The sequence below is a fragment of the Leucobacter salsicius M1-8 genome, assembly GCF_000350525.1.
Taxonomy (GTDB): Bacteria; Actinomycetota; Actinomycetes; order Actinomycetales; family Microbacteriaceae; genus Leucobacter; species Leucobacter salsicius.
Genome location: NZ_AOCN01000008.1, coordinates 57672 through 115342, shown reverse-complemented (window position 1 = coordinate 115342; position 57671 = coordinate 57672). Strand labels below are relative to the sequence as shown.

Below are 57671 nucleotides of genomic sequence, written 5' to 3'. Positions count from 1 at the left end.
GTACCTGCTGTCGGCCGACAACCTTGGCGCCCGCGATTCCGAAGAACTCCAAGACCTGTTTGGCATCATTGCCGACCTGGCCACTGAGCTCGCTGCCCACGAGGGCTGGTGCGTGAAGCACGTCGGCTCGAGCGAGGGGCTCTCGCCCGATCTTGCGGCGGCGCTCGCCGCCGCCGAGGCGAACTGCTCGGAGGTCTCCGACTCTGCCGTGCCCGCCACGAAGCTGCACATCAACCTGGCCGTCGGGTACGGTGGCCGCAGCGAGATCACCGCCGCGGTGCGCGACATCATCGCCGAGCACCAGGCCGCTGGCGGCACGATCGAGAATCTGCCCGAACGGCTCACGCCCGAGACCATCGGCGAACACCTGTGGACCCGCGGCCAGGCCGACCCCGACCTCATCATTCGCACCTCGGGCGAGCAACGCCTCAGCGACTTCATGATCTGGCAGTCGGCGCACTCCGAGTTCTACTTCGTCGAGGCGCTGTACCCAGACCTCCGCGAGGTCGACTTCTTGCGCGCTCTGCGCGACTACTCCACTCGACACCGACGCCTCGGAGGCTAAACGATGCAGCACCGCGACCACTCCCTGCCCGATCTGACCGGCCAGCGCGTACTGATCACGGGCGCCTCCGGCGGCGTGGGCGGCGGCATCGCGGAGGCGTTCGCCGACGCCGGTGCCCGGGTCGCCGTGCACTACCGCGGCTCGGCCGAGACAGCATTCGAGCTCGTCGAGCGATTGCGCGAGCGCGGCAGCGAGGCGGTCGCGGTGCGTGCCGATCTGGGCGAGTCCGGATCCGCCGAGGCGCTGATCCAAGACGTCGTGCGCGCGCTCGGCGGCATCGACGGCCTCGTGAACAACGCGGGTGTGCAGCCCGTGCAGATGCTCGAGGACACGAGTCGCGCAGACTGGGACGCCGTGCTCGGCACCAACCTCGGCGCAGTGTTCGAGTTGTCGCGAGCGGCGGCGTCGGCGATGGCCTCAGTGGACTCGGCCTGCAACCGTTGGATCACCCACATCGCGAGCGTCGAGGCGCATCGCCCGTCGCCCGCGCACGCCCACTATGCCGCGGCGAAGGCGGGCCTTATGATGCACGCGCGTGCGGCCGCACTCGAGCTGGGGCCCGCCGGGATCCGGGTCAACACGGTCTCACCGGGACTCGTTGAACGCCCTGGGCTCGAAGAGGCATGGCCCGAGGGGGTCGCGAGCTGGCGCAGCCACGCGCCGCTCGGTCGCCTCGCGACGGCCCGCGACATCGGCAATGCGTGCGCGCTGCTCGCGTCGCCCGCGGCGAGCTTCATCACCGGCCAGGATCTGGCGGTCGACGGCGGCATGCTCGCGACGCCGGGCTGGTAACGAACCGAAGAACGACTGTAGATAGGGGAGTCTGATGGGGATCCAAGAGACTGTTTTGCTCGCCGACGCGATGCTGACGCCCGCGGGCGTTGTCGCACCGGCAGAGCTCGCCTTCGATGCTGCGGGGCGCATTGTGTATGCCGGGACTCCGCGCGTCGCGGGCACCGGGCACGAAGAGATTTCGGTGCAGATCGGGGGCACGCTGCCGGGCGAGGGCGCTCACGCAGCCGATGTCGTCGTGCGCGATCTCACCGGCCATGTGCTGATGCCCGGTCTCGTGAACGGGCACACGCACTCGGCGATGACGCTGCTGCGCGGGGTGTCCGATGACGAAGGATTCATGCCCTGGCTTGCCGCGGTGCAGGCGCTCGAGCAGCACCTCACCCACGATGACGTTACGGTGGGACTGCAGCTCGCCATGGTCGAGATGATCGAGACGGGCACCGTCGCGTTCGCCGACATGTACCACTGGGACGAGCGCCTGATTGAGCTAGTGCGGGGCACCGGCATGCGCGCGATGGTGGCACTTGCGTCGTTCGCGCCCGAGGCTGTTGGATTCCCCGGGGTCTCGCCCTGGAACGGGGCCGATGCGGTCGAGCAGACGGAAGAGCTTGCCGCGCGGTATGCGGGCGACGCGCAGATTCGCGTGGCCTACGGCCCGCATGCGCCCTACACTTGCCCGCCCGAGTTCTTACGCGAGATCGCTGAGCGGGCGAAGCGGACGGGCATCCCGATTCATACGCACATCTCGGAGTCGGCGGCCGAGGTGGCGCAGATAACCGCGCAGTACGGGGCGACCCCAGCGGCGCACCTCGCCTCACTGGGGCTATTTGATGCCAATGTGCTCGCTGCACATTGTGTGCATCTTACACAAGCTGAAATTGAAGATATGGCCCGCTACGGGGCCGCCGTGAGCCACAATCCGGTCTCAAACCTGAAGCTGGGTTGCGGTATCGCCGCGCTTCCCGAGTGGCAAGAGGCGGGGCTGCGCGTCAGCCTCGGCACCGACTCAGTGGCCTCGAACAACTCGCTCGACCTGTTCGAGGAGATCAAGCTCGCCTCGATTCTGCACCGCGGCGGGAAGCAAGACGCCGCGGTGGTGAAGGCAGCCGACGTGCTCGCCATTGCGACGAGCGGCGGGGCGGACGCCCTCGGATTCACCGAGTCGGGGTCCCTCGAAGTCGGGCTCCTCGCCGACGTAATCGCGCTCGACGTTACGGGATCCGGCGCGACGCCGCTCGACCTCGCGGGGGCAGACACCGCCGCGCTCACCTCGCACCTCGGCTTCGCGGCCACGGGCAGCGACGTGCGGCACGTATTCATCGGCGGCCGCCATATCTACGCCGACGGCACGCACCTCACGATTGACGCCGACGCGGTGCGTGCGCGAGCGCGCATCGCACGCGCACGCCTGCACGCGGCCGCTGATGATGCCGCCGCCAACGCCGCGGGAGACGCCGCGGCGTCCCCGGCAGATCAGGGCTAACGGCGCACACACGACTTACACTTCTCCATTCTCACCGCACCAACGAAAGGCCCCACCATGGCACCCGTACGACTTCCCGCTGACGCCGAACTGCCGCTGCTGCGCGCACGCGTTTCAGACCTCGCAGACCGCGCCCTCGTGGTCGGCGACCCCGGCCGCGCCGCCCGCGTCGCTGAGATGCTCGACGACGTCAAGCAGCTCTCGGCCAACCGCGAGTACCACGTCTATTCGGGCAGCTACCACGGCGTTCCCGTGACCGTCGCCTCGCACGGCGTCGGCGCCGCCGGTGCCGCAGTCTGCTTCGAGGAGCTCGCTCGTGGCGGCGTGACCCGAATCATCCGATCCGGCACCGCGGGCGGCATTCAGCCCGAGGTCGTCGACGGCGCGATTGTCGTCGCGACGGGCGCCGTGCGCGCCGAGGGCGTGAGCCACCAGCTCGTGCCCGCCGAGTTCCCCGCGATCGCGACCCCCGAGCTGACGATCGCGCTGCGCGGCGCCGCCCAGGACACCGGCCTGAACGTGCACACGGGCATCGTGCTCACGGGCGACATGTTCTACCCGAGCGAGGTCATTGTGGGCGTCGACCATGCCATGTGGCAGCGCGCCGGCATCGTCGCGGTCGAGATGGAGGCCGCAGCGCTCTTCGTCATCGCCTCGCTGCACGGCATCGAGTCGGGCGCGGTCTTCGCGATCGACGGCAACCCGCTCGCCGCGAAGAACGACTCGATGGACGGCTACGACCCCTACCGCGAGATCGTCACGCAGGCCGTCGACGGCGCGCTCACCGCAGCCCTCGACGTACTGGTCTCCTAAATGGCTAACGCGCAGCACCCCACGGCCTCGCCCGCGACTGCCGCGGTGCGCCCCGCCTACGCCGCTGTGCTCTTCGACTGCGACGGCGTGCTCGTCGAGTCGGAGGGCATCACGAACGGGGTGCTGTGCGAGATGCTGCACGAGCTCGGCTGGCCCATCTCGGAGGCCGATTGTGTCGCGCTGTTCATTGGGCGCGCGCTTAAGGACCAGTGGCCCGTGATCCTCGAACACACGGGCGTGCGCATTGACGACGCGTGGATCGGGCAGTTCCGGGCACGCCGCGACACTGCCCTGCGGGAGCGGGTTGCGGCGAACCCGGGGGCGCTGGGCGCGCTTGAGGAGATCCGGCGCGCGTACGGTCCCCAGATCGCGGTCGCGAGCGGGGCCGATCGGGCCAAGGTCGAGATGCAGCTGGAGCTCACCGGCCTCGCCGAATTCTTCGGCGACCGGGTGTTTAGCGGCATGGAGATGCCGCGGTCGAAACCCGCGCCCGATGTGTATCTCGCGGCGGCTCGCGCGCTGGGGGTTGCTCCGGATCGCGCCGTCGTGGTCGAGGACTCCGTTGCCGGCGTGACCGCCGGGGTCGCGGCGGGCGCGACCGTGCTGGGCTACTCGAACGGATCGCTCACGAGCGCGCCGCCCGAGGCACTGCGCGCCGCGGGCGCGGCTGCCGTGATGTCTGACATGGCCGAGCTGCCGGGGCTCGTGTGCGCGGCGACCGACGGGCCGGGCGCGTAGCTACGCGATGTGGGTGCGGTCGAACGCGTCGAGGCTGATGCCGCGCGCGAGCACCCGCTTGGACCACTCCTTGGCCGAGTGCAGGCTGTGGTCGCGGTAGTTGCCGCAGCTGATCGCTTCGGTGCCGGGCACGTCCTCCCAGGTGATGCGCTCGGCGAGATCTTCGAGCGAACTCTTGATCGCCGCAGCAACCTCGGCCGGCGTCGGCTCACCCCACAGGATCATGTGAAATCCCGTGCGGCACCCGAACGGGGAGATGTCGATGAGCCCGTTGATGCGGGTGCGCAGGAGCCCGGCGATGGTGTGCTCGATGGTGTGCAGGCCGGCGGTGGGAATCTCTTCCTCGTTGGGCTGCACTAGGCGAATATCGTAGTTCGAAATCGCGTCACCCTTGGGGCCGTGTTCGATGCCGATGAGGCGCACGTACGGCGCCAGCACCTTCGTGTGGTCCAACGAAAAGCTCTCGACCTCGGCCAGTTCTACGTCACTCATGGCGACAGTTTAAGCACGCGGCTGGCGCGAGCGGGGGAGTATGACGCCGCGTAACGGTCGACCCTGAGCGGGCCCCAGAATGGGGGCGTAGGGTGCCACTATGAACGACATGCTCTTCGCCCCAGTTCAGTCCACCCGCATCGCGAGCCGCCTCCTCGCGGCCGCTGCCCTCGGATCATTGCTGTTTGGCGTCGTCGGATGCAGCGCGAGCCAGACCCCGGACGCCGCGCCTCCGTCACTTGGAACCACGCAGGAAGAGCTGTCTGATTCCAAGGCGGGGGCCGATGCTTCAGGCGGGGCGGACGCCCAGGCCGCCCGGGATGTGGTCGATCAGGCGCCTAATGCTTCGGCCGCAGACGCCCTTGCCGCAGCCCAAAAACTATTCACCGGAGAGCTCACGAAGATCGCACTCGACCATCGCATCGACGGCACGCTCGAGTACGACATCGACCTGGTTTCGAGCACCGAGAAGTACGAGGTTGAACTCAGCGCAGACACCCTCGAGGTGTTGTCAGAAGAACGCGAACCGCTCGACCCGGGCGACGACGATCTCCAGGAGGCCTTCGACCTCGGCGCCGTTATTGACGTGAGCAAGGCCGCCGCCACCGCGCGCCAATCACAGCCCGGCATCATCAACGAGTGGAACCTCGAGGGTGACAGCGATGGCAGCGTTGTGTACGAGTTCGATGTCGTGCCCGACGGCTCCACCGACGACATCGAGGTGCGGGTCAATGCGCTCACAAACGAGCTGCTGCCCCGCAGCTAGCTGACTCTTGGGCCAGCGGCGGACCGGGAAAGACGACCGGGCCCGTGCGCAACGAAATGACGCCACCCAAATCACAAGATTTGAGTGGCGTCATGTGCGTTCGAGGCGCTGCGGCGCGCTCATCGCGAGGCGTTACGCCGCGCGAGCGAGGTCGCGACGTGTGAAAGCGATGCGGGCTCCGGATCCGGCCGGATCCTTGGCGACCTGCACCTCCCAGCCTGCGCGGTCGAGGGTCTTCAGGTCGGCACGGGCGTCAGCGAAGCTGGTCGTGTCGACGACGTACAGGGTGCGGCCTGCGCTGCGGTAGACCGAACGCTGGTCGGCCCACTCGGGTACGCGCATCGCGTCGGCGGTGCCGAGCGAGTGGTACGGGGTGCGCAGCGGAGCCGCGGCGCGAGCCGAAGTGTGGGCAGCGGTGCGGCCCGGGCGAGTGAAGTTCTTGAGGTTCGTAATGTTGGTCATAATGGTGTCCTTTCGTGCGCACCGTCATGGTGCGCGGTGTGCGAGACCAGCTCGCGGGCTCTCTACAGAGCCGAATGTGTGCCCGGCGTAAATGCATGCAATATCGAGGGATCGAGTGCAACGCCTGGAGCGGTGGTGATTGCGTGAAACCGTTGTCGCGGCTACGCGTGCGGAGCGCTTACGGCGAGGATGATCCGGAAGTTGTGGCGGCCGCCCCTCGGGCGACTCGCACGTTTCATTCGCGCGCTCAGCTTTTTAGTATAGAACACATTTTCGAGAATCGCCAGTTGAAGTGTGAATTACAAGAAATGTCGACGATGCAGTCGCAATTTGCGGGGTGTGGCTAGCATGTGAGCATGACTGATCGACAGGCCTTGCTCGTCACCCCAGAGGCGCTCGCAGAACAACTTGCTGTGGAGCGTGACGCATGGCGCTCGGGTGGAGCCCAGCTTCCCAGGACTCTCGTGCTTGACGTGCGCTGGAGCCTCGCCGAGCCCGACGGTCGCGCGGCGTTCAGCGCCGGCCATGTGCCGGGCGCCGTCTACGTCGATCTCGAATCGCAACTGTCGGGGCACGGCCCCGCGACTGCGGGGCGGCATCCACTGCCGGGCGATGAGTTACTGACGAACGCAGCGAGGCGGTGGGGTCTTCGGCCGGGGGACCGGGTCGTGGCGTACGACGGTGACGGAAACCTGGCAGCCGCGCGTGCATGGTGGTTGCTGCGCGACGCGGGCGTCGACGTACGGCTGCTCGACGGGGCCTGGCCCGGCTGGATCGAGGCCGGGCTGCCGATCGAGACCGGCACTGACGAGGCGGGCACTGACGAGGCGGGCGCGCTCGAGGCCAGCGCAGTCGAGGCCAGCACAGTCGAGAGCAGCGTCGTCGGTACCAGCGGCGACGGGCATCCCGAAATCACCCTCGTGGGCGGGCGCATGCCCCGGCTCACAATTGAGGAAGCGGCGGTCTGGGCCCGCGATGCGGTGCTACTCGATGCGCGCGCCGCCGAGCGCTACTCAGGCGACAGCGAGCCGATCGATCCGCGTGCCGGACACGTGCCGGGCGCGCGCAGCCTGCCGACGACCGGCAACATCGACGCGGCCGGACGATTCCTCGAACTACAAGAATTGCGCGCCCGTTTCGAGGCTGCTGGAGTAGGCGTCCCCGCCGCCGACGAGCGGGTGGCGGCGTATTGCGGATCCGGCATCACGGCCAGCCACACCCTGTTCGCGCTCGAGCTCGCAGGCCACCGTGGGGCCCTGTTCCCGGGCTCCTGGTCGCAGTGGGCCAACCACCCCGAGCTGCCGGTCGCTACGGGCCCGCTGCCCTAATGATCCGAGCGGGCCCCGTTCGAACGACGCGGCCCGCGCAGCACTGCGCCCGGCTTCCCACGAGGGGAACCCGGGCGCAGGTGTGCGTGACGCGGCTAGTCAGAAACCCGTCGGTGAACGCTTACGCAAGGCGCCCCGCGGCGCGTGCGCGCACGATTACGGTGTCGTCCATGTAGGCGACGGGCAGCTCCTCGAGTGCGATGACCTCGACCGACGCGGGCTCGGCGCCCGCCTCGATTGCGCGGGTGGTCGCGTCGGCTCGCACTGCATCAACGGCCTGCTGGCGGGTCGTTTCGCGCAGCGAAAACACCTGCTCAGCCTGGCCCGCGACGTCGCCGAGGGCCGCGCCCACGGCGTTCGCGGCGCTCGAATGCTCGGGGCGAATCACGTCTGAGACGCCATCGAGCGCGGCGGGTGAGATCGCCGCGCCGCCGCCGACCAGCACGACAGGCACGGGGGCCGCGCTCGGCTTCATCTGGTCGATGGCTTCTTCGAGGAATCTCCGGATCGCGGCATCCGCCGCCGAAAGCTGACTCGGTTCGATCTCGGGGGCGGGCTTGCCCTCGATGTCGAGCCGGCCGACCGCCATCGCGACGTCGGTCGCTGTGAGCGTTGATCCGCCAAACGCGAGCGCTTCGGAAGTGATGCGGTAGCCGACGCTGTCGGGGCCGAGCACGACGGACGTGGCCGAGCCAGCATCACCCTCGCCGCCGCGCACGATCGTGCCGCCGCCGAGCCCCACCGACAGCACGTCGGGCATACGGAAGTTCGTGCGAATACCGCCGATTTCTGCCGCGTGCGACGACTGCCGGGGGAACCCATCGACGAGCACGCCGATGTCGGTCGTGGTGCCGCCGATGTCGACGACGAGCGCGTCACTCACGCCGCTCAGGTGCGCCGCGCCGCGAATCGAGTTCGTCGGCCCGCACCCGATCGTGAAGACCGGGTAGCGCAGCGCGAAGTCGAGCCGCATGAGCGTACCGTCGTTCTGCCCGAAGTAGATGTCTGCATCGATGCCGTGCTCGATGAGCGAGCGGGCGAAACCGTCGGCCATGTCGCCCAGCGTACGAATCAGCGCAGCGTTCAAGATCGTCGCGTTCTCGCGCTCGAGCAGCCCGATCGATCCGATCTCGACGGACCGCGAGACGGGCACGTCGAGCGTCTCGCGCACGATCGCCTCGGCGCGCAGCTCGTGCGCGTCTGCGACCGGTGCGAATACGCCCACGATGGCGATGGCGTCCACAACGCCCCGCATCTCGGCGGCCGCGGCGCGAATCGCGGGCTCGTCGAGCGCGCTGATCTCGCGCCCGTCGAACTCGTTGCCGCCGTTGATGACGTAGGCGGGCCCGGCAACTGCGTCGCGCAGATCAGCGGGCCAGCCCTCGAACGGCGGCACGGCAGTGGTCGCGGGGCCGCCGAGGCGCAGCACGCCGACCCGGCCGAGGCCGCGCCGCTCGACAATCGCGTTGGTGCAGTGCGTCGTGCCGAGCATGGCGGCACTCACTTCGGCCTCGGGAATCCCGGAGGCCTCCAGCACGAGATCGATGGCTCGGGCGACACCGTCGCCCGAGCGGGCCTGCGTGGGGGTCTTGATCGAGGCGAGTACCCGGCGGTGCTCGTCGAGCACGACCGCGTCGGTGTTGGTGCCGCCGACGTCGATGCCAATTCGGTAGTTCATACGCGGGCCTCCTGCAGGGTCAAAACAGATTCCGGATCAGTGCCCGCGGGCGCCAGCGCCCCCGCGGCGAGTTGTTCCACCGGGGTGAACGGTACGTCGTAGCCGAAGTAGGCGGGTCCAGCGGTCTCGAGCCCGCGCTCCGTGCGCCACTGCGGGTTGCACGGGAACGCGACGATCGTCACGCGTGCGCCGTAGCGCACGGTCTCGGTCGTAATGGGCTGCCCCGTCGACTGATCGAGCACCGCAATGAGATCGGGGGTGACGGCCGCGACCTGGCCGTTACGCGTGCCAAGCAACATCTCGTTCTGGAACGACAGCTCGAAGGTTGCGCCCCGGTCGGAGCCGGTGCCGTCGAGCACGGCGCGACCGCGCGTGAACCCGCCCTGGATGGCGCGCTCGATCTCGCTCACCTTGCCGTCGAACAGGCGGAAGCCGCCGAGCTTGGCAAGCATCACGTCGATGCGCTCGTCGTCGCGCACGGTGCTGCTGCGCAGCAGCCGCCCAATGTCGCGCGCCATCGTGAGTGTGCCGGGGATCGCGCACTCACGAGCCACCGATCCGGGATATGCATAGTCGATCATGGTGGCCGAGCCGCCCATTTCGAACGTGAGCACGCGCGCGAGGCGCTCAGACCAGGCGCCGTCGACGGGGTACGACAGTACGGCGTTGCCCTGCGCGTCGACGAGTACGACCGCGCCGGGGCCGTAGCCCGCGAGGTGGAACGTCACCATCTGGGCCTCGGGGAACGCGCGTCCCATAGCGTCGCCGTCCACGATCGGAAGCCCGCGTTCGGCGGCAGCCGCGATCGGGATCAGTGAGTTGCCGCCGCCGATCTCGATGGGCATGATCGCCGCAATTTTGCGGCCGGTGCCCTGCTCGAGCAGGTCGAGGGCGCGGCCGATCTCCTCGGCACCCGCGATCTTCTCGATCGAAACGGAGGGCGCCCCGATCATGCCCACGGGCACGACGAGGCCTTCGTCATCGAGATCCTCGACCTGCAGCACCGTAACGGCACCGTGATTCCGGATCGCACGTTTCGCGTGCAGCGAGCCCACGTGGGGGTCGCCGCCACCGCCCGTGCCGAGTACGGCGGCGCCGATGGCGATGTCGTCGATGTCGGCCTCGGTGATGCTGGTGAGTTGCTGGTTGGTCATCGCTGGGGTCCTTCCACGACGGGCTGTGCGGTGTCATGCCCTGAGCTGGGTGCCGGCACCTGGACGGCGCCGGCTTTGCCGGTGATGCGGCCGCGCACGAGCGAGATCAGTGCGTGCGCAATGAAAGCCGCGAGGATCGCGTCGAGCGCCGGAATCGTCGTAAGCGAGATCACGCCGAGCCCGAGACCGTCGCCGGCCTGCGTCGTCATGACGCCGACGAGGCAGCCGATGCCCCATGAGACGAACGCCCACGCGTCGACCGTGGGCACGCTCGCGGCGGTCGCTTCGTGGTCGACCCCCGGTGTCGCGTGCTGGCGCAGGCGACTCGATCGGCGGGTGAAGAACTCGGCCAGGTAGACGCCGCCGTAGGGGGCGATGAAGGTGCCCATGACCGAGATGAACGGAATGAACGCGTCGTAGATGCCCGCGATCGCGGCGCCGATGGCGATGGCTCCGCCGATGAGCGTGAGGTTGCGGCGGCTGACGCGCGTGAATACGACCGACAGGTTGAGCGCTGCCGAGTAGAGGTTGTTCGTGTTGGTGGTCCACTGCGCGAGCGTCAGCACGATGAGCGCGAAGGCGCCGAGGCCGAGCACGAAGAACATGCGCATCAGATCCTCGATGCCCATGACGCGCGACAGCACGAGGGCGACGAGCACGATGAGCGAGTTGCCGATGAAGAACCCGACGAAGCCCGCGGCCATGGCCTGCTTGGGGGTCTTTGCCCAGCGCGCGATATCGGGCGAAACGATGACGCCAAACACGAAGATGCCCATGACGAGCGATACGGCGCCGCCGAAGGTGAACTGTGCGGGGACGTCTGCGAGCAGGTCACCCGTGCCGAACTTGGTGAACGCGAGCACGACCGCGAGGCCGAGCAGGCCCACGAGCAGGGGCACGGCCCACGAGCTGAGGCGCTGAATCGAGCGGTAGCCCCACAGCGCCGTGAGGATCATGAGGATTCCGCCGATGACGGTGAACAGGTGCACCGGCAGTTCAATGCCGAAGAGCTCATCTACGGCGATCCGGGCGTTGTCAGCAAAGAAGCCCGTCTGCACACCGAACCAGCCGAGCGACGAGATCGCCATGGCGATCGCGATGACGCGGCCGCCGATGCTGCCGAACACCGCGCGTGAGAGCATCGCGCTCGTGAGGCCGGTGGCGGCGCCGACGTAGGTGCAGGCCATGGCGAGCAGGCCGAGCAGCACCGAGCCGAGGATCGTGGCGCTGAGTGCTTCGTTGAAGGGGAGCCCGTTGCCGAGCTGCACGCCCATGATGGTGCCCGAGAGGTCGATGCCGATGGCGATCCAGATGCCGGCGATCGGCAGCCAGCTCTTGCGCTCGGAAGCGGGAACGGTGCCCAACTCATAGTCGGATTTGGTGGCTACCGCGCGTGCCTTGGCGGCGCCCGCGTCGTGTGCGTGTGTCATGAAGTTTGGTTCTCCGTCGAAGCAGGGGGCGTGATGAACAGCGCCAGCGTGCTCCAAGTGTGTGAAAGGTGCTCTGCGTAGAGCTCTGGTGAGTAATGACTCATCTGTAGGAAGAGCCCGTCCATCAGGCACAGGAAATGTGAGGTGAAGGCCTCCGGGGGCAAGCTTGTGAATTGTCCGCGGTGCACGCCGTCGAGATATGTCTCGCGAACGGCGGCCGATAGCTCGGCGTCCCAAACCTGGAACGCGTCGATCAAGCCTGATGGCTGTGCCATGGTGCGGCCCAGCGCTGTGCGTAGATGAAGAGCGAGGAGATCGGGGCGGTCGCGATAGAAATCGCTCACCCCGGTCAGGATGCGGTGCAGCCGCTCGAGCGGATCGAGCGACGCCGACTCTGCAATGAGTGCGGTAAAGAAGCTGCGGTGTTCGGCAAGTGAGAGCACGTACACCTCGGTGTACAGCTCCTCCTTGTTGGCGAAGTGGGCGTAGATCGAGGGGGCCTTAATGCCGACATCGGCTGCGATGTCGCGCAGTGAAGTCTCGACATAGTCGGCCCGAGCAAACCGCGTCAGTGCGGCCTGCAGAATGCGTGAGCGGGTCATTGATCACCTAACTAATGGTCGTTAGGCAGAGCTTAGGCTGCGAGTCTCGCGCTCGTCAAGCCTGCACAGGCCCTGAGCGCCGGGACGGGTGCATTACGCTTGATCCGGATCATGCTCGCCCTCGCGGCAGAGCAATCGTCACCGCACCCAAGTACCCCTTCTCAAGGAGCCCCATGACCCAGACGCTGCTCGTCTTTGCCCACCGCGACGAGGCCTCGGCCTTCACCGACGTGCCGCACCTGGTGACCGGCGTGGGCAAGATCAACGCAGCCACGTCGCTCGCGCACGCGCTCGCCGCCGGCGACGAGGGTGCTGGCGCGTTTGATCGAGTACTGGTGCTGGGTACCGCGGGTGTCGTGGGGGATGCTCCGGATCGCCCCAGCCTCGAAGACGTCTACCAGGTGACGGGCGTCGTGCAGCACGACTTCTCGCTGCCCTCGCCCACGCTCGTGCCCGCGGGTGAGGTGCTGCTGCCCGAGTTCACCGCGACGATCGCGACGGGCGACGTATTCGTGAAGGACGATGCGCAGCGCACGCACATTGCTGGGCTCGGCGCGACGCTCGTCGACATGGAGGCGTACGCGTACGCCTCGGTCTGCGCCAAGTTCGAGGTGCCGCTGCAGCTGTTCAAGATTCCGTCGGACTTTGCCGACAGCTCCACCACCGACGAGGAGTGGGACGAGATCGTGTTTCGCAAGAGTGAGCAGCTGCGCGCGTTCTATGAGGAGCGCCTGAAGTAGCGCGTGGATACTGCGACTCGCTTCGCTCCCGCAGTATGACGGAAGGGCAGGTCATCCTGCGCGAGGTACGAGTCGCAGGATCCAGTCGCGCCCGCGCTACCCCTGCGATACGTGCGTGCGGGCGTGCGCGACCGCCGCATCGAGGTCATCGAATAGGTGATTCGGATGTCGGAGTGAATCGATCGCACCGAGCGTCTCGAGCACCCGCAGGTGCGGCGCCCGCACTCCCTTGATGAGCACCGTCACCCCGCGCCGCTCGAGCGCCGTCACGAGCTCGGCGAGCGTGTGCGCGCCCGTCGCGTCGATGTGTTGCACCTGCGACAGCCGCAGCACGACAACCTCGATGCCTCGCTTCGCGTTGATCTCAGCCAGGATGCGTTCGGCGGCGGCGAAGAACAGCGCGCCATCGATCCGGAACAGCGCGATGCGTTCGTCTCCTGGGATCGCGGTGCCGGGCAGCTCCTCGCGATGCACGCGCGTGTCGAGGCTCAGGCGGCGCAGCGTAAAGAACGCCGCGGCCGCAATGCCGATGCCGACCGCGATGATCAGGTCGAAGCTCACCGTGACGAGCGCGGTCACGACGAACACGACCGCGTCCGTGCGCGTCGAACGCAGCACCTGGCGCACGACGGTCGGTGAGATCATGCGGGCCGCGGTCACCATCAGCACGCCAGACAATGCTGCGAGCGGAATCAGCGCGACGACCGTCGAGGCGGCGTAGACCACGAGTAGTAGGGCGAGCGCGTGCACTGCAGAGGCGGCGCGGGTCTTGGCTCCGGATCGTAGGTTCACGGCCGTGCGCGCGATGGCGCCCGTGGCGGGCATGCCGCCGAAGAAGCCCGATGCGAGCGACGCGAGACCCTGGCCCACGAGCTCGCGGTCGGCATTGACGGGGCCGGTGTCGGCCATCGTCGCGGCGATGCGGGCCGACAGCAGCGACTCGATTGCGGCGAGGGCGGCGACCGCGAAGGCCGGGCCTGCGAGGCTCGTGAGCAGTTGCAGGTTCATGGGCGGCATGCTGGGTGCCGGGAGCTGTGTGGGCAGCTCGCCGATGTTCGCAAGCGGCAGCGCGAAGAAGGTCGCCGCGAGCGTCGTGACGAGGATCGCGATGAACGAGGCGGGCAACTTGCCGCTCACCCGCGCGAGCGCGACCATGATGATAGCGACGGTGACGACCACCATCACGGGCAGGAATGCGGCGGGCCAACTTGCGAGCGTGATGGCTTGCCAGGCTGCCACGAGGGCGTTGGTCGAGAGGCTGGCGCCGGCTGCGCTGACGCCCACCGCAGCCGGCACTTGCTGCATAAAAATGATGATGCCGATGCCCACGGTGAAGCCCTCAATTACGGGCCATGGAATGTAGCTGACGGTGCGGCCGAGTCTCAGCGCGCCCGCCGCGAGCACGATGATGCCGGCCATCACGCTGAGCGTTGCGACGGTGGCGACGCCGTGGGTCGCCACGATGGGGGCGAGGATTACGACCATGGCTCCGGTCGGGCCCGACACCTGCACGTTTGAGCCGCCAAAAATCGCGGCGACGAGCCCGGCGACGATCGCGGTGATGAGTCCGGCTTCGGCGCCAACGCCCGAGCTGACGCCGAATGCGAGGGCGAGCGGCAGTGCCACGATGCCGACGGTGATACCCGCGACGATGTCGGCGCGCCAGCTCTTCTTGAGCCCCGCGTAGTCGGACCGGTTGGGCAGTAGCGCGAGCACGCTGACGAAGGCGCGGTGGGCGCGCGTGGGCGGGGTCACCAGCCACCGCCCGGCTGTGTCGCGGGCTGCGCCGAGTGGGTTGGGCCAGGCGGCGTCAGCGCGATCACTGGCAGATCGCCGAGGCTCGACAGCTGCTCGCTCGAAGACCCCAGGAGCTCCGTCAGCAGCTGACGCGCCACAAACAGCAAGTCGGCGACCTGCGCAAACGCGAGCCGGTAAAACACCACGCTGCCGCGACGATCAGAGGTCACGAGCCCGTACCTGCGCAGTACGGCGAGGTGCTGGGACAGGTGCGACGCCTCGAGTCCCGTGACCTCGATCATTTCTGACACGGTGGTCTCAGGGGCGCTCGACAGAATCTCGAGTATGTGGATGCGGTACGGGTGCGCAAGCCCCTTAAAGAGATTCGCCTTGATCTCGTAAAGGGGCCGCTGCTCTTGTTGAATCAACGGAGATCACGCAGCTTTCTGACTTGATGAACTCATCATATCAAGCCCTGGATCGATGGGCCCGGCACTAGTCGTAGGAACTAGGCGCTAGATCAGCTTCAAGTAGTCGAATGCCTCGCGCATCACACGAGTAAATCCGCGAACTAGCGACTGCTTGAGCAGGCTCTTCCCGAGCACCTCGACCACCGTTGCCAACTAGGGTGCATCATCATTCATCAGCTCATTTGGGGTTGCGTCCACAGAATTGGGTCGGATCGGGGCGCACTGATCGCGGTCGCGCTCGTGCCGCAGTTTCGGGCGCGTAGTTGTGTTCCGGCGCGGTATGTGAGCGTGGTGGTCCTGGTGTCTGTCGCCGGCATGCTCGCGAGCGACAAACTGATCGACCTCAGGGGTATTACGCTCGGGACATCTGGCAGAGACCTGCTCGATGCGCTCGGGACCGGTACGCGCTCTCGGCCACCGTGTTCTTGAGCGCCGTGCTGCTGATTGCGCTGGCGCGCTCCGGGTTGAACCTGAAGGCGGTGTCTGCCTTCTGGATGGCCTACATCCTGACCAGGCCACGGGGTGCCACGCTGGGTGACCTGCTGTCGCAGCCCGTTGCGGCGTCACCGCTTCAAGCAGCGATCCGGCGTCAAGCATCAATTTCTCGCGAGATTAGGTGTTAGGCGCCGGATTGGTGCGTTTGGCGGGGTCGCGCCGCGCGCAGAAGCAGGGCTGATGCAGTGCCCCGGTCGATTCCCCCGCAGCGAACGCAACTTGACCTCAAGTGCGCTTGAGGTTCTAACGTAGGTGGCATGGCAGAGATTTTGGTCGACGAGTTCAAGCTCGCGTTTCGCAACCACCCCGCAGGCGTTGCAATTATCACCGCGAACACCCCTGAAGGCCCCGTCGGCATCACCGCCTCAAGCGTCGCCTCGGTCGGAATCGACCCTCCGGCGATCGCGTTCTCGGTCACTCAATCGGGCGGCAGCGCTGGCAAGATCCTGCAGGCCGACTCGTTTGTGGTGCACCTCGCCTCGGCCCAGAACCTTGACGTGCTCAAGGCCTTCGCGGTGTCGGGATCCGAGCGATTTACCGACGCCCAAGGCTGGGGCACGCTTGCTACGGGGGAGCCCCACCTGCCAAGCGCACGCGTCGCGCTGCGCTGCACACCCGCGAGCATCACTCCCATCGGCCCGTCTTCGCTGGTGCTCGCCGAGGTGGTCGAGATTATTGGTGGCGACGAGGGTGCCCCGCTCGTCTACCACGACCGCGTGTTTCACGTGCTCGATCCGGCCCGGGTCTAGCGGCGTAGGGGCAACCCCACCGCGACACAAGCTTTCAGGCCGCCAATTAGAACGAGAAGGAGCATCACCATGCCTAAGTACACCCTGCCTGATCTGCCCTACGACTACTCAGCCCTCGCGCCCCACATCTCGGCGCGCATCATGGAGCTGCACCATTCCAAGCACCACCAGGCCTATGTGACGGGTGCCAACACCGCGCTCGAGCAGATCGCTGAGGCCCGCGAAACGGGCAATCTCGCGAACATCAACAAGCTCGAGAAGGATCTCGCTTTCAACCTCGGCGGCCACATCAACCACAGCGTCTTCTGGGAGAACATGTCGCCCGATGGCGGTGGAGAGCCCGAGGGCGCCCTCGCCAAGACACTGAACGAAGTCTTCGGCTCAATGGACGTCTTCCGTGCCCAGTTCGCGGCGGCCGCGATGGGCGTTCAGGGCTCGGGTTGGTCGGTGCTCGCGTGGGATTCGTTGGGTGCTCGCCCCGTCATCTTCCAGATGTTCGATCAGCAGGGCAACGTGCCGCTCGGCGTTACCCCGCTGCTGCAGCTCGACGTCTGGGAGCACGCCTACTACCTCGACTACCAGAACGTGCGCGCTGACTACGTCAAGGCTTTCTGGGAGGTCGTCAACTGGGCTGACGTGCAGCAGCGCTTCGACCGCGCGACCACGTCGACTGCCGGTCTCATCATCCCGGCATAGGCTCCGGATCTACGCCCCGGCACCAAACATGCCCCGGGCTCAAAGGGGGCGCGCACGCGAGTGCGCGCCCCCTTTGTAGGTTTTTCCTCCGTCATCCCGGGGCTCGCTTGGCGCCCGCAGCGTGACGGTGAGGTGGGCGTACAGTATGACGGCGAGGTCACGGGTAATTCACGATTACAGTAGAACTCACGAGAATTGACATCCCGTCACCGATCCCGGCCGAAGGAATCCCACGTGAGCGCAAGCTTCTTCGCACTTCTTGACGACATCGCTGTGCTGGCAAAGGCCGCGGCCGCGTCGATTGACGACGTGGCGGTGGGCGCCGCGAAGGCCTCCGCGAAGGCGGCCGGCGTGGTGATTGATGACGCTGCAGTGTCGCCACAGTACGTGCAAGGCCTCAGCCCCAAGCGCGAATTGCCGGTGGTGTGGAAGATCACGCGCGGCTCGCTGATCAATAAGGCGTTCATCGTCGTGGGCATCATGCTGCTGAGCACGTGGGCGCCGTGGGTGTTTCCGTGGCTGCTGCTGCTCGGCGGCACGTACCTCGCGTACGAAGGTGCCGAAAAGCTGTGGCACTCGGTGGGCAAGCGGCACAGCGACCAGCACAGTGCTGAGGAGGTCGTCGAACGCACGAAAACCTCCGAAAGGCAGATCGTGAGCAGCGCTGTGCGCACCGACCTCGTGTTGTCCATTGAGATCATGCTGATCTCGCTCGCCGCGATCGAGACAGACTCGTGGGGGGTCCGCCTAGCGATCCTCATCGTCGTCGCGATCATGATGACGGTTGCCGTGTACGGCACGGTCGCGCTGCTCGTGAAAATGGATGATGTCGGGTTCTGGCTGCGCCGCAAGCGCCCCCGGTCCCTCAAGATTCTGGGCACGTGGCTCGTCAAGGCGATGCCCTGGGTGTTCAAGGGGCTCAGCGTTATCGGGATGGTGGCGATGCTCTGGGTGGGCGGCCACATTCTGCTCGTGAACCTTGCCGAGGTGGGCGTCGCCGCACCCTACGAGCTGGTGTCTGGCATTACGCATGCGATCCCGGCTCCGGGGTTCATCACGTGGATTATCGACAGCAGCCTGTCGGCGGTGTTCGGAGTGATCTGGGGGGCCATCATTCTTGCGGTGCTGGCAGTGATCGCGCGGTTGCGTTACAAGAAACCCGTCGCGCACAAGGCGTAGGCAGCGCACGCCAGTATCACCACAAACAGCTGTGCCCGCCGGTTCAATCGGCGGGCACAGGTGTGTACAGACGAGAGTTGGCGCTAGACCTGACGTTGCCTGCCGCGGCGTAGCGGGGCCGAGAAGGCAATTCCAGCGCCGATGATAAGCGCTGCCGCTGCGCCGAGAAGGAGCGAAGCCTGACCATCCGCGGCGCCGGTCTTGGCGAGCGCTGACTTCGTGGTGTGCTCCGGCGTCACAGGCTGGGGGGCCGGGGTCGCATCGGCCGACACCACGGCGGTGACGGAGGTGCTCGCCCCGAGCGCGTTGGAGTCACCGACCGGGGTGAACTGCAGCTCGACCTCGTGCGAACCAACCGCGAGACCTGCAAGCTGCACGTCGGCCGTGCCATCCACGAGCGGCACTGCGTCCCCGAGCGATTCTGTGCCCACGAAGGCCTCCAGATAGCCAGCAACCGCGGCGTTGGAGGCCGGGGAATCGGCCTGAACTGGAGCCTGGAGCCCCGCGGCATTAGCGGGGGCAGCGGCGTCGTTCCCGGCCCCGACCGTGGCCTGCACCGACACAACCGGGGGATGAGCGGGGGTGCCGGTGACGGTGCTCGCGACGGTTGTCAGCACGGTTGGAATGCCGACCACCGTGAGCGGGGCAGTCTCGCTGCTCGAAGCCTTGAAGCCTGGCTCGGGCAGGAAGTTCACAATGATGTCATGCGTGCCGAGCCCGAGTTCAGCACCGGCGAGGGGGATCGAAAAGCGCGCGACACCATTGCCGGCCCGGGGATCTTCATCCTGAGCCTGCGCCATGGTGACAATAACGTCGCCGTCCACGAGTACTTCGACGCCGCCAACGGGATCTTGCGATGAGCGCAGCGTCTCATTCGTGACTGTGATCTCGAGGCTGGACGTTGCGTCCGCACGAACCTGTGCCGAAGAGAGCGCGACGTCGACGCTCGTGTCGATCGGGTGGATCACGATGGCCCCGCGCGCAGATGCGGACGGAGCAAAGTTACCGTCGTCTGACCCCAGATACTTCACCCACAGTGTGCCACCGGTGCCGGGGAGACGTACCCCTGAGAACTCGACGGGGCTGTCGGCGAACGGCTGGGGCGACGCCTGCAGAGGTGCGGTGGCGATCTCAAGATCGTCCACCATGAGGGCGGCGGATCCGGTGATGGCGAAGCCGGGCGCGGAAACGGACGCTGACACGTCGATCGGCGCGAAGGCGTTCTCTGCAGTCGGGGCCGATGTGACCGTCGTGGTGGACGGGCGCGGGGCGACCGTAAACTCGAAGGGAGCGCTCTCCGATGAAAGCGCGCCAGCCATCCCCGGATCTGAGGACGCGAATCCGGGAAATTTAACTACAGCCTTGTAGTCGCCCGCGCTGGGCGTGTTCTGAGTGATGAGAACCCCGGAGAACTTTCCGGATCCGATGTAAAGGAGGGGAGAGCTCACTGCGAGTTCGCCATTGAGCCAAAGCTCCACAATCTGGCCGGAGAGGTTGGAAGGGCCGTCGAGCTCAACTGTGGCGGTCGCAAGGAAAGGCGATCCGAACTGCCCAGGGACCAGCACCGGGTTCATCGTTGTCGTCGAGTTGACCTGCGCCGGTGCCGCAAGTGGCTCGGCGGAAGCTGAAGCAGGCGCTTCCTCGCCCGAAGTTGCGATCGCGGGGGAGCTCGCGCCCAGCCCCACGCCAGTCAGGAGGATTGCCGCAGTGGCGGCAATCCCGAGCAGTGAACGTCGGTGTGAGTAATGCAAGTTGGACCCTTCTCAGTGCAGTCGATTTGAATATCGTACACTCCATCCAGGTCTTTACTGTGTGTGTCTTTGGTGTGGTGTGGCCTACTCGAGATCTTCGACGGGCAGACGACGCGGTCCCGCCCCCTCGAGGCCGAGCCGGTCGTCGGGGTTGACTAGCAGGCAGGCCTTCATTGACAGGCAGCCACAGCCGATGCATCCTACGAGTTGGTTCTCGAGCTCCTCGATGGCCTTTCGGCGGCGTTCGAGCACCAGCTTCCACGCGCGGGAGGCGCGCTGCCAATCGGCGTGCGTGGGGGTCGAGTCGAGCGGCACGCTCGCGAACGCTTGCTGCACGTCGGCGAGCGGAATACCTAGGCGCTTGGCGACCGACACGAGCGTGATGCGCCGGATCATGTGGCGTCGGTAACGGCGCTGGTTGCCGACGGTGCGGGTAGACCCGATGAGCCCGAGCTTCTCGTAATAGTGCAGCGCCGAGACCGCCACACCTGTGCGGCGGCTCACCTCGCCGACGCTGAGTAGCTCGTCTTCGATCCGGCTGGCTTTGGCGGCGACGCTACCAGGGGTACCTGCTTCGAGATCATGGTTTAGATTCTTTGCAGCCACGATCCCCACTCCCATGACAAATTACAAATTACAAATTACAAACTACAAACTCACTGTGACCTCAAGAATGCCACCCTCGGTACTTCAGAAGCTGATCGCTGGTTGGCGTCGAGCAAAACTGCCCTGGCGCAGAGCCGCTTTACTGGGTAGCGTGAAATGCAGATGCATAAGCCGCATCACAGGCAACGATGACTCGTTGTCTTGTCATTCGAACACGAAAGGACACACGCCATGAGTGCAGAAGACAAGATGAAAAACGCAGCAGAAGACATCACCGGCAAAGCCAAAGAGGCGATGGGCAAGCTCACCGGTGATGAATCGCAGGAGGCCGAAGGCAAGCTCGATCAGGCGAAAGCGAGCCTGAGGAAGGCTGGCGAGAACGTCAAAGACGCCTTCAAGTAAGGGGCCTCCAAAAACCCAACTCGTGCGGATCTCTACCTGAAGGAGCTTCATTATGGGATTCTTTAGTTTTCTGATTCTGGGGCTCATCGCGGGCGCCATTGCGAAGGCAATTTTGCCGGGCAAGCAGGCCGGTGGCTGGTTTGTCACCCTGCTGCTCGGTGTCGTCGGAGCCATGCTGGGCGGATGGCTCGGTGGCATGCTCTTCAACGCAAATCTCGAGGAGTTCTTCTCGCTGCAGACGTGGGCACTCGCCATCGGCGGTTCGGTTGTCGTGCTGCTGATCTGGGGCCTGATCTCCGGGCGTAAGAAGACGGACTAGACGCATTGATGGCCTCAGGCTTCCCGTGGCGGGAGGCCTGAGGCCGTCATCGTGTTTGAGGGCTAGTGAAGGCCAGTGAGGGCTAGTCTGGGGCCATGGACAACGCAGACCAGAACAGCATCGAGCGACGATACGAGTCGGGCGAGCTGACGATCGTATCCAATGACACCCCGGCAAGCGTGCCCACTGATGGGCTGCGAGAACGGGTCTTCGTGCTCGTCCATGGCATCGGCATGGGACGCATCGTGTACGACGAGGTGGCCCCGATCCTGGCCTCTCGCGGGCGCGTGATCGCGCTCGATCTTCCCGGGTTTGGAGATTCCCCCGAACCCGGCAGCGAGAGCTCGATCGAGCAGACCGCAAAGCACCTCGCTCGGTTTATTCGCGACGAGCAGCTCGGCCGCGTCGTGCTCGTCGGCCACTCGATGGGTACGCAGATCACTGCGCAGCTCGCGGTCGATGAGCCCGAGCTCGTCGATGGGCTCGTACTCATCGCCCCCACGATCAATCGGCACGAACGCTCGGCCACGAAGCAAGCTGAGCGCATGGTGCAGGACCTGAAGGGCGAGGGCGTCAAGGTGCTCTTCACCGGGATGTATGAGTATTTCAAGACGAGCCCCGTGTGGTTTGCGAACAAGCTCAAGGTGATGCTCGAGCATCACCTTGAGGACGTGTGCCCGCGGGTTCGGGTGCCCACGCTAGTACTCGCGGGTGAAACCGACAGGGTCTGCCCACAGGAGTGGGTCGCTGAAGTGGCGGCCGCACTACCTGAATCCACGATGCAATTAATTCCGGATCGCGGCCACGAGGCCATCATCAAGAGCCCCGAGCCCGTCGCCACGATGATCGTCGACTATGTCGATGGGCTACGGTAGTCGCTCGAAATGAAAGATGCCCCGCGGGTTCGTTCAGATCTGAACGAACCCGCGGGGCATCTCGGCTGAGACGCTCGTTAGCGAACGCCGCCCAAGAGCTTCAAGATCGGCTTCCGGATCAGGAACAGTACGATCGCGACTGCGATCGACGAGAGCCCGATGATGAGGAAGTACGACACCTCGGCCTCGGCGGTGTAGAGGCCCGCGAGCGACCCCGAAGCTGCAGAGCCGAGTGACACGGTCAGGAAGAAGAGTGCCACCATCTGAGAGTGGAAGGCTCGCGGGGCGAGCTTCGTCGCAAGCGACTGACCCACGGGTGAGATCGACAGCTCAGCGATCGTGAACAAGAGCAGGATGCCCGCAAATGCGATGAGCGGCACGGACCCGTTTGCCCAGCCAGCGAAGGGGATGAAGCACAGGAACGCGAGGCCCATGATGCCGGTGCCCAGTGCGAACTTGACCGGGGTCGAGGGCTGGCGGTTGCCAAGCTTTACCCACATTGCGGCGAAGACGCCAGCGAGGATGATGATGAAGACCGGGTTGATCGACTGCACGATGCTCGGCGGCATCTCCCAGCCGAAGATCTCGCGGTCAAGGCGGGTGTCCGCGTAGAACGCGAGCGCCGTGAACTGCTGCTGGAACAGCGACCAGAACACGGCCGAAGCGATGAACAGCGGAATGAAGCCGATGACGCGCTTGCGCTCCACGGCGTCAACCTGACGGCTGGTCAGCATCACCGTGAACAGCGAGATGACGGCAATAATGACGAGCACCACGACGATGTTCGAGAGGTTCTCGGCGGTAACCAAACCGAGCGAGACTGCGAGCACCAAGAGCGCGATGGCCACGGCGAAGATGACGGGCCACACCTTCTTCTGCGTGGCAGTGAGGGGGTTCTGTGGCTTGCGGCTCGCCTCGGAGATCGTGCGGCGGCGCATCAGCATGTACTGGGTGAGGCCAATCGCCATTCCGATGGCGGCGAGGGCAAAGCCCCAGTGGAAGCCCTTCCAGCCCCACAGTGCGCTCGTGGCGAGCGGGCCCAAGAGTCCGCCAATGTTGACGCCCATGTAGTAGATCGAGAACGCTGAATCGCGGCGTCCATCCTCGCGCGAGTAGAGGTCGCCCAGAACGGTCGAGGTGGTTGTCTTCAGCGATCCGGATCCAATTGCGACGCAGATGAGGCCGATCGCAAGTCCCAGAGCGCCGGGAATGAACGCGAGTGCGAGGTGGCCAGCCATGATGAGGCAGGCAGCGGTGAAGAGTGTGCGCTCTGCGCCCAGTACGCGGTCGGCGACCCAGCCGCCCAGGACAGCAGAGAGGTAGACGAGACCGCCGTACGCGCCGACGATCGATCCGGCCGCGGCCTGTGACAGGCCGAGCCCGCCGTCAGCAACAGAGAAGTAGATGTAGAACGCAAGCAGTGCCTGCATGCCGTAGAAGCTGAAGCGCTCCCACATCTCGACACCCGCGAGGTTCGCGAGCCCCCAGGGGTGGCCGAAGAAGCCTCGGCTTTTCGGTACGGTTTCGTGTTCGGCAGTGTGCGACACGTGGTCTCCTCGGTATCGGAATCGGCGCATGCGCGTCATCGCGACCCGGGAGTGAGTGCCAGATGTGGGCTGAAGCAGACCGCACCTGTGGCGACAGGCGCCGGGTAGAAGAAAACCCCCTGCGGGACAGGGGGTTTTCAGTGGCGGTGACGGTGGGATTTGAACCCACGGTGGCTATTAACCACACAACATTTCGAGTGTTGCACCTTCGGCCGCTCGGACACGTCACCGAGAAAGAGAATACGTGATTGTGGGGTTGAGTGCGAATCGAGGGGGCTTCGTGCTTGTGTGCGGGCGTGTCGCGCGGAGGGTGGGGTGGCCCGCATCGGCAATGTCAGACGCCAGCGTTAGGCTCTGGCCATGGCAAAAACGACGAACGCGTTCGCATGCACCGAGTGTGGGTGGCAGGCGGCGAAGTGGGTGGGCCGCTGTGGCGAATGCCAGCAGTGGGGCACCGTGCAGGAGCGCGGGCGAAAGGGTGCGACGCTTGCCCGCACCGTCGCGAGCGCGGCACCCCTTGAGGAGCGGCGTGCCAGACCCATCACGGAACTCACCGGGCACGTGGCCCACCACCGCTCCACGGGAGTGGGGGAGCTGGACCGCGTGCTGGGCGGTGGGCTCGTTCCCGGCGCTGCCGTATTGCTGTCGGGGGAACCTGGAGTGGGTAAGTCCACGCTGCTGCTCGCTGTCGCGGCGCACGTCGCCGGCCAGGGGGCGCGCGTGCTGTACGCGAGCGGTGAGGAATCGACTGGGCAGATCCGGCTGCGCGCAGAGCGCACCGGGGCGCTGCACGACGAGCTCTACCTCGCGAGCGAAACGGATCTCGCGACCGTGCTGGGGCACATTGACCAGGTGAAGCCGCACTTCGTGGTGGTCGACTCGGTGCAAACGCTCGCGAGCGACCAGATTGAGGGCACCCCAGGCGGCCCCTCACAAGTGCGCGAGGTGGCGGCAGCGTTGATTCGCGTGGCGAAGGAACGCGATATTCCTGTGATTCTGGTGGGCCACGTGACGAAGGACGGCTCGATTGCCGGGCCCAGGCTGCTCGAGCATCTCGTTGACGTCGTGTGTCACTTTGAGGGTGACCGTCACACGGCGCTGCGGTTCTTGCGCAGTATGAAGAACAGGTACGGCCCCACCGACGAGGTTGGCTGCTTTGAGATGACGGGCGGCGGCATCGCCGAGGTGCCCGACCCGAGCGGCCTGTTTCTGAGTACCGGCACCGAGGTGCTGAGTGGCACCTGCCCGACCGTGATGATTGACGGCCGGCGCGCGCTCCCCGTTGAGGTGCAGGCGCTCGTGGCCAAAAGTTCGACGCCTAACCCGCGTCGGGTGACGAGTGGTGTCGAGCCATCACGCGTGGCCATGATTCTCGCGGTGCTCGAACGTCACCTTGGGGTGCAGCTGCACGACCAGGATGTGTATGTTTCCACCGTGGGTGGGATCAAACTCTCTGAGCCGGCAGCCGATCTCGCGATCGCCTTTGCCATCCTCTCCTCGTTTAAGAACGTGCCCCTCGCGCGCAACGTCGCCGCGTACGGTGAACTGAGCCTGGCGGCCCAGGTGCGACCGGTGAGCGGTGAGGCGCAACGCAGTCGTGAGGCGCAGCGTCTCGGCTATACGCAGGTCATTGCGGCGGCAACCGAAACCATTGAAGGGGCGTGTGCTGCCGCCAACTTGCCCACGCGCACCGATAAGAAGTCGAGTCAGGGGGAGGAATGATCCGGCTCAATGTGGATTCTGTTCGGGCCCAAGAATATTTCGAAATCGAGAGACTTGGTCTCGAGCCCAGAAATGACGAGTAGACTCAGAGATCGTGAGTAAGAACACGGTAGACGTCGCCCTTGTTGGCGGTGGCATCATGAGCGCCACCCTCGGAACCCTGATTCAGCAGGTACAGCCTGACTGGACCATTGAGGTATTCGAGTCCCTCAGTGAGGTCGCGACGGAGAGCTCGAACGGCTGGAACAACGCCGGCACCGGCCACGCAGCACTCTGCGAGCTGAACTACATGCCCGAGGGCAAGGACGGCGCCATGTCGCCAGCCAAGGCCATCGACATCAACGAGCAGTACCAACTCTCACGCGAGTGGTGGTCAACGCTCGTCGAGCGCGGCATTCTCAGCGAGCCCTCCTCCTTCATTAACTCGACCCCGCACATGACGTTTGTGCGCGGCGCCGAGAACGTCGAATACCTGCGCCGCCGTTTTGACATTCTCAAGAGCGAGCCGCTGTTCTCCGACATGGAGTTCAGCGACGACCCCGAGGTCATCGCCGAGTGGGCACCGCTGCTCATCGACCGCCGCGCAAAGGACGACGTGTTCGCGGCTACCCGCTCGACGAGTGGCACCGACGTTGACTTTGGTGCGCTGACCCGTCAACTCATCGATCACATGTCCGAGCAGGGCGCAGGCGTGAACCTCAACACCGAGGTACAGAAGCTGCGTCGCCGCGAAGACGGCACGTGGGACATCTTCACCCGCAACCGCTCGGGCTACGGCACCAACGTCGTCAACGCGAAGTTTGTCTTCGTCGGTGCCGGCGGCGGCGCACTGCCGCTGCTGCAGAGCTCGGGCATCCCCGAGATCAAGGGTTTCGGCGGGTTCCCCATCAGTGGCAAGTTCCTGATGTGTGACGACCCCGAGATCGTCGCCCAGCACGACGCCAAGGTATACGGCAAGGCTGCGGTGGGTGCGCCCCCGATGTCGGTACCGCACCTCGACACCCGCGTGATCGATGGCAAGAAGAGCATCCTCTTCGGGCCCTACGCTGGCTTCAGCCCCAACTTCCTCAAGCGTGGCTCGTGGTGGGATCTGCCCGGCTCGATCCGCGCACACAACCTGGGCCCCATGATCAAGGTGGGCCTGACCGAATTCTCGCTCGAGAAGTACCTCGTATCCGAGGTCTTCGCGAGCCGCGAGAAGCAGATGGACACGCTGCGCCAGTACATGCCGGGCGCTCAGACGAGTGACTGGAAGATGATCACCGCCGGTCAGCGCGTACAGGTCATGAAGAACGATCCCGAAAAGGGTGGCGTTCTGCAGTTTGGCACCGAGGTCATCGTCGGTGGCGAGGGCACCATCTCGGGTCTGCTCGGAGCATCGCCCGGCGCCTCGACCGCAGTGCACGCCATGCTCGGCGTGCTGGCGAAGTGCTTCCCCGAGCAGTTCGAGAGGCAGTGGAAGAAGACCTTCAAGGATCAGATCCCCGCGTTCGGCAAGGGCCTCAACAGCGACCTGGCAGGCGCACAGGCCTCGCTCGCGCACACCGCTGAGGTGCTCGGCCTGACCCCGGTCGAGGTCGACGCGAAGTAGTCTTGCAAGCCGCACGACTGCGGTTGCGTTCCACGAGAACGTACTGAAATAACGAGAGGGTATCCAAATCACGCGATTTGGATACCCTCTCGTCATTTCGATAGTGACTCGTGAGCATGGCGTGAGCCGCCGCACTGAACCTGTTCGCTAACCGGCGAGCGTACGACCGATCTCGGTGCCAATCTCCGTGCCGATCTGCTCGAGATAGCGTGCGGCGTAGTTCATGCACGAGTCAGGATCCGGATCGCGATCTGCGATCGCATAGCTCGCGAGAAACCCGGTCGCTTGCCGCTCCGTGTCGGAGAGCAGGTTGCGCCCGGTTACGAGGATTGCGGGCACCCCGGCAGCCTGCGCGAGGCGCAGCACCCCCACCGGAGTTTTGCCGCCGAGGCTCTGGGCATCGAACGAGCCCTCGCCCGTAATGACAAGATCTGCGCACTGCATGAGGCGCGGGAGCCCGGTTACCTCGGCTACGACGTCGACCCCGGGGCGGCGGGCGGCGCCAAGCGCCGCCATTGCGCCAAAACCGACCCCACCCGCGGCACCGGATCCGGGGGCTTGCGCGAGATCCGGACCCTCGGGGAACTGCTTCCGCAGGACCGCGGCGAGGCGCACGAGCCCGTGCTCGAGTAGTTCGACCTCGTCGGGCGTGGCACCCTTTTGCGGGGCGAAGACCCGAGCCGCCCCGTGAGGCCCAGTGAGCACGTGATCGACGTCGGTCGCGAGCACGAACTCCGTATCGAGAATGCGCGGATCGAGACCCGACCAGTCGATGTTGTGGAGTCGAGGGAGGTCTCCGCCCCCGTCTAGTAGCGGTTGCCCCGAGGAATCGAGAAAGCTGGCGCCGAGTGCCCGGAGCATGCCCGTTCCGCCATCGGTCGAGGCGCTGCCTCCCACGGCGAGCACGATGCGGCGTGCCCCCGCATCGAGGGCAGCCGTGATGAGTTCGCCGGTGCCACGCGTGTGGGCGGCGAGCGGGAGGCGATCCGGCGCATCGATGAGCAGCAGCCCCGAGGCCGTCGCAAGCTCGATCACCGCTTCGCCGGGCTGCGAGCCGGTGCCCTGGCGCAGCGCGAAGCTCGCGCGCACCGGGGCCCCGAGCGGCCCCGCCACCGTGCGGGTTATGCGCTCGAAGCCCGCCGAAATGGCGGCGTCGAGCGTTCCCTCGCCGCCGTCGGCCATGGGCGCGACATCGATGCGGGCTCCCGGCAGTGCGGCCGTGATGCCGGCCGCGAGGTGAGCGCAAACCGCGTCAGCACTCAGCGAACCCTTGAACTTGTCGGGGGCGATGACGATGCGCACGGAATTACGCGGCGGTCGCCGCGAGCAGCTGCTCGAGATAGGCGGCGGTGTCCTCCCAGCCGTCGACCGCATGGCATGCGACGCCCATCGCCTTGACGGGGTAATCGTTGCCGTCGGGGTCGAGACGGTCGCCGATGAAGAGCATGTCGTCGAGCGCAATGCCGGTGAGCGTTTCGAGTTTGCGCATGCCGTACGCCTTGTCGATGCCGCGACGCGTGATGTCGACCGATGTCGAACCACCGCTGCGCACCTCAAGGTCGGGGAGCCGGTCGGCGACGGCCGCGCGCAAGGTGTTTTTCTTGTCGCCCGTGGGATCCCACTTGGCCTTGTCTGCGACGGGGGCGCGCTGGCCGAGAGCCGAGAACGTGACCTGCGAGCCGCGATCCTCCAACACGTCGCCCCAGGTCTCGGTTTCCCAGAGGTTCAGGCGTTCGGCCTCCTCACGCAGTGCGGTGAGGGCGCGGTCGCGCTCGTCTGTGGTGAGGCTCTCCTGGTAGACCGTGACCCAGCGGCCGTCTTCGCGGCGCTCGTAGCGGGTTCCGCAGGTGGGCAGCAGGTGCAGGCGCTCGAGATCGGACTCGTCGAGGTCGGCGTACGCGTCGAGCCGCGACACCAGCTGCATCTCAAACTGCTCGAAGTTGCCGCCCGAGATCACCGCGACGCTCGTGCGCTTGAGCAGACCTGCGAGGGCCGCGAGGATGCGCTCGGGCGCCGGGGACTTCGAGGGGGCGAGGGTGTCGTCGAGGTCGAATGCGACGAGGGCAGGCAGTGCTTGCGGTACTGGCAGGGGAACTGACGCGGTCATGGTGGTGGGGGAGGTCACTTTCTTCGATGGTGGCTGGCGCTGCTGGCGTCGCTGGCGCTGCTATTCAGAGTCGCTATTGGGGGCCAGCTCGTCGTCGAGATCTGGCAGATTGGTCGCGTTGGCGTAGAACCGCACGTCGACACGTTCAAGCCCTTCGCCTTCGAAGACGATGCGGTAGCTGCCGGTCATGGGGACCTCGACCTCGTGCAGCGAGAACACCATCGGAATGTAGCCAAACGCATCGCTCGAGGCGCCGAGGCTGAACGTGCCGTCGAGATTGAAGATCTCGGCGCCACCGACCGCGGGCTCGCAGCGAGCCCTGAACGTGCGTTGCTGCTCGCCGCGTCGGGCCTCGGTCTCGTCGTACTCGACGACCACTACGAGGGCGGCCCCGAGTGGTGCGGGAAACTCCTCGCGGTTGATCGTGTTGATGAACCCCGAGAGCACGCCGAGCGTACCCTCGCGCACATTCGCCGCGTCCGCCAGAAAAGCTGCTGCCACCCGCATTAATGTCTCCCCAGATTGTAGTGTTCCCAACTCTACCGGGGGGCCTTAACAACTGCCTTGTGCTCTGGACACGGGCCGAGCCGGCGTCTGTGTCGCCGAGCTGTGTAGCTACTCTCCCGGTTCGATTACGACTCGGAAGTGTGAGACTTTGCTGTCGAGAGCTCCACGGACATAGCCGATCGGCGAGGCTGCTACCTGCTGAAGGAACTTAATCATGTCCGGAGTGATTGCCTCGCCAGGAATGACATTGGGGATGCCGGGCGGATAGGCGGCCAGCGCGTCTGCAGACACACGCCCGGCTGCCTGATCCGCCGGTATCGTCACATACTGCGAGAAGTAAGCTGCTCTCGGTCGCATGATCATCGGCCCAGGCTGGGGTAACGGGGGAAAATCTAGTGCCGGCGGGACCTGGTGAGGATCAAGACGACTCGCTATCTCAAGCAACGCATTGGCGAAGCGATTGAGATCAGGAAATTTGCCGGGGCCGATGAAAGCTACGACGGCTTGAGCAGTTGAGATCTCAAGATGAATATCGAACTCGGAATCAAGAATGTCGCGAATCTTGTGCCCGCTCAAACCTGTTGCAGACACATCGATTGATACGCGCATGGGATCATGGGCGATGATGTCATCAAAATCGGAGAAACCGTCAGAGATGATTGTGTATGTGTCGCTGGCGCGCACTTGATCCCTGAACTTTTCGACTTCAACGATGCTAGCTCCAATGAGGTCGTGCCCCGTCGCCATCGAGCGTCGCGCAATGTCCAAAGATCCGAGGAGAAGCGCGCTTGGACTCGTGGTTTGAGTGGTCATGTAGGCCCGTTCCAGGAGTGGAAGGAGCCGGTTGGCGAAGGGTCCGTCGCTGAGGTGGAGCATAGCTGATTGAGTGAGGCTGCCTGCCAGTTTGTGCGTGCTTGAAACAGTGAGATCTGCTCCTAGACGTGTGGGTGACTCAGGGAGATCCTCATGAAAACCAAAATGTGGACCCCAAGCCCCGTCAACGACAAGTGGTACGCCATGCTCATGGGCGACGCGGGAGAGCCCTGTCACATCGGCGACAGCGCCGAAATAGCTTGGGCTGATGATGTAGACGGCTGAGACCGGGATGCCATCATTCTCTGCGCTGGTGAGAGCACTATGCAGAGCATCGGGATGCACGCCGTGGTTGATCCCGCGGGCCGTGTCGATGCTGGGGATAACGAAGAGGGGAAGGAGATCTCCCAGGATTACACCGTCGGTAAAGCTGGAATGAGCACTGCGTTGCGCGATGACCGAGTCTCCTCGACCTAAGCCGGCAATGGCGAGAGCTGCCATGCGGTTAGCTTGTGAAGCGCCGTTTGCCAAGAACCAAGTTTTCTGGGCCCCCCATGCTTCAGCAGCCAACTCCGTGGCCTGGACGAGCGGAGAAGCTGGCCCGACATCGATGCCGTTGATCAGCGGTGGAATATCGAGGGCTAGCGCCCGCTCGCCACAAAAGTCTGCGAGCTCTGATGCGAGCCCCTCGGAAGTTGCGCCGTGGCCCGGGACCATGAGGTTGACGGATACCTTTGCTGCCTGCGCCTGAAGTGCGCTGGCATAGGGAGTGGTCGACTGGTCTAGTGGTGTGCGCGTCATTGCTGGCCTCCATCGTTGGAACAACACCTAGTTTCACAAATGTTACATTTCAGAACGTTCTCAAGCAAATGTAGGTCTTGAAAAACTCTAACTAATAGTAGATAGTTGTCATCAGGCCACCTGAATCTAATGTTTGTTCGATGAAGTGTGGGGAAGACGAAGCCGTCGAAGCGACTCTGGTCGCCACGTATTAGATCAATGGAGATAAGCAAGACATGAGCACTCGAGTTCCTTTCAAGAACCTTGCTGAGGCTGAACGCATGGCCAAACGTCGCCTACCCAAGCCTGTGTGGCTCGCAGTAAAGGCCGGCAATGAGAAGGGCCTCACTCCGGCTGATAATGTACGCGCATTCGATGAGTTGGGGTTCTCTCCGACGATCTTTAACCGACCCACCTCATTCGATATGAGTACATCGATCATGGGTACCAAGATTGACTTTCCAGTTATCGTTTCACCGGTTGGTGCTCAAGCCATTCACCCTGGCGGTGAAGTTGCAGCTGCCTCGGCAGCTGCCCGCCAAGGTACTGCGATGGGTCTCAGCTCATGGGCCACTGATCCGTTGACCGACCTTCTCAAAGTGAACCAGGACATTTTCTTTCAGCTCTATTGGGTTGGGTCCAAAGCTGACATTGAAAAGCGTGTCATGGATGCAAAAGAACAAGGAGCAAAAGGGCTCATTGTGACGCTTGACTGGTCACATACACCGCGCCGTGATTGGGGCGTGCCGCCGGCGCCTCCGTCGAACATGGGTCTGAAAACGATGGCCAGTTTTGCACCTGCCGCGATCGCACGACCGCGCTGGCTTTCTGAGTTCCTTATCCGGGGGCGTATACCGGATGTAAAGGTGCCCAACCTTTGGGGCAGAGACAAAAACGACGTGCCGTATTTCGGGGCAGCCTGGGGTGAGTTTGAGCGGACTCCTGCCCCGACTTGGGACGACATCAAATGGATCCGTGAGCTTTGGGGAGGTCCCTTCATGGTGAAGGGTATCAATACCATCAAGGACGCAAAGCTCGCGGTAGATCTGGGCGCCGATGCCATATCTATCTCGAACCACGGTGGCAACAACATTGATGGCAGCCCTTCGCCGCTGAGATACCTTCCCTACATCGTGGACGCCGTCGGAGACCAAGTGGATGTTATGGCGGACGGAGGTATCCGGCGTGGGTCTGACGTGGTGAAGGCAGTTGCTCTTGGGGCGAAGGCTGTCTTCATTGGACGGGCTTACTTGTACGGGCTGGCTGTCTCAGGCGAAGCGGGGGTATACGAAGTCCTCGACATCCTGAAGAACGGCATTCGTGAAACGTTGTATGGCATTGGGAAGGCCTCAATCCATGACCTTACGAAAGACGACTTGATGGTGCTCAATCAAGGCTTCTTTGTCCCGCCAACCCAGTAATTGACTAACTCCAGAAGGCAATATCGTGACTGAAACTGTAATCATTGTTGGTGCTGGATCAGCGGGATGCACCGTTGCCGCTCGGCTCTCCGAAGACGGGGACAGGAACGTCATCTTGCTCGATGCAGGTGCCGACCAGGGTGGTGACGCTGAGATACTGTCAGTGAACTGGCTTGATGCGTTGGAACACAGGCAAGCATTTTATCCGGACCTATTCGCGAGCAAGGTCCACGGTGGTAAGCGGCTGCTGTACCAGAGAGGTCGCGGCGTTGGCGGTTCCGCCTCTACGAACGCGATGCTCGCGCTGCCCGGACTTCCGTCTGATTACGACAACTATGCAAGCCAGTACGGTCTGAGTAGGTGGTCTTGGTTACACGTCGAACCCTGGTTTGCAAAGCTTCAGTCGACCCTCACTCGGTCCACGCAAGAAGAACAGACTCCTGTGGATCAAGCGTTGTTAGCTTCAGGTCGTGTGCTGGGACTTGCAGAGTCAGTGGATTCCTACACAGCCGAGGACGGGAGTGCTCTGCTTTACCGCACCGCTGATCGGGAAGGTCGACGTTCCTCACGGGAGCTATGGCTCGAACCAGCTCGTGCACGCGAGAACCTAATCGTTCGACCCGATTCCCAAGTTGACCGGCTCATGTTTGACGGCAATAGGGTTGTGGGCGTCGTGCTCGTCGGGGGAGAGGAACTGCGTGGAGATCGCGTAATCCTTTGTGCAGGCACCTTTGAGACGCCCAGTATTCTCCTCCGCAGCGGTATGACACATTCAGGAATCGGACGTGGGCTCCAGGACCATCCAGCGGCTTCGGTCTATTTCACGATGACGCCAGAATGCCGTGAAGCAAATCGAGAGATTCCGTGTATCGGTGCGGTGATGCGACTTTCGTCCTCAGTGGGAACAGGAGACATCCATCTTCTTCCCCTTCATGGGGAGCTGCTACCCGGAACCCACGGACTACTCATGGCAGCAGTGATGCGCACCAAGTCTGTGGGGTCGTTGCGCCTTAATCCCAAGAATCTACTTGCGCCGCCCATCGTTGACGAGGAGATGCTTGCGCACCCGGATGATAAAAAGGCCATGCGTGAGGCACTTGCCGCGGTCGCGAAAGTACTCAGCGGTGAAGCCTTTGCGCCGATAGTTGAAGAGGTGTTCATTGATGAAAAGGGCACGCCACTCTCAGCGATCGAGGACGACGAGTTCTTTGAAAGATGGCTGTCTCAATACGTGGGGGACTACTTCCACGCAGTAGGCACGGCTCGGATGGGCCAGGCCAACGACCCGGACGCGGTCGTTGACGAACTAGGAAATGTCTTCGGTTTCGAAGGGCTTTCGATCTGGGACGCCTCGATTCTTCCGGAGGTGCCGAGCGCGAATACTCATTTGCCGGTTGTCATGCTCGCCGAACGGATGAGCGCAGCGTATCGAAGCGGCGCGCTGGTATAGCAAGGCTTGGGCCGAGAACTTAAACAACGTAGTTTTGCGAACGAAAGGATCGACACATGTCGACTGAAACACCGTCTTTCCAGCAGTGGGAGGAAGCCCGAAAGGTTATTCCCAGAGGAGCGTCGTCGGGGCACCGACTTGGCTTCGAACAAGTGTTTGTCAAGGCCAAAGGTGCCTACATGTGGGATCGCGAGGGGAACCAGTACCTGGACTTTCTCAACGCCTGGGGGCCGATTGTGCTCGGGCATTCAGACTCCCGGGTCAATGATGCAGTTTACAAATCGGTGAACACCTGCGACCTCACTGGAGTAGGGCCACAGCTGGGCGAAGTTGAGCTCGGTGAAAAGATCACCAGACTCATGCCGTCTGCCGAAAAGGTAGCCTTCTGTACGTCGGGAACCGATGCGACAATGCATGCTTCTCATATTGCCCGCGCAGTAACTGGGCGCATGAAAGTTCTGAAGTTTCACGGAAGCTACCACGGGTGGAGTGACCATGTGGCTGTTGGCGGCTCTCGAGCAGGGCTCACCAAAGAATCTCCCCTCAACACTGTAAATAGTGCGGGGCTCCACCCCGCCGTGACTGGTGATGTGATCGTAGTCGAATGGAACGACGCTGAAGGTCTGCGCGCCGCGTTCAACGCGCATGGTGCAGAGCTTGCCGCGGCATTCGCTGAAGGTTATGTGCACAGCTACGGATGTGTGGCCGCAGCACCGGGATTTCTGGAACTCCTGCGGGATCTTTGCACGCAACACGGCACGATCTTCGTCCTTGACGAGGTGAAGACTGGCTTTCGTGCAGCGCTAGGTGGCATTCAGGAAGTAACGGGAGTCACCCCGGATCTCACCGCTTTTGGTAAAGCAGTTGCCAACGGTTTTTCGTTGGCGGGCTTGGCAGGGCGCGACGAGTTTATGGATCATCTGGGTGCCTACGCCCAGAACGAAGTGACAATTGACGGCACGTACAACGCCAATCCATACGCGATGGCTGCGGGCAACGCGACGCTTGACATTATGGAAAGCGAGAACACCATTGGTCGGTTGTATGAACTCGGAGAGCGTCTTCGCGAAGGATACGCCCGAGCCATCGTCGACACCGGAGTTGAAGCGGTCGTGACGGGACTCGGCTCTGAGTGGGCAGTCTATTTCCGTGCGGAAGCGCCACGAAACTTCCGTGACACTCTCGATGTAAATACAGATCGTTACGCCGCATACCAGCAATCACTGATGAAGCAGCGAGTTCTGGAAACCACGGCGGCCACAGGCGACCGGCGTCTCAACGCCTCGACGACCAACGACGACATTGATGCTGCGATCGATGCCGTACGCGGCGCGTTCGCCGCTGCAGCTTCTATTTGACCCAACGTGAGTTCAGTTCACCCACTGCATTACCAACAATGAGGATTGAGAATATGAATTGGAAATCAAAAGGAATCCGTGGCATTGTCGCCACTGGAGCCGCACTGACACTACTTGTCGTAGCGGGGTGTTCGTCAAGCACCGGAAGCAGCGATGATAATGCTGAGGGCATCAAGATTGGCTTTGCACTGTCGCAAAGCGGAAACATGGCTGGGTTCGACGTAGAACCAGGCGCCGCTGCCCTCCTTGCCGTTGATGAGATCAACGCCGCCGGTGGAATCGACGGCAAGAAGATTACGGTCATTCAGAAGGATGTTGCATCTGATCCAGAGACCGTTGGTGTGGTCGCGCAGGAGTTTCTGCAGGACGGCGTGGACATCATCGTGACACCTTGCGATTTTGATCTGAGCTCACCAGCGCTGATCGCAGCTCAAGCTGCAGAGGTTCCTGCAATCTCGATTTGTGCAGGCGACCCGAAGACGGCAGACCTGACCACCATCGGCGACTTCAGTTTCAGTGGCAACGCTGGCACCGATGTCGAAGGCTCCGTGGGTGCGTCTTGGGCCTTCGATCAGGGCTGGAAGAATGCCTATGTCCTCCAGGATGAAAGCATTGAGTACACCAAGTCCGCGGGCGCTTACTTTGTCGGTGCATTCGAAGAACTTGGCGGAAATATCGTCGGCACCGATAGTTTTCCGGGCGGTGACAATATCGATGTGAGCGCTCAGATTTCTAGCATCAAGGCTCTCTCGGAGAAGCCTGACTTCATCTATGTTGCAAGTTGGAACCCCGCGGGAGCGACGGCGATGAAACAGATTCGCGAAGCGGGCATTGACGTTCCACTCGTTGGGCCCAACGCATTGGATGGCCAGACGCTTCTAGACATTCTGGGCAACGCGAATGACGTGTACTACACGGCATTTGCTTGCTATGAATACTGCTCGGGCGCTTCAACCGAGGAAGACCTGAACGCGTTCGTAGCTGATTTCAGCAAAGAGACTGGAGCAGGGCCCTCCAGCTCCTACGCGCTGTTGGGGTACAACTTGATGCTCGCGATTCAGAACGCACTCACCGGTGCGGACCTGAACGATGGTCCCGCAATTCGGGATGCGCTCCAGCTGGCCGGTCCAGTCGACACCCCTATTGGTGAAATGACCTACTTCTCGAAAACCTGCCACAAGATCATCGATTTCCCTATGTCGATCGTAAAGGTTGAAGAAGGCAAGGCGATTTTCGTAGAGCAGCACACGGCTGAGGTAGTTCCCGACCTCGGCGATGGCAACCCCTGCGCAGCCTAAACAATCAGATGGCGGGACGCGGCTGAGCCCGGCACCTTCTAGGTGCCGGGCTCAGCCGCGTTCTACCGGGTTACATCCAGTCCGTAGACTCGCCGCGCATTCTCAGTGCACACAAGTGCAGCTACTCGGACTGCATCTGCTTCGCACCACTCTCCGCGGTTCACAAACTCTAGTAACGCACTCGTGAGGCCGGAGCGCCAGAGGCGGGCACCAAGAGCATGGAGCTCTGGAAGTCCCCATGCGTCACTCGAATAGAGCAGCTTCGTAAACGGGGCAAGCTCGAGGCCCTCTCGGATGATTGCTGACGAAGCGGCACCTGAGTAGTTGATACCCAACCCGAGATCGAAATATACGCGAGAAAAGACCTGGGCGAGGTAGCCGGCTTCCCGTTGGAATGGGTAGCAATGCAGCAACATGATGGGGGAGTTGTCCTTGGTCAGTAAGCGCAGCCAAGGCATCAGAAGGGCGGGGTTGCAGCGCGAGAGGTTGAGATCGGCATCTCCGTAACCGACGTGAAGCTGGACGGGGAGGCCTGTGTCGACACCGGCCCAGAGGATGAATCTCAGGACATCGGGGTGTGAAAGTCGAGTTCTTCCGTCCGCATTTAGCGTGCGAACGGCTTCGATGACTTCTTCGTCTGAAGGTCGTTCTGGCGTGAAATCGAACCCATAGCGATAGGCGATGATGCTCTTATACCCGACCACAAGCCCACTGGTTGTCAGCAGAATATCGCGAAATGCTTGAGGAAAGTTCTCGTCCGGAGTGGAGCTCAGGAGCAAGGTTTCCGCCAAAGATTCAAGCCGCGCGATTTCGAAAGTCTGATGTGATGCGAGGAGTTCGAACTCGGCGTTCGTTGCTAACTCTGACTCGCCGCCAACTGTTCCCGTGTCAACAAGCGAAGTCGAAACGCCCGCAGATCGAAGAAGGCGTCGAGCGACCTCTTCGTGACCGAGCTGATCTCGTCGCTCGAGGTACTCCGAGACGGAAGCGAAGGGCTCTAAGCCGAGTAGGGGTGCGCAGTGGCGGCGAAGCGCAAACCCTACCTGCGAATCCAAATGCGTCGTGCCTGTAGGGGGCGGCTCTGCTGATTCGGTCAGCAATTGCTCGAATTCGAGTTTGCTAACGCCGCGCTGTAAAACGCTGTGCATGTGGTGATCGACAAGCGGCATGGATTCAATGCGATCAGCAAGTGTCTGCTCCGACATTTGGGTCCTTTCGCGAGATAAGGCGATAGAAGAAACTAATAGATAAATTGATCTTGTGTGTTAAATGTAACGTACGGTACGATAATTACAGCTTGTACTTCTTGTTACATATGCTTCATGATATTTCAGACTTGTTATCTATGGTAGATGCTTTTGGGGCGGAATGACCCGACCCTGGATCGGAATGGAGACCGCATAATGATGTGTGGCAAACCTGCGGGTGGGGCACTCGCCTATGGCTTGAGGGCGGTGCACGATGACTGACCAAGCCCTAGTTCTGCAAGATGGTGGCATGTATTTTGACGGGGTTCGAGCTGTCGATGGCGTGAGTCTTCGGTTGGAGCCAGGAGAAGTGCTTGGCCTCATCGGGCCCAATGGCTCTGGTAAAACGACAACGCTCAACATGCTGAGCGGCGTCTTGAGGCCGTCCGCCGGCAGAATCATTCTCGATGGTGTGGACGTCACCCGCAGGTCAATCCGAAGCAGAGCCAGGTCTGGCCTTGTTCGCACCTTTCAGAGCGTCAAAGTTTTTGGACGGCTCACGGTCGCCGAAAATGTTGAAGCTGCATGTCTCGGCTCTGGAATGCGGCGCAAAGATGCAAGACGAGTCGCAATCGAGACCATTGCCGAGCTTGGGCTTGAAGCACTCGCCGAAGTGCGAGCAGACGCCGTGCCTGCTGGGCAAGTCCGCAGCGTAGGAATTGCTCGTGCAATCGCTTTGCAGCCCAAGTATCTGCTCCTCGATGAGCCAGCCGCTGGTCAGAATGAAGCTGAAGCGCTCGAACTGGTGAAGATAATCGCCTCATTCGCCAGGGAACGTGGGCTGGGAGTGCTTCTCGTTGAACACGATATGGCAGTGGTTATGGGCACCTGTGACCGACTGCATGTGCTCGACAGCGGTGAAACGGTCATCACGGGCGACCCGGAAACCATCCGCACAGACCCGAAGGTCATTGAGATCTATTTCGGAAAGGGGTAGCGAAGATGACCACATTAGAAGTCAGTGATCTGTTCGTTCGCTACGGAAAGTCCATCGTCGCTGTCCAAGGAGCCTCATTCTCGGTCAAGGAAGGTGAAATTGTTTCACTCCTGGGCCAGAACGGCGCGGGTAAGTCCACAGTTCTAAAGACGATCGCTGGCGTGGTTTCACCGCTCTCCGGCGCTGTTACCTACGGTGCGCTCGACCTTACAGCGAAGGGGGCCGCACGTATTCCCGCTGGGATCGCCTATGTTCCCGAGGATCGAGGAGTGTTTGGGACGCTGACCGTGGGGGAGAATCTTCGGCTGGGTGCCATTTCTCGAAAGGATAAGGCCGGTGTTGACGCAGATATTGAGGCACAACTGGACAGGTTCCCCATTCTCCGCAAGTACTGGTCACGAGGCGCGAGCCTGCTTTCGGGAGGTGAACAGCAGCAGCTTGCCATTGCACGGGCGCTTATGATCCGACCCAATCTCCTGCTGCTCGATGAACCTACTTTGGGGCTTGCGCCAATCATTGTTGATTTGATTTTTGACGTGATTGCTCAACTCAACGCCGAAGGTATGACCATCCTGTTGGTTGAACAAAATGCCGTTCGTTCGATCGCTATTTCCCACCGTTCGTATGTGGTTCAAGCGCCAGGCCGAATCATTGGCAGCGGCAACGCTGAAGAGCTTGCGGCGAACGCGGAAGTGGTGGAGTACCTCGGCTTCTCCCCGTTGGGTCGACCTGAAGACAAGGAGCTTTGACCATGTGGATTCAACTTGTAGTCGACATGCTGGGTCTTGGTACGTTTTACGCACTCCTCACCCTGGGAATTGCTCTGCTCTTTGGCATCCTGGGGCTCATGAATTTTGCCTATGGCGAGATCATCATGTCCGCGGCAATCGTATTGTTGATTTTTCGCGAGTCACCTTGGTGGATCAGTTGGCCGCTTGCGATTCTCGTTGGAATTGTGATTTCTGTACTTACCGAGCGGGTTGCGTTCCGGAAACTGAGAAATGCTGACCCTGTCACGCTGATGATCGCATCCTTCGCAGTAAGTTCCGCTCTACAGGCGATCGCACGTATGACGGCTCTGCCCAAAGTACAAGGGGTTCCGCCACAGCCGTTCTTGCAGCATTCAGTCGAAATATTTGGTGCACGAATAAGCATGCTCCAAATACTGACTCTTGTACTCAGCGCCGCCATGATTGCACTTCTTGCAGTCACAATGCAGAGGACCAGTTTGGGAATGCAGTTGCGTGCCGCAGCTGAGGATTTCGAGATGGCAAAGGTATTGGGCGTTAAAGGATCATTTGTGATCATGAGCGCATTTGCAATCTCGGGAGCAATTGCCGCCATTTCTGCAATCGTGCTTGTCGCTAAGCAGGGTGCCGTAGGCGCGGAAATGGGACTCCAGCCGCTGTTGATCGGTGTAGTGGGTGCTGTGATCGGCGGGATGCGGAGCCTGAAAGGTGCGGCACTTGGCGGGCTCTTGCTCGGAATGGCAACCGTGCTTCTTGAGACCTTCCTCCCTACCTATCTCATCGCATTCCGGGACGCTTTCCTGTATGCCGCTGTGATTGGGATCCTCGTAATCCGACCCCAGGGTCTGTTGTCTGGAGTAAAGGTGCGTGTGTCATGAAGCTCTACCGTCAGAATCGAACTCAGAACCTCATCACGGGTGCCTTTCTGGTCGCCATTATTGGGGTAGTAGCTCTGTTGGGGGTGCTTACAGACCCCATCATTGAGCGCGTCGCAATTGGTGCCCTTATCTCGGTAGTGGTGGTCATCGGTTTGTCCATCTACTCAGGCAACTCAGGAATCATGTCGTTCGGGCACGTGTCATTTATGGCAATTGGCGCCTATGTGACTGCCTTTCTTACGATCCCCAAAGGCATAAAAGCTTCTATGTTTTCGAAGCTTCCTGACGGTCTGGTGTTCCTCAAGGACATCGAAACTCCGTTCCCGGTGGCAATCCTTGTCGCGGCAGCCTGCGCAGCAACTTATGCCTTGCTCACTGCCCCAGCAATGGCCAGACTGAGTGGCTTGCAATCTGGAATCGCAACGCTCGCACTGTTGGTTATTACGTTCACCGTCATCAATTCCTGGACCGATGTGACCCGTGGCTCCTCGGCAATGATCGGCATCCCGAAGGCAACGACGCCCCTCGTGGTCTTTGTCTGTGCTTCAGTAGCTGCGGTCGTCGCGCTGATGTATAAGAACAGCCGTAGTGGTCTGCAGCTGCGGGCCTCTCGAGAAGACCCTGAGGCGGCTCTGGCTTCTGGTATCTCGATAGGACGGCACCGAGCCCTTGCTTGGGTGCTCAGTGCGGCAGTCTGCGGCGCTGGAGGCGCCTTATATGCGGCATTCCTCACAACATTCTCGTCAAGGACTTTCTTCCTGTCGCTGACCTTTGGGTTCATCATGATGATCGTCATCGGTGGTTATCTGTCAACAAGCGGTGCGGTCGTAGGAGCGCTGTCTATCAGCGTGCTCCAAGAAGTCCTCCGACGGCTCCAAGATGGACAATTTACGGGCGGATATGCGCTTCCCGGTGGGGTGACTGACCTGGTTCTGTCCGCAATCCTTATCCTGGTCCTGATCAAGGCACCGACCGGAATCATGGGGATTCGAGAGCTCGGGCGGCCAAAACTTGGTGTGAAAGGTAACTAGTTCATGGATGAACCAATGACACTTGCTGAAGTTCTGAAGCGTTCGTATGAACAACTCAGTCCCGCAGAAAAGCGAGTTTCACGCGCGCTACTGGCGGACTACCCTGTGGCCGGCCTCGAGCCCGTGAACCGGCTTGCGGAGCGTGCAAATGTGAGTGCTCCGACAGTTCTCCGCTTGCTCTCAAAGCTGGACATTGGTTCATACCCTGATATGCAGAAGCTCCTGCATGGAGAAATCGCTGCGCGGACGTCTTCGCCGGCCACAATGTATGCCCGTTCGACAACTGCGGCAAGCTCTAACGGGGTAGTTGAACGATCACAGCAAGTTATGAACCAAGGACTTGACGCAACGTTTTCTGGCCTTGCAATTGAAGACTTCGAAGCCATCGTTGCATTGCTCTCAAATGCGAAGCGTCGAGTTTGGACCACCGGTGGTCGCTTTAGTATTCTCCTCGCCAAGTACCTTTCGATGCACTTGCGGCATCTGCGCCCAAACATTAACCATGTCGAGATGTCTCAGCAGGACAGGGCGTTTGCTCTTCTCGATATTGGTCCGAAGGACGTTGTATTCGCGTTTGACTACCGCCGGTATCAAGAGTCGACCGTGGCATTCGTTCGGCAGGCGAAGGCACAAAAAGCAAGCACCGTGTTGATTACTGACCCGTGGCTGTCGCCAGCGGCTCGACACTCTGACTACCTCCTCACGAATGCGGTGGTTGCAGCGTCACCTTTCGATTCGATGACCCCGGGATTTGCACTTGTGGAGACGCTCATTGCATCTCTTGTCGATGCCTTGGGGACGGACCCCGTTGAACGTGTGCGGCGCTATGACGATGTTGAAGAACTTCTACATGACAAAAATATCGACGGCATTGCCGCCGTCGACGAATAGATCAATTAAGGAAATCAAATGACTACTCCCGTTGCTGCGATCCTCACCTGTGACCTTGTGGCCCAGGTGAGGGGGCGCGCATTTCCTGCTGATGAGATCGAGGCTTACAAACGATCCGGCTCGGGTTGGGTGCCAGGGAACCTCGCATTGGATCCATTTGGGAGAATTATTACGCCAAACCCGTTCGGGTCGATTGGTGACACTCGCCTGATTCCTGACCCCTCGACGCAGTCAGAGGTCACCAACGAGGGAGGCGGGCAGGCGGTCACCGTTCTGCTGAGCGACATTGTGAACCCGGATGGGAGTGCGTGGGATTGCTGCCCCCGGACATTTCTACGCAACGCGGTGAGCGATTTCGAAGCCGAAACTGGACTGAGGGTCGTCTCGTCATTTGAGCACGAGTTTATGCTTCGGGACGCGGATCGCGTCCCTGGAAACAAGCCATTCACGCTCGAATCATTGCTCACATATGAGCCTATGGGGTCCAAGGTGCTTCAGGCGCTTCGGGACGCTGGACTTGAACCAGAGATGTGGCTTCCTGAATTTGGTGATCGTCAGTGGGAGGTCACAATTGCCCCTGCTCCAGCATTGGTAGCCGCGGACCGCGCCATCTTGCTGAGGGAAATCGTGCGAAACGTCGTTCGTGAGCAAGGGGAAGAAGCCACATTTAGCCCGATCGTCGAAGAGGACGGTGGGGGTAATGGTGTTCACATTCATTTGAGTCTGACTGACGCTGCGGGGACCCCGGTTACCTTTGACAAGTCCCGTCCCGGCGGGCTCTCTGAAACCGCGGGAAAGTTCGCGGCAGGAATTTTGAAGTATGCGGAAGCCCTCCAGGTGTTGACTGCATCGTCTGCAGTGTCATATGAGCGCTTGGCTCCGGGCCGCTGGAGTGTCGGCGGAATGTTCTTGGGAGAAAACAATCGCGAAGCTCTGCTTCGGATTTGCCCCCTTTTTAACACTCCAGGCGCGAACCACGACAAGCAGTACAACCTCGAGTATCGAGGCGCTGATGTCACTTCAAACCCATGGATTGCACTGGGCGTGTTGATTCGTGCGGGACTGGCTGGAATCACCGAAGAATTGGCAGCACCTACCGTACTGTCAGGAGACCTGTCCGAGATTGCGCAGGAGACCCTCGATGCTGCGACCTACGGAGTCATGCCTTCCACCCTTGAGGTGGCCATTGAGGGACTGTTCGCAAATGAAACGGTCATGAGTTGGTTGCCTAGCCGACTCCTCGAAACGTTCCGAGTGGTCAAACTGGCTGAAATTGAATTCACATCAGCCCTTGACCCCGATGATCGCTACCGCGCGTACGCCGAAGCGTACTAAGCCCGAAGCTATCGCTTCGGAAGGAAGAGCAAAAAGACTATGACGAGCGATCTGTGGGCTCAGTTTTTTGAGGCAGTCCTCGAGGAAATGCCGCGTGCTCAGCAACTGCGGTGGCAAATTCATCAGTCGCCACAAGTTTCGGGCAACGAAAGTGAGACGCGGGATCTCATCTTGAAGGAGCTCGGGAATCCAACCTGGGAACCCGTAGCGGAAACCGGTGGAGTCGTACGGATTGGGCCTGCCGACGGGCCAGCAATTGGTGTGCGGGCAGAGCTGGATGCGTTGCCAATCGTGGAGGATACTGGCGCGGAATTCTCATCAACGAACGGCGCTATGCATGCGTGCGGACATGACATCCATATGGCGGCCGCATTTGCAATTGCTCGCGCCGCGATCCGAACTCCGCTGCCGTTCGCAATCTTGCTGGTCCTCCAGCCTCGGGAGGAGGCGTATCCGTCGGGGGCGCGAGACATTAGTGAAAGCGAGATACTGGAGCGCCATGATGTGCACAGCATGTTTGGCGCCCATGTGCATCCACGGATTCCGGCAGGTGGGATTGCTGTGGGGGCAGGTGCGGTCAACGCAGCGTCAGACGAATTTCGCATTATGATTCGAGGGTCCGGCGGGCACGCTGCGTATCCGCATCAGGCCGACGACTCAATCGTGGCCATGGCGGCAGTGATTGGTGCTGCTCAAACCGTCGTGAGTCGAACGCTCGACCCAATGCGCCCGGCGGTCCTCTCGTTTGGCAACCTGAGCGCTGGGAGCGTCGCTAACGTCTTGCCCTCGGAATCGTTTGCGTCCGGCACTATTCGTACGATGGATGCTACAGATCGTGAAACGGCCTACCTCACGTTGACCAGGATAGTAAGTGAGGTCGCGGAGGCTTACAACTGCAGCGGCGAGGTCGAACTGATTCAGGGCGAGCCTGTGTTGTACAACGACCCGAGAGTGGCGAATGCAGTTAGCGTTGCCCTGCAGGAATTTGGAGCTACGGTAGTCGAGCCGATGCGCTCTTGCGGGGCTGATGACTTCTCCTACTACACTGAGAAATTCCCAGGGCTCATGATGTTCGTTGGAACAAACAAGAGCCCAGATGATCCGCCATTGCACTCATCAAGGTTCCTTCCCGAGGACGCCTCAATTTATCAGATGGCGATGGCCTATGCGGTGTCATTGAGAGCCACCTATGAACAGCTGGTCAAATGAGATAGCGGTTTAATGAGGGAAAGTCGGGTCACGGCATCCGACTACACTGAGTGTCGTGACTCGAAACATGCTCCGCGATGATGACCTGTCCCCTGCTGAGCAGCGTGAGGTGCTCGAACTCGCTGCCGCGTTTAAGCGAGATCGATTCTTGCGACGCCCGCTTGAAGGCCAAAAGACTGCCGCAGTGATCTTTGACAAGACCTCAACTCGAACTCAGGTGAGTTTTTCGGTAGGTGTCGCTGACCTCGGTGGCAACCCACTCATCATGGATTCCAAGTCTTCTCAAATGGGCGGCAAGGAATCGATTTCCGACACCGCCAAGGTGCTCTCACGAATGGTCGAGATCATTATCTGGCGTACCTACGCGCACGCGGGCCTCGAAGAGATGGCGGCGAACTCGACCGTTCCCGTCATCAACTCGCTGTCAGACGACTTCCACCCCTGCCAGATCCTCGCTGACCTACAGACGATTCGCGAGCAGAAGGGCGAGCTCAACGGGCTCACCGCAACCTACGTTGGCGATGCCGCCAACAACATGGGGCACTCCTACCTGCTCGGCTTTGCGACCGCTGGCATGCATATCCGCCTCGCGGGCCCGGCTGGTTACGAACCTCGCGCTGACATCGTTGAAGATGCGCGCCGGATTGCAGCCGAGACCGGTGGCAGCGTTGAGATCTTCACCGATCCAGTCGCGGCCGTCTCTAGGGCCGATGCTGTCATCACCGATACCTGGGTATCCATGGGTCAAGAAGAGGAGAAGGCGGCCCGCATCGCGACGTTCGGACCGTACCGGGTGACGGGCGATCTGATGTCTCACGCGAACGACGACGCCATTTTCCTGCACTGCCTACCCGCGTACCGTGAGTTCGAGGTGGCTCCCGAGGTCATTGACGGCCCACAGAGTGTGGTCTGGGACGAAGCAGAGAACCGCGTCCACGCGCAGAAGGCCTTGATGGCCTGGCTGCTTGAGCGCGCGTAACCAACTTCTCCTGTCATCTTGCGGTCGCGAAGCGTCTCGCAGGATCCACTCCCCAAGATTTACGCGTAACCCATACGTAAGGAACACCACATGACTGATCAGAGCCTGAACAACGAAGCTGGCAACCGCGCGGCCGAGGCCGGCGCCCTCTGGGGCGGCCGATTCGCAAGTGGGCCCTCGCCCGCTCTCGCGGCGATCTCGAAGTCGACCCAGTTCGACTGGGTGCTCGCGCCCTACGACATTCTCGGCTCGAAGGCCCACGCCACCGCGCTCGCGGCAGCTGGCTACCTCACCGCAGATGACCTGACGGCAATGCACGCGGGCCTCGACGAGCTCGCCGCCCGCGTCGCTGATGGCCGTGCCGTGCCTGCAGAGGACGACGAAGACGTGCACTCGGCTCTCGAGCGCCTACTGATCGACATCGTCGGTGTGCAGGTGGGCGGCAAGCTTCGCGCCGGCCGTAGCCGAAACGATCAGATCGCCACCCTCGTTCGCCTGTACCTGCTCGACCACGCTGCAGTAATCAAGAGCATGCTGCTCGATCTGCTCGACGCGCTCCACGAGCAGGCCGCCAACCACATTGAGGCGATCCTGCCAGGCCGCACGCACCTGCAGCACGCGCAGCCCGTGCTCCTCGCTCACCAGCTGGGCGCGCACGCGTGGCCCATCGTGCGCGACCTGGAGCGCCTGCGCGACTGGTCGAAGCGCGCGAGCGCCTCGCCCTACGGCGGCGGCGCCCTCGCAGGATCCTCGCTCGGGCTCGACCCCCGCATCGTCGCCCGCGAGCTGGGACTCGGCGATCCGCTCGAGAACTCAATCGACGGCACCGCGGCCCGCGACGTCGTCGCAGAGTTCGCGTTCATCTGCGCCCAGATCGGCATCGACCTCTCGCGCCTCAGCGAAGAGATCATCATCTGGAACACCAAGGAATTCGGCTTCGTCACGCTGCACGACGGCTACTCCACCGGTTCCAGCATCATGCCGCAGAAGAAGAACCCCGACATCGCCGAGCTCGCGCGCGGCAAGTCTGGCCGCCTCATCGGCAACCTGACGGGCCTGCTCGCCACCCTCAAGGGGCTGCCGCTCGCGTACAACCGCGATCTGCAGGAGGACAAGGAGCCCGTCTTTGACTCGATCTCGCAGCTCGAGGTGCTGCTGCCGGCCTTCACCGGCATGGTTGCGACGATGCGCTTCCACACCGAGCGCATGGCCGAGCTCGCGCCGCAGGGCTTCTCGCTCGCGACTGACGTCGCCGAGTGGCTCGTGAAGCAGGGCGTCATCTTCCGCGATGCGCACGAGATCTCGGGCGAGATGGTGCGCTACTGCGAGGAGCGCGGCATGGAGCTGCACGAGCCCACCGATGCTCAGCTCACCGAGATCTCGGAGCACCTGACTCCCGCGGTGCGCGAGGTGCTTACGATCGAGGGCTCCGTGAACTCCCGCGTGGGCGCGGGCGGCACAGCCCGTGTACGCGTGACCGAGCAGCTCGACAAGCTGTCACAGACGATCGCGGAGTTCCGCGCGTAATGTAATTGCGCGCCGGGCATTGATCCGGCGTTCAAACTGTTTCTCTGCGCTCGCGCAGGATGATTCTGATGAATTGTCCTGCGCGAGCGTTGTCTTGCCGCGAGCGTGTTCACGGAGCTCGCAACGCGGCTCCGGATCGGCCCGCGCATGGATCCGGCCGTGCGGCATCGCGCTGCCGAGAACGCGATACGATGTTAGGCGTGTCTGTAACTAATGAACGCCACGAGATCATGACCGCCCAGCGCAACGATGACAGCTTCGCCACACTGTGGGACGAGCTGGAATGGCGCGGGCTGGTGCACGTTTCGACCGACCCTGGAGCACTCAGTGAGCTGCTCGAGGGTGAGCCGTTCACGTATTATTGCGGATTCGACCCGACGGCCCCGAGCCTGCACCTCGGCAACCTGGTACAGCTGCTGCTGCTGCGTCGCCTGCAGCTCAAGGGGCATAAGCCCCTCGGTCTCGTCGGCGGGTCGACCGGCCTGATCGGTGACCCCCGCCCCACGGCCGAGCGCACGCTCAACAGCCGTGACACGGTGGAGGAGTGGGTGAGTCGCCTGCAGGCGCAGGTCTCACGCTTCCTGTCGAAGGACGGCGAGAACGCGATGCGTCTCGTCAACAACCTCGACTGGACCGCGCCGCTCAGCGCGATCGACTTCCTGCGCGAGGTCGGCAAGCACTTCCGCGTCGGCACGATGCTGAAGAAGGACGCCGTTGCTGCTCGCCTGAACTCCGAAGAGGGCATCAGCTACACCGAGTTCAGCTACCAGGTGCTGCAGGGCTTCGACTTCCTCGAACTCAACCGCCAGTACGACTGCGTGCTGCAGTCGGGCGGCAGCGACCAATGGGGCAACCTGGTCAGCGGCACCGACCTGATTCGCAAGGTCGAGGGCAAGTCGGCGCACGCGATCGGCACCCCGCTGATCACGAACTCCGACGGCACCAAGTTCGGCAAGAGCGAGGGCAACGCGATCTGGCTCGACGCCGAGATGTGCTCGCCCTATGCCTTCTACCAGTTCTGGCTCAACCAGGCCGATGCTGACGTGATCGACCGACTGAAGGTATTCACGTTCATGTCACGTGCTGAGATCGAGGAGTACGCACAGCAGGTCGCCGACGAGCCGTTCAAGCGCGCCGCCCAGAAGCGCCTCGCGCTTGAGGTCACCACGCTCGTGCACGGCTCGGCCGCGACCCAGGGCGCGATCGACGCCTCCGAGGCGCTGTTTGGCCGTGGCGATCTCACGACCCTCGACGCCGCAACGCTTGCGGGTGCCACGGACGCTCTGCCCCAGGCAGTCGGATCGGCCGGGGCCGAGATCGCTCAGCTCATGGTCGACGCGGAGCTCGTCAAGAGCCTCGGCGAGGCCCGCCGCGCGATCAAGCAGGGTGGCGTGTACGTCAACAACGTCGCGGTTGCGGCAGAAGATCAGGTGCTCGACGCCGCAGACCTGCTGCACGGCAAGTTCGCGATCCTGCGCCGCGGCAAGAAGACGCTCGCGGGCGTCATCGCCTAACTCGGGGCCGTCACGAAAGCGGCCGTTGCCTTCGGGCAGCGGCCGCTTTTGCGTGTCTGCGCGCGTGTGAGAGAGTGGCGGCATGAAGATTGCGCTGCTGCAGGGCGAAGCTAGCCCGCTCGATATCGAAGTAAACCTGCAGGCGGTTGCGATCGCGGCCGAAGAAGCCCGGGGCGCGGGTGCCGATCTGCTGCTCACCCCAGAGCTCTGGGTGAGCGGATACGCTCCCCAGAAACTCGCGGCCTGGTTGACGCCGGATCGCGTCGCCCCGATCCGGCCCGCGCTCGCCGTGATCGCGCGCGAGACCGGCATCGCCGTCGCCGCGAGCTTTCCGTTGGCCCGTGAGGATGGCAGCTTTGCCATTGCGGCGGGGCTGTGGGATGCCTCGGGTCACGAAGTGTTGGTCTACGAAAAGGTGCACCTCTGGGCCGATCTCGAGCCCCTCGCGTTCACGCCCTCGACGGCGGCGCCGGCGGTTGCCCGTTGGAACGGGCGCACCGTCGCCTTCCAGATCTGTTACGACATCGAGTTCCCAGAGCCCGCACGGCATCTCGCCGCGCGCGGAGTCGATTTGCTGCTGGTGCCGACGGCGATCGACGGCCACTCGAACTACGTTCCCAACGTGCTCGTACGGGCGCGTGCCGCCGAGAACGCAATGGTGGTGGCCTATGCCGATCACGCTGCGAGGCCGGGGGAGGGGCATGATCCGGATCTCGGATTCACCGGGCTCAGCACGGTCGCGGGTCGAGAGGGCGCGCTGCTCGCTCAGGCTGGCCACGAGGCCGAGCTGCTTGTCGCTGAGCTACCCGAGGTTGCCCCGATTGGGCAGGGCCAAGCTGACTACCTCAAGGATCGACGGCCGGAACTTTACGCAGACTGGAGCTGAGCTGGCGAACCCGGCCGGGGCTGCGCGCTAGTTCGAGCCGCTCCAGGCGGCGGGGGCGAGGATCCACATGACCTCGGCACCGGCCTCCTGCGTTTCCCAGGTGTGAGGAGTGCGACCAGGGAACGTGAGGGTGTCGCCCGTGCTGAGCGCAGTGCGGCGGTCGGCGAATACGAGCTCGACCTCACCTGAAATTACGTGAATGCTCTCGACCTCACAGTTGACGGTGTAGAGCTTGGCTCCGCCGCTCGCGCGGGGGGAGAGGGAGGAACGCAGCACCTGCACGCGTTGTTCAGAGCGCGGGGTGACGAGGCGCTCGTCGGCGCCGGTGCCGCCCATGTTGATGTGGGGGGCGTGCGCGAGCTCGATGAGCTGCACATCGGGTTCCTCGAAGAGCGCGCCGACGGGCAGCGAGAGCGCCTGGCATAACTGCACGAGCGTGGGCACGCTCGGCATGGTGTCATCGCGTTCGATCCGGCTCACGAATCCCTTTGTGAGCCCCGCTGCCTGCGCAAGCTGCTCAATGGTGAGCCCCTGCGCGAGCCGTGACGCGCGCAGCTTGGCCCCAAAGAGTACCGGATCTGTGCCCGCGGTGGGGTGAATGGGGCGCATCGTAACTACCTCGCTGTCGAGACAAACCTGCCGCGTTGACCGCGGCCCGGATCCAGCCTATAGTGTGAATGAAGTTCACCAGTAGAACTCTAGAGTTTACTCTCAGAAAACTTGAAAGGACGGGAACCGTGACCGATCACACTCCCCAGGGCCCGGTCGACGCGAGCCTCACCCCGCGTTACGCAGGCATCGCAACCTTCGCCAAGCTGCCCCGCATTGAAGATGTACCCTCCGCTGACATTGCGGTCGTAGGTGTGCCCTTTGATACCGGTGTGAGCTTCCGCCCTGGCGCACGCTTCGGTCCGAGCCACGTGCGCGAGGCCTCGCGCCTGCTGCGCCCATACAACCCGGCGCAGGACGTATCGCCCTTCGCGCTGAAGCAGGTCGTTGACGCCGGTGACATCGTTGCAAACCCGTTCAACCTGGAAGAGGCCGTCTCGCAGATCGAGGCTGCGGCCACCGAGCTGGGTGAAAAGGTCGACAAGATCGTGACCGTCGGCGGCGATCACACGATCGCTCTGCCGCTGCTGCGCGCCATCAACAAGAAGCACGGCCCCGTCGCCGTGCTGCACTTCGATGCCCACCTCGACACCTGGGACACCTACTTCGGTGCACCGATGACGCACGGCACCCCGTTCCGTCGCGCCTCAGAAGAGGGCCTCATCGACATGACGGCCTCGATGCACGGCGGCACCCGCGGCCCGCTCTACGGCAAGGAAGACCTGGTCCAGGACGCGGAGCTTGGCTTCCAGATCGTCACGACCGAGTTCATCGAAGAGCACGGCGTTCCCGCCGCCCTCGAGAAGATTCGTGCGCGCGTGGGTGACAAGCCCCTCTACATCTCGATCGACATCGATGTGCTTGATCCGGCACATGCTCCCGGCACGGGCACGCCCGAGGCCGGTGGGCTCACGAGCCGCGAGATGCTGCGCATCATTCGCGGTCTTGCCGATCTGCAGATCGTGGGTGCTGACGTCGTCGAGGTCGCCCCGGCCTACGACCACGCTCAGATCACTGCCGTGGCCGCGAGCCACGTCATCTACGAGCTCGTGACCGCCATGGCGGCGCGCGACTAATTTCCCTTGCCAAGCGGTGGGGCGGCTGAAATCTCTCGGCCGTCCCACCGTTTGCTTGTTGCTGGCCGCGTGCCTGCCGCGCCGCGACCAGCCACATTTGATCTAACGCACTACTCACCTCGGAACACCTCTTACCGGCTCAAGGAGCGATCCCCACATGTTTACCCCCACCGAAGGTCAGGTACTCGAAGCTGCCGACGCGATCGTCGCGGCATTCACCGCCACCAACACCGAGGCCTATTTCGCGGGGTTCGCTCCCGATGCCAGCTTTGTGTTTCACCCCGAGGATGCGCGCCTGAACTCGCGCGTCGAGTACGAATCGCTCTGGGCCAGCTGGCTCACTGAGGGCTGGCGCGTGACCGCCTGCGCGTCGAGCGATCGCCTCGTGCAGTCGTTCCCCGGCGGCGCTGTGTTTACGCACACCGTGAACACCAGCATCGACTCGAACGACGGCCCCGCTTCCTACACCGAACGCGAGACCATCGTGTTTCGCGCGGGTGAGGGCGAGACGCTCGTTGCTATCCACGAGCACCTCTCGACCGTGCCCGAAAGCACCGAGGCTGCCTAATGTCCAGTCCAGTAACGATGGCCGTCAACCTCGACGGCGACGATGATTCGGCGGGCCCGGTCCGCGGTACTCAGGGCGTGCTCCGGATCGGTATGATCTGGCTCGCGGCCAACCTCGTGGTCACCACGCTACTCACTGGCACGCTGTTTCTGCCGTCGGTGTCGTTTGGCACCGCGACCACGATGATTCTCACGGGCACCCTGCTCGGAGTGTTCGTACTCGTGCTGGTCGGCAACATGGGTACCCGCACGGGCCTGCCCACCATGGCGCTCACCCGTGGGTCGTTCGGTATTCGCGGGAGCCTGCTGCCCGCTGCCGCAAACCTGATCACTCTCATGGGGTGGAGCTGGGTGCAGGCAATGCTCGCCGGCGTCACGGTCAACTTCCTCGTGCACGAGGCCACCGGTTACTCGAACCCGGCGCTGTTCTCCGCAATCTGCCAGGGCATAGTTGTGGTGCTGGCGATCTTCGGGCATACCGGCATCTCGCGTATCGAGCCGTGGCTCGCACTCCTGATCCTTGTTGTGATGGGCACCGTCTTCGCGAGTGCGTTTGGTGCCTTCTCGCCGAGCGAGTTTGCCGCGATCCCCGTTGATCCCGAGCTCGGGGGTACTCCGCTCAGCGTGCTGGACATGGTGCTCGCTACCGCGATCTCGTGGACTGTGCTCTCGGCAGATATGAACCGTCACGCGAAGTCGAGCAAGGCCGGCATCATCGGCTCGAGCATCGGATACACGCTGTCGACCAGCATCGCGATGTTCCTGGGACTCGTTGCATTCAGTGTCGTGATCATGAGTGGTAACGATGCAATCGCGTTCGACCCCGCCGTCATCGTCGCCGAATTCGGATGGCCGCTCGGTATTGTGATCTTCCTGTCGGTCATGGCGACCAACACCATGGTGGTCTTCGGCATGGTGACCTCGGTCGTCAACGCGCAGTCCAAGCTGAAGCTCAAGTTCCTGCCGACCGCGATCGTGCTCGGCGTGATCTCGATCATCGGTTCGACCTTCCTCGGTCTGCTGAACCAGTTCACCGACTTCCTGTTCATCATCAGCGCCTTCTTCGTGCCGGTGTTCGCAATCATGATCGCGGACTACTACCTGCTCAAGCGTCGTGCCTACTCGCGCATGATTCTGCACGAGCGACCCGAGAGCCGCTACTGGTACCTGGGCGGTGTGAACATTGTTGCCGTTCTCGTCTGGGTGGTGGGTGCGACGCTGTCGTACGCACTGTCATACGTCGTGCCGAGCCCGATCGGTGCCAACATCCCGGCATTCGTCGTGAGCTTCGCGCTCTACCTGGGGCTCATGTTCGGGCTGGGCGGCGTGAAGAAGCTCGGTCTGCGTGATGCGCGCGACTCGGAGCCGACCGGCCACCTGCTCGACGGAGCCGAAGAAACCTCTGCTCTGCGCGTGGGCGGCTAGCCACCTCACGACCCAAGCTCGGTGATCTGCCGCTCAACCACTCTGGTGGGGAAGCAAGCACCGAATGCCCAAGAAGCCCGGACCGCAATTGCGGTCCTGGCTTCTTTGCGTTCTGGGGCGAGGTCCCTGGAACGAGTCCTTAGGCCCCGATCCATGTGGGCCGGATCGACATGGATCCTGGCCGGCAGAGGGGGATTTGGCATGTTCATGCGGAAGTGACCCGCGACACGCCCGTGTTTGGGGCTGGGTTTGCCCTCGCCCCGACAAACTGCGTAATGTTATCTCTTGTCGCCGCAACGAAGCCGGGCCGCAGGGCGGGCCGGCTACATTAGCTTGCGGTAAACACCACTCGAAAGTGTGGTAGATTAGACAAGTTGTCTTTCGGAAGGCTTTGGCTGGTACGGGGGATGTCTGGTCCTTGAGAACTCAATAGTGTGCACTTGAAATGTCAAATGCCAATTTTATATCCCGTCGCTGGATCCTTGTGGTCTGGTTGATGGCGATTCCTTTTGGACAAATATATATGAACGTCAGTAATGATGTTCGTTTTTGTCAGGTTGAACTCGCACGCTCGTTGCCTTATTCCGGTGATGGGTTGTGCATGTAATTTTTTACGGAGAGTTTGATCCTGGCTCAGGACGAACGCTGGCGGCGTGCTTAACACATGCAAGTCGAACGCTGAAGCCCCAGCTTGCTGGGGTGGATGAGTGGCGAACGGGTGAGTAACACGTGAGTAACCTGCCCATCACTCTGGGATAAGCACTGGAAACGGTGTCTAATACTGGATATGCACAATGGCCGCATGGCCTGTTGTGGGAAAGATTTATCGGTGGTGGATGGACTCGCGGCCTATCAGCTTGTTGGTGAGGTAATGGCTCACCAAGGCGACGACGGGTAGCCGGCCTGAGAGGGTGACCGGCCACACTGGGACTGAGACACGGCCCAGACTCCTACGGGAGGCAGCAGTGGGGAATATTGCACAATGGGCGCAAGCCTGATGCAGCAACGCCGCGTGAGGGATGACGGCCTTCGGGTTGTAAACCTCTTTTAGTAGGGAAGAAGCGCAAGTGACGGTACCTGCAGAAAAAGCACCGGCTAACTACGTGCCAGCAGCCGCGGTAATACGTAGGGTGCAAGCGTTGTCCGGAATTATTGGGCGTAAAGAGCTCGTAGGCGGCTTGTCGCGTCTGCTGTGAAAACCCGAGGCTCAACCTCGGGCTTGCAGTGGGTACGGGCAGGCTAGAGTGCGGTAGGGGAGATTGGAATTCCTGGTGTAGCGGTGGAATGCGCAGATATCAGGAGGAACACCGATGGCGAAGGCAGATCTCTGGGCCGCTACTGACGCTGAGGAGCGAAAGCATGGGGAGCGAACAGGATTAGATACCCTGGTAGTCCATGCCGTAAACGTTGGGAACTAGATGTAGGGCCTGTTCCACGGGTTCTGTGTCGTAGCTAACGCATTAAGTTCCCCGCCTGGGGAGTACGGCCGCAAGGCTAAAACTCAAAGGAATTGACGGGGGCCCGCACAAGCGGCGGAGCATGCGGATTAATTCGATGCAACGCGAAGAACCTTACCAAGGCTTGACATATAGAAGAACGGGCGAGAGATCGTCAACTCTTTGGACACTTCTATACAGGTGGTGCATGGTTGTCGTCAGCTCGTGTCGTGAGATGTTCGGTTAAGTCCGGCAACGAGCGCAACCCTCGTCCTATGTTGCCAGCACGTTATGGTGGGAACTCATGGGATACTGCCGTGGTCAACACGGAGGAAGGTGGGGATGACGTCAAATCATCATGCCCCTTATGTCTTGGGCTTCACGCATGCTACAATGGCCGGTACAATGGGCTGCGATACCGCGAGGTGGAGCGAATCCCAAAAAGCCGGTCTCAGTTCGGATTGGGGTCTGCAACTCGACCCCATGAAGTCGGAGTCGCTAGTAATCGCAGATCAGCAACGCTGCGGTGAATACGTTCCCGGGCCTTGTACACACCGCCCGTCAAGTCATGAAAGTCGGTAACACCCGAAGCCGGTGGCCTAACCCGTAAGGGAGGGAGCTGTCGAAGGTGGGACTGGTGATTAGGACTAAGTCGTAACAAGGTAGCCGTACCGGAAGGTGCGGCTGGATCACCTCCTTTCTAAGGAGCACTCGTGACCTATGGTCGCGCAGATTGCCCAGATTAAGAACGAATGTTTCTTACTGGGTGCTCATGGGTGGAACATTTGACAGTGGAGTGCTGGTGTTGGTTTCTGTGTGAGTACATTGTCCTTTGGGATGGTCGGAAAGCGTGGGGGTTGATGGCAGTGTTTGAGATGGTGCATACTATTGGGTCCTGAAGGCCCAGCCGGCTACATGCTTTCGAGTGTGTGGGTGACTGAGTTTTCGGGCCTGCGCTCACAGCACGTGTTGGTTGTGGGGGTGGGATCGACCGTACGTTGAGAACTACACAGTGGACGCGAGCATCTAACAACAGCTCTTGTGGTTGTTGTTGATACTTTATTTATTTTCATTGGTCGCATCAGCTTGCTGGTGTGATTTTCTGATACTTATGTGATTTCAAATCTTTAAGAGCAAACGGTGGATGCCTTGGCATCTGGAGCCGAAGAAGGACGTAGTAATCTGCGATAAGCCTCGAGGAGCCGATAAACGGGCTGTGATCCGAGGATTTCCGAATGGGGAAACCCCGCCAGGGCGCGTGCGTACCTGGTGACTCCCGCCTGAATATATAGGGCGGGTAGAGGGAACGGGGGGAAGTGAAACATCTCAGTACCCCCAGGAAGAGAAAACAATAGTGATTCCGGTAGTAGTGGCGAGCGAACCCGGAAGAGGCTAAACCGGTCATGTGTGATACCCGGCAGGGGTTGCATGGTCGGGTTGTGGGACATGCCTGAAGATACTGCCGTGTCTTCGACGTGAGAGTGAAGCTATAGGAGAACCGCTTGGAACGGCGGACCGGAGTGGGTGAGAGTCCCGTATCCGAAATGGTTTTACCGCGTGGTGTGTATCCCAAGTAGCACGGGGCCCGAGAAATCCCGTGTGAATCTGTCAGGACCACCTGATAAGCCTAAATACTTCCAGATGACCGATAGCGGACTAGTACCGTGAGGGAAAGGTGAAAAGTACCCCGGGAGGGGAGTGAAATAGTACCTGAAACCGTTTGCTTACAATCCGTCAGAGCCTCCTTGTAGGGGTGATGGCGTGCCTTTTGAAGAATGAGCCTGCGAGTTAGCGATATGTGGCGAGGTTAACCCGTGTGGGGTAGCCGTAGCGAAAGCGAGTCTGAATAGGGCGATTCAGTCGCATGTCCTAGACCCGAAGCGAAGTGATCTATCCATGGCCAGGTTGAAGCGCGTGTAAGAGCGCGTGGAGGACCGAACCCACTTAGGTTGAAAACTGAGGGGATGAGCTGTGGATAGGGGTGAAAGGCCAATCAAACTTCGTGATAGCTGGTTCTCTCCGAAATGCATTTAGGTGCAGCGTTGCGTGTTTCTTACCGGAGGTAGAGCTACTGGATGGCCGATGGGCCCTACAAGGTTACTGACGTCAGCTAAACTCCGAATGCCGGTAAGTGAGAGCGCAGCAGTGAGACTGTGGGGGATAAGCTTCATAGTCGAGAGGGAAACAACCCAGATCACCATCTAAGGTCCCAAAGCGCGTGCTAAGTGGAAAAGGATGTGGAGTTGCTGTGACAACCAGGAGGTTGGCTTAGAAGCAGCCACCCTTGAAAGAGTGCGTAATAGCTCACTGGTCAAGTGATTCCGCGCCGACAATGTAACGGGGCTCAAGCACGCCACCGAAGTTGTGGCATTTAACGTATAGACAAGCCTTCGTGGTTCAGTCCGTTGGATGGGTAGGAGAGCGTCGTGTGGCGAGTGAAGCGGCGGAGTGATCCA

The 57671-nt window shown here is 62.2% G+C and carries 52 protein-coding genes, 1 tRNA gene and 2 rRNA genes (2 of these 55 cut by a window edge); 37 read left to right on the top strand and 18 right to left on the bottom strand.

Annotation, left to right across the window (positions count from 1 at the left end):
• The 5 genes in view from uppS to C795_RS0102625 are tightly spaced (at most 57 nt apart) and all read left to right on the top strand, a layout consistent with a single transcriptional unit that may run on beyond the window.
• Window positions 1-565 carry the 3' portion of a polyprenyl diphosphate synthase gene (gene uppS, locus C795_RS0102645; protein WP_017792212.1) on the top strand. The gene continues 242 nt to the left of window position 1, outside the view, so 565 of the gene's 807 nt are visible here — the last part of the coding sequence; its start codon lies off the left edge, out of view; its stop codon occupies window positions 563-565.
• Window positions 566-568: 3 nt separating this feature from the next.
• The gene (locus C795_RS0102640; RefSeq protein ID WP_017792211.1) at window positions 569-1357 is read left to right on the top strand and encodes an SDR family NAD(P)-dependent oxidoreductase; all 789 of its coding nucleotides are present in this window, start codon (window positions 569-571) and stop codon (window positions 1355-1357) included.
• Between the two features lie 34 nt (window positions 1358-1391).
• On the top strand, window positions 1392-2843 hold the full coding sequence (locus C795_RS0102635; protein WP_017792210.1) for an amidohydrolase: 1452 nt from the start codon (window positions 1392-1394) through the stop codon (window positions 2841-2843).
• A gap of 57 nt (window positions 2844-2900) precedes the next feature.
• Window positions 2901-3656 carry a nucleoside phosphorylase gene (locus tag C795_RS0102630; RefSeq protein ID WP_017792209.1) on the top strand — a complete coding sequence of 252 codons (756 nt, stop codon included), beginning with the start codon at window positions 2901-2903 and terminating at the stop codon, window positions 3654-3656.
• The gene (locus C795_RS0102625) at window positions 3657-4394 is read left to right on the top strand and encodes an HAD family hydrolase (protein ID WP_017792208.1); all 738 of its coding nucleotides are present in this window, start codon (window positions 3657-3659) and stop codon (window positions 4392-4394) included. It begins immediately after the preceding gene.
• Here C795_RS0102625 and C795_RS0102620 read toward each other — a convergent pair whose 3' ends face one another.
• Complete coding sequence (locus C795_RS0102620; protein WP_017792207.1) at window positions 4395-4886, bottom strand: S-ribosylhomocysteine lyase; 492 nt, start codon at window positions 4884-4886, stop codon at window positions 4395-4397.
• Between the two features lie 100 nt (window positions 4887-4986).
• Between C795_RS0102620 and C795_RS0102615 the strand changes: the two genes are divergently transcribed.
• Entirely contained in the window at window positions 4987-5652 is a 666-nt protein-coding gene (locus tag C795_RS0102615; RefSeq protein ID WP_017792206.1) for a PepSY domain-containing protein, read from the top strand.
• Window positions 5653-5784: 132 nt separating this feature from the next.
• Here C795_RS0102615 and C795_RS0102610 read toward each other — a convergent pair whose 3' ends face one another.
• On the bottom strand, window positions 5785-6114 hold the full coding sequence (locus C795_RS0102610) for a hypothetical protein (protein ID WP_017792205.1): 330 nt from the start codon (window positions 6112-6114) through the stop codon (window positions 5785-5787).
• A gap of 356 nt (window positions 6115-6470) precedes the next feature.
• Between C795_RS0102610 and C795_RS0102605 the strand changes: the two genes are divergently transcribed.
• Window positions 6471-7442: a sulfurtransferase gene (locus tag C795_RS0102605; RefSeq protein WP_017792204.1), complete on the top strand. Its 972-nt coding sequence runs from the start codon at window positions 6471-6473 to the stop codon at window positions 7440-7442.
• Window positions 7443-7563: 121 nt separating this feature from the next.
• Here C795_RS0102605 and C795_RS0102600 read toward each other — a convergent pair whose 3' ends face one another.
• From C795_RS0102600 to C795_RS16435, 4 genes are read right to left on the bottom strand one after another with little or no spacing between them, the layout of a single operon-like run.
• A complete protein-coding gene (locus C795_RS0102600; RefSeq protein ID WP_017792203.1) occupies window positions 7564-9120 on the bottom strand; it encodes a hydantoinase/oxoprolinase N-terminal domain-containing protein in 1557 nt (518 codons plus the stop codon).
• Window positions 9117-10274 (bottom strand): DUF917 domain-containing protein, encoded by a 1158-nt coding sequence (locus C795_RS0102595; protein WP_017792202.1) that lies wholly within the window; start codon window positions 10272-10274, stop codon window positions 9117-9119. Before C795_RS0102595 ends, C795_RS0102600 begins: the two co-directional genes overlap by 4 nt.
• A complete protein-coding gene (locus tag C795_RS0102590; protein ID WP_017792201.1) occupies window positions 10271-11704 on the bottom strand; it encodes a cytosine permease in 1434 nt (477 codons plus the stop codon). Before C795_RS0102590 ends, C795_RS0102595 begins: the two co-directional genes overlap by 4 nt.
• Complete coding sequence (locus C795_RS16435; RefSeq protein ID WP_017792200.1) at window positions 11701-12306, bottom strand: TetR/AcrR family transcriptional regulator; 606 nt, start codon at window positions 12304-12306, stop codon at window positions 11701-11703. The genes C795_RS0102590 and C795_RS16435 overlap by 4 nt, the downstream gene beginning before the upstream one ends.
• Before the next feature lie 173 nt (window positions 12307-12479).
• Between C795_RS16435 and C795_RS0102580 the strand changes: the two genes are divergently transcribed.
• On the top strand, window positions 12480-13046 hold the full coding sequence (locus C795_RS0102580; protein ID WP_017792199.1) for a phosphorylase family protein: 567 nt from the start codon (window positions 12480-12482) through the stop codon (window positions 13044-13046).
• Window positions 13047-13142: 96 nt separating this feature from the next.
• Here C795_RS0102580 and C795_RS0102575 read toward each other — a convergent pair whose 3' ends face one another.
• Both C795_RS0102575 and C795_RS14945 read right to left on the bottom strand, forming a co-directional pair.
• On the bottom strand, window positions 13143-14801 hold the full coding sequence (locus tag C795_RS0102575; protein ID WP_017792198.1) for a SulP family inorganic anion transporter: 1659 nt from the start codon (window positions 14799-14801) through the stop codon (window positions 13143-13145).
• Window positions 14798-15211, bottom strand: coding sequence for an ArsR/SmtB family transcription factor (locus tag C795_RS14945; protein ID WP_017792197.1), 414 nt, complete (start codon window positions 15209-15211; stop codon window positions 14798-14800). Before C795_RS14945 ends, C795_RS0102575 begins: the two co-directional genes overlap by 4 nt.
• A 536-nt stretch (window positions 15212-15747) precedes the next feature.
• On the opposite strand from C795_RS14945, the gene C795_RS17800 reads away from it, so the two are divergent.
• From C795_RS17800 to C795_RS0102550, 4 genes are all read left to right on the top strand, one after another.
• A complete protein-coding gene (locus C795_RS17800) occupies window positions 15748-15876 on the top strand; it encodes a hypothetical protein (RefSeq protein ID WP_408605751.1) in 129 nt (42 codons plus the stop codon).
• Between the two features lie 129 nt (window positions 15877-16005).
• Window positions 16006-16497, top strand: coding sequence for a flavin reductase family protein (locus tag C795_RS0102560; protein ID WP_017792195.1), 492 nt, complete (start codon window positions 16006-16008; stop codon window positions 16495-16497).
• Window positions 16498-16566: 69 nt separating this feature from the next.
• Window positions 16567-17193, top strand: a complete 627-nt coding sequence (locus tag C795_RS0102555; RefSeq protein WP_017792194.1) for a superoxide dismutase — start codon at window positions 16567-16569, stop codon at window positions 17191-17193.
• A 234-nt stretch (window positions 17194-17427) separates the two neighbouring features.
• A complete protein-coding gene (locus tag C795_RS0102550) occupies window positions 17428-18372 on the top strand; it encodes a DUF808 domain-containing protein (RefSeq protein ID WP_017792193.1) in 945 nt (314 codons plus the stop codon).
• 83 nt (window positions 18373-18455) lie between these two features.
• Here C795_RS0102550 and C795_RS0102545 read toward each other — a convergent pair whose 3' ends face one another.
• The gene (locus C795_RS0102545; protein WP_017792192.1) at window positions 18456-20123 is read right to left on the bottom strand and encodes a hypothetical protein; all 1668 of its coding nucleotides are present in this window, start codon (window positions 20121-20123) and stop codon (window positions 18456-18458) included.
• An 84-nt stretch (window positions 20124-20207) separates the two neighbouring features.
• Complete coding sequence (gene soxR / locus C795_RS0102540) at window positions 20208-20744, bottom strand: redox-sensitive transcriptional activator SoxR (RefSeq protein ID WP_017792191.1); 537 nt, start codon at window positions 20742-20744, stop codon at window positions 20208-20210.
• 216 nt (window positions 20745-20960) lie between these two features.
• Between soxR and C795_RS0102535 the strand changes: the two genes are divergently transcribed.
• The 3 genes from C795_RS0102535 to C795_RS0102525 all read left to right on the top strand — a co-directional run bounded on the left by C795_RS0102535 (window position 20961) and on the right by C795_RS0102525 (window position 22325).
• Window positions 20961-21131: a CsbD family protein gene (locus tag C795_RS0102535; protein WP_017792190.1), complete on the top strand. Its 171-nt coding sequence runs from the start codon at window positions 20961-20963 to the stop codon at window positions 21129-21131.
• Between the two features lie 52 nt (window positions 21132-21183).
• Window positions 21184-21450 carry a GlsB/YeaQ/YmgE family stress response membrane protein gene (locus tag C795_RS0102530; protein ID WP_017792189.1) on the top strand — a complete coding sequence of 89 codons (267 nt, stop codon included), beginning with the start codon at window positions 21184-21186 and terminating at the stop codon, window positions 21448-21450.
• A 95-nt stretch (window positions 21451-21545) separates the two neighbouring features.
• On the top strand, window positions 21546-22325 hold the full coding sequence (locus C795_RS0102525; RefSeq protein ID WP_017792188.1) for an alpha/beta fold hydrolase: 780 nt from the start codon (window positions 21546-21548) through the stop codon (window positions 22323-22325).
• Between the two features lie 77 nt (window positions 22326-22402).
• Here C795_RS0102525 and C795_RS0102520 read toward each other — a convergent pair whose 3' ends face one another.
• Both C795_RS0102520 and C795_RS0102515 read right to left on the bottom strand, forming a co-directional pair.
• On the bottom strand, window positions 22403-23872 hold the full coding sequence (locus tag C795_RS0102520) for a peptide MFS transporter (RefSeq protein WP_017792187.1): 1470 nt from the start codon (window positions 23870-23872) through the stop codon (window positions 22403-22405).
• 141 nt (window positions 23873-24013) lie between these two features.
• Window positions 24014-24102, bottom strand: a tRNA-Ser gene (locus C795_RS0102515).
• Window positions 24103-24232: 130 nt separating this feature from the next.
• On the opposite strand from C795_RS0102515, the gene radA reads away from it, so the two are divergent.
• Window positions 24233-25594, top strand: a complete 1362-nt coding sequence (gene radA / locus C795_RS0102510; protein WP_017792186.1) for a DNA repair protein RadA — start codon at window positions 24233-24235, stop codon at window positions 25592-25594.
• A 94-nt stretch (window positions 25595-25688) separates the two neighbouring features.
• Window positions 25689-27185, top strand: coding sequence for a malate:quinone oxidoreductase (locus C795_RS0102505; RefSeq protein ID WP_017792185.1), 1497 nt, complete (start codon window positions 25689-25691; stop codon window positions 27183-27185).
• A gap of 147 nt (window positions 27186-27332) precedes the next feature.
• Here C795_RS0102505 and C795_RS0102500 read toward each other — a convergent pair whose 3' ends face one another.
• The 4 genes from C795_RS0102500 to C795_RS0102485 all read right to left on the bottom strand — a co-directional run bounded on the left by C795_RS0102500 (window position 27333) and on the right by C795_RS0102485 (window position 31413).
• Window positions 27333-28487, bottom strand: coding sequence for a glycerate kinase (locus C795_RS0102500; protein WP_017792184.1), 1155 nt, complete (start codon window positions 28485-28487; stop codon window positions 27333-27335).
• A gap of 4 nt (window positions 28488-28491) precedes the next feature.
• The gene (locus C795_RS0102495; RefSeq protein WP_017792183.1) at window positions 28492-29292 is read right to left on the bottom strand and encodes an HAD hydrolase family protein; all 801 of its coding nucleotides are present in this window, start codon (window positions 29290-29292) and stop codon (window positions 28492-28494) included.
• Between the two features lie 60 nt (window positions 29293-29352).
• Window positions 29353-29799 (bottom strand): DUF6941 family protein, encoded by a 447-nt coding sequence (locus tag C795_RS0102490; RefSeq protein WP_017792182.1) that lies wholly within the window; start codon window positions 29797-29799, stop codon window positions 29353-29355.
• A 108-nt stretch (window positions 29800-29907) separates the two neighbouring features.
• Window positions 29908-31413 (bottom strand): aminotransferase class I/II-fold pyridoxal phosphate-dependent enzyme, encoded by a 1506-nt coding sequence (locus tag C795_RS0102485; protein ID WP_017792181.1) that lies wholly within the window; start codon window positions 31411-31413, stop codon window positions 29908-29910.
• 215 nt (window positions 31414-31628) lie between these two features.
• On the opposite strand from C795_RS0102485, the gene mftD reads away from it, so the two are divergent.
• From mftD to C795_RS16430, 4 genes are read left to right on the top strand one after another with little or no spacing between them, the layout of a single operon-like run.
• On the top strand, window positions 31629-32813 hold the full coding sequence (gene mftD / locus C795_RS0102480; protein WP_026139395.1) for a pre-mycofactocin synthase MftD: 1185 nt from the start codon (window positions 31629-31631) through the stop codon (window positions 32811-32813).
• Window positions 32814-32838: 25 nt separating this feature from the next.
• Window positions 32839-34263, top strand: coding sequence for a GMC family oxidoreductase (locus tag C795_RS16790; protein WP_083879106.1), 1425 nt, complete (start codon window positions 32839-32841; stop codon window positions 34261-34263).
• A 56-nt stretch (window positions 34264-34319) separates the two neighbouring features.
• Window positions 34320-35621, top strand: coding sequence for an aspartate aminotransferase family protein (locus C795_RS0102465; RefSeq protein ID WP_026139394.1), 1302 nt, complete (start codon window positions 34320-34322; stop codon window positions 35619-35621).
• 53 nt (window positions 35622-35674) lie between these two features.
• Window positions 35675-36919, top strand: coding sequence for an ABC transporter substrate-binding protein (locus C795_RS16430; protein ID WP_017792176.1), 1245 nt, complete (start codon window positions 35675-35677; stop codon window positions 36917-36919).
• 62 nt (window positions 36920-36981) lie between these two features.
• Here the strand turns inward: C795_RS16430 and C795_RS0102455 are convergent, their stop codons facing one another.
• The gene (locus C795_RS0102455) at window positions 36982-38124 is read right to left on the bottom strand and encodes an amidohydrolase family protein (protein ID WP_017792175.1); all 1143 of its coding nucleotides are present in this window, start codon (window positions 38122-38124) and stop codon (window positions 36982-36984) included.
• A 256-nt stretch (window positions 38125-38380) separates the two neighbouring features.
• Between C795_RS0102455 and C795_RS0102450 the strand changes: the two genes are divergently transcribed.
• The 11 genes from C795_RS0102450 to C795_RS0102400 all read left to right on the top strand — a co-directional run bounded on the left by C795_RS0102450 (window position 38381) and on the right by C795_RS0102400 (window position 50102).
• Entirely contained in the window at window positions 38381-39103 is a 723-nt protein-coding gene (locus tag C795_RS0102450) for an ABC transporter ATP-binding protein (RefSeq protein ID WP_026139393.1), read from the top strand.
• A 5-nt stretch (window positions 39104-39108) separates the two neighbouring features.
• Window positions 39109-39852: an ABC transporter ATP-binding protein gene (locus tag C795_RS0102445; protein ID WP_017792173.1), complete on the top strand. Its 744-nt coding sequence runs from the start codon at window positions 39109-39111 to the stop codon at window positions 39850-39852.
• Window positions 39853-39854: 2 nt separating this feature from the next.
• On the top strand, window positions 39855-40730 hold the full coding sequence (locus C795_RS0102440) for a branched-chain amino acid ABC transporter permease (protein ID WP_017792172.1): 876 nt from the start codon (window positions 39855-39857) through the stop codon (window positions 40728-40730).
• Window positions 40727-41761 (top strand): branched-chain amino acid ABC transporter permease, encoded by a 1035-nt coding sequence (locus C795_RS0102435; protein ID WP_017792171.1) that lies wholly within the window; start codon window positions 40727-40729, stop codon window positions 41759-41761. Before C795_RS0102440 ends, C795_RS0102435 begins: the two co-directional genes overlap by 4 nt.
• Window positions 41762-41764: 3 nt before the next feature.
• Window positions 41765-42652 carry a MurR/RpiR family transcriptional regulator gene (locus C795_RS16785; protein ID WP_083879105.1) on the top strand — a complete coding sequence of 296 codons (888 nt, stop codon included), beginning with the start codon at window positions 41765-41767 and terminating at the stop codon, window positions 42650-42652.
• An 18-nt stretch (window positions 42653-42670) separates the two neighbouring features.
• Window positions 42671-43987, top strand: a complete 1317-nt coding sequence (locus C795_RS0102425; RefSeq protein WP_017792169.1) for a type I glutamate--ammonia ligase — start codon at window positions 42671-42673, stop codon at window positions 43985-43987.
• A gap of 39 nt (window positions 43988-44026) precedes the next feature.
• Complete coding sequence (locus tag C795_RS0102420) at window positions 44027-45196, top strand: M20 metallopeptidase family protein (protein WP_017792168.1); 1170 nt, start codon at window positions 44027-44029, stop codon at window positions 45194-45196.
• Window positions 45197-45251: 55 nt separating this feature from the next.
• Window positions 45252-46175 (top strand): ornithine carbamoyltransferase, encoded by a 924-nt coding sequence (argF, locus tag C795_RS0102415; protein ID WP_026139392.1) that lies wholly within the window; start codon window positions 45252-45254, stop codon window positions 46173-46175.
• Between the two features lie 90 nt (window positions 46176-46265).
• On the top strand, window positions 46266-47702 hold the full coding sequence (argH, locus tag C795_RS0102410) for an argininosuccinate lyase (protein ID WP_017792166.1): 1437 nt from the start codon (window positions 46266-46268) through the stop codon (window positions 47700-47702).
• A gap of 191 nt (window positions 47703-47893) precedes the next feature.
• Window positions 47894-49216 (top strand): tyrosine--tRNA ligase, encoded by a 1323-nt coding sequence (gene tyrS, locus C795_RS0102405; protein WP_033348883.1) that lies wholly within the window; start codon window positions 47894-47896, stop codon window positions 49214-49216.
• An 82-nt stretch (window positions 49217-49298) separates the two neighbouring features.
• Window positions 49299-50102, top strand: coding sequence for a nitrilase-related carbon-nitrogen hydrolase (locus tag C795_RS0102400; RefSeq protein ID WP_017792164.1), 804 nt, complete (start codon window positions 49299-49301; stop codon window positions 50100-50102).
• A gap of 27 nt (window positions 50103-50129) precedes the next feature.
• Here C795_RS0102400 and C795_RS0102395 read toward each other — a convergent pair whose 3' ends face one another.
• Entirely contained in the window at window positions 50130-50711 is a 582-nt protein-coding gene (locus tag C795_RS0102395) for a helix-turn-helix domain-containing protein (RefSeq protein ID WP_017792163.1), read from the bottom strand.
• A 128-nt stretch (window positions 50712-50839) separates the two neighbouring features.
• Between C795_RS0102395 and speB the strand changes: the two genes are divergently transcribed.
• The 5 genes from speB to C795_RS0102370 all read left to right on the top strand — a co-directional run.
• Window positions 50840-51787, top strand: coding sequence for an agmatinase (gene speB, locus C795_RS0102390; protein ID WP_017792162.1), 948 nt, complete (start codon window positions 50840-50842; stop codon window positions 51785-51787).
• A gap of 157 nt (window positions 51788-51944) precedes the next feature.
• The gene (locus C795_RS0102385) at window positions 51945-52355 is read left to right on the top strand and encodes a YybH family protein (RefSeq protein WP_017792161.1); all 411 of its coding nucleotides are present in this window, start codon (window positions 51945-51947) and stop codon (window positions 52353-52355) included.
• A complete protein-coding gene (locus tag C795_RS0102380; protein WP_033348881.1) occupies window positions 52355-53779 on the top strand; it encodes a purine-cytosine permease family protein in 1425 nt (474 codons plus the stop codon). Before C795_RS0102385 ends, C795_RS0102380 begins: the two co-directional genes overlap by 1 nt.
• Window positions 53780-54389: 610 nt before the next feature.
• Window positions 54390-55915: ribosomal RNA gene (locus C795_RS14930) — 16S ribosomal RNA — on the top strand.
• Window positions 55916-56332: 417 nt separating this feature from the next.
• Window positions 56333-57671: ribosomal RNA gene (locus tag C795_RS0102370) — 23S ribosomal RNA — on the top strand; it runs 1765 nt beyond the window's last position.
• The 16S and 23S rRNA genes sit together here, the layout of an rRNA operon.

Bases quoted from the DNA above. Each gene is read 5' to 3' on its own strand.
- C795_RS0102640 (WP_017792211.1), top strand. From the start codon at position 569: ATGCAGCACCGCGACCACTCCCTGCCCGATCTGACCGGCCAGCGCGTA.
- C795_RS0102635 (WP_017792210.1), top strand. From the start codon at position 1,392: ATGGGGATCCAAGAGACTGTTTTGCTCGCCGACGCGATGCTGACGCCC.
- C795_RS0102630 (WP_017792209.1), top strand. From the start codon at position 2,901: ATGGCACCCGTACGACTTCCCGCTGACGCCGAACTGCCGCTGCTGCGC.
- C795_RS0102625 (WP_017792208.1), top strand. From the start codon at position 3,657: ATGGCTAACGCGCAGCACCCCACGGCCTCGCCCGCGACTGCCGCGGTG.
- C795_RS0102620 (WP_017792207.1), bottom strand. From the start codon at position 4,886: ATGAGTGACGTAGAACTGGCCGAGGTCGAGAGCTTTTCGTTGGACCAC.
- C795_RS0102615 (WP_017792206.1), top strand. From the start codon at position 4,987: ATGAACGACATGCTCTTCGCCCCAGTTCAGTCCACCCGCATCGCGAGC.
- C795_RS0102610 (WP_017792205.1), bottom strand. From the start codon at position 6,114: ATGACCAACATTACGAACCTCAAGAACTTCACTCGCCCGGGCCGCACC.
- C795_RS0102605 (WP_017792204.1), top strand. From the start codon at position 6,471: ATGACTGATCGACAGGCCTTGCTCGTCACCCCAGAGGCGCTCGCAGAA.
- C795_RS0102600 (WP_017792203.1), bottom strand. From the start codon at position 9,120: ATGAACTACCGAATTGGCATCGACGTCGGCGGCACCAACACCGACGCG.
- C795_RS0102595 (WP_017792202.1), bottom strand. From the start codon at position 10,274: ATGACCAACCAGCAACTCACCAGCATCACCGAGGCCGACATCGACGAC.
- C795_RS0102590 (WP_017792201.1), bottom strand. From the start codon at position 11,704: ATGACACACGCACACGACGCGGGCGCCGCCAAGGCACGCGCGGTAGCC.
- C795_RS16435 (WP_017792200.1), bottom strand. From the start codon at position 12,306: ATGACCCGCTCACGCATTCTGCAGGCCGCACTGACGCGGTTTGCTCGG.
- C795_RS0102580 (WP_017792199.1), top strand. From the start codon at position 12,480: ATGACCCAGACGCTGCTCGTCTTTGCCCACCGCGACGAGGCCTCGGCC.
- C795_RS17800 (WP_408605751.1), top strand. From the start codon at position 15,748: ATGGCCTACATCCTGACCAGGCCACGGGGTGCCACGCTGGGTGACCTG.
- C795_RS0102560 (WP_017792195.1), top strand. From the start codon at position 16,006: ATGGCAGAGATTTTGGTCGACGAGTTCAAGCTCGCGTTTCGCAACCAC.
- C795_RS0102555 (WP_017792194.1), top strand. From the start codon at position 16,567: ATGCCTAAGTACACCCTGCCTGATCTGCCCTACGACTACTCAGCCCTC.
- soxR (WP_017792191.1), bottom strand. From the start codon at position 20,744: ATGGGAGTGGGGATCGTGGCTGCAAAGAATCTAAACCATGATCTCGAA.
- C795_RS0102535 (WP_017792190.1), top strand. From the start codon at position 20,961: ATGAGTGCAGAAGACAAGATGAAAAACGCAGCAGAAGACATCACCGGC.
- C795_RS0102530 (WP_017792189.1), top strand. From the start codon at position 21,184: ATGGGATTCTTTAGTTTTCTGATTCTGGGGCTCATCGCGGGCGCCATT.
- C795_RS0102525 (WP_017792188.1), top strand. From the start codon at position 21,546: ATGGACAACGCAGACCAGAACAGCATCGAGCGACGATACGAGTCGGGC.
- radA (WP_017792186.1), top strand. From the start codon at position 24,233: ATGGCAAAAACGACGAACGCGTTCGCATGCACCGAGTGTGGGTGGCAG.
- C795_RS0102495 (WP_017792183.1), bottom strand. From the start codon at position 29,292: ATGACCGCGTCAGTTCCCCTGCCAGTACCGCAAGCACTGCCTGCCCTC.
- C795_RS0102490 (WP_017792182.1), bottom strand. From the start codon at position 29,799: ATGCGGGTGGCAGCAGCTTTTCTGGCGGACGCGGCGAATGTGCGCGAG.
- C795_RS0102485 (WP_017792181.1), bottom strand. From the start codon at position 31,413: ATGACGCGCACACCACTAGACCAGTCGACCACTCCCTATGCCAGCGCA.
- mftD (WP_026139395.1), top strand. From the start codon at position 31,629: ATGAGCACTCGAGTTCCTTTCAAGAACCTTGCTGAGGCTGAACGCATG.
- C795_RS0102465 (WP_026139394.1), top strand. From the start codon at position 34,320: ATGTCGACTGAAACACCGTCTTTCCAGCAGTGGGAGGAAGCCCGAAAG.
- C795_RS16430 (WP_017792176.1), top strand. From the start codon at position 35,675: ATGAATTGGAAATCAAAAGGAATCCGTGGCATTGTCGCCACTGGAGCC.
- C795_RS0102455 (WP_017792175.1), bottom strand. From the start codon at position 38,124: ATGTCGGAGCAGACACTTGCTGATCGCATTGAATCCATGCCGCTTGTC.
- C795_RS0102450 (WP_026139393.1), top strand. From the start codon at position 38,381: ATGACTGACCAAGCCCTAGTTCTGCAAGATGGTGGCATGTATTTTGAC.
- C795_RS0102445 (WP_017792173.1), top strand. From the start codon at position 39,109: ATGACCACATTAGAAGTCAGTGATCTGTTCGTTCGCTACGGAAAGTCC.
- C795_RS0102440 (WP_017792172.1), top strand. From the start codon at position 39,855: ATGTGGATTCAACTTGTAGTCGACATGCTGGGTCTTGGTACGTTTTAC.
- C795_RS0102435 (WP_017792171.1), top strand. From the start codon at position 40,727: ATGAAGCTCTACCGTCAGAATCGAACTCAGAACCTCATCACGGGTGCC.
- C795_RS16785 (WP_083879105.1), top strand. From the start codon at position 41,765: ATGGATGAACCAATGACACTTGCTGAAGTTCTGAAGCGTTCGTATGAA.
- C795_RS0102425 (WP_017792169.1), top strand. From the start codon at position 42,671: ATGACTACTCCCGTTGCTGCGATCCTCACCTGTGACCTTGTGGCCCAG.
- C795_RS0102420 (WP_017792168.1), top strand. From the start codon at position 44,027: ATGACGAGCGATCTGTGGGCTCAGTTTTTTGAGGCAGTCCTCGAGGAA.
- argH (WP_017792166.1), top strand. From the start codon at position 46,266: ATGACTGATCAGAGCCTGAACAACGAAGCTGGCAACCGCGCGGCCGAG.
- tyrS (WP_033348883.1), top strand. From the start codon at position 47,894: ATGTTAGGCGTGTCTGTAACTAATGAACGCCACGAGATCATGACCGCC.
- C795_RS0102400 (WP_017792164.1), top strand. From the start codon at position 49,299: ATGAAGATTGCGCTGCTGCAGGGCGAAGCTAGCCCGCTCGATATCGAA.
- C795_RS0102395 (WP_017792163.1), bottom strand. From the start codon at position 50,711: ATGCGCCCCATTCACCCCACCGCGGGCACAGATCCGGTACTCTTTGGG.
- C795_RS0102385 (WP_017792161.1), top strand. From the start codon at position 51,945: ATGTTTACCCCCACCGAAGGTCAGGTACTCGAAGCTGCCGACGCGATC.
- C795_RS0102380 (WP_033348881.1), top strand. From the start codon at position 52,355: ATGTCCAGTCCAGTAACGATGGCCGTCAACCTCGACGGCGACGATGAT.